Annotated in this window: 51 protein-coding genes and 8 pseudogenes (1 of these 59 cut by a window edge); 19 read left to right on the top strand and 40 right to left on the bottom strand. The window is 71.8% G+C overall.

Annotated features, from left to right (window positions below):
* Positions 1–383, bottom strand: the 5' end (the start) of a protein-coding gene (locus NLX86_RS28995; protein ID WP_254374761.1) for an MFS transporter. The gene continues 1303 nt to the left of window position 1, outside the view; only the first 383 of its 1686 coding nucleotides appear in the window; the start codon lies at positions 381–383; its stop codon lies off the left edge, out of view.
* A gap of 239 nt (positions 384–622) precedes the next feature.
* Here NLX86_RS28995 and NLX86_RS28990 point away from each other — a divergent pair, with 239 nt between their 5' ends.
* Positions 623–1810, top strand: coding sequence for a glycosyltransferase family 39 protein (locus tag NLX86_RS28990; RefSeq protein ID WP_254374760.1), 1188 nt, complete (start codon positions 623–625; stop codon positions 1808–1810).
* 227 nt (positions 1811–2037) lie between these two features.
* Positions 2038–3096, top strand: coding sequence for a phosphatase PAP2 family protein (locus NLX86_RS28985; protein ID WP_254374759.1), 1059 nt, complete (start codon positions 2038–2040; stop codon positions 3094–3096).
* Between the two features lie 119 nt (positions 3097–3215).
* Here NLX86_RS28985 and NLX86_RS28980 read toward each other — a convergent pair whose 3' ends face one another.
* Positions 3216–3431: an I78 family peptidase inhibitor gene (locus tag NLX86_RS28980; protein ID WP_254374758.1), complete on the bottom strand. Its 216-nt coding sequence runs from the start codon at positions 3429–3431 to the stop codon at positions 3216–3218.
* A 429-nt stretch (positions 3432–3860) separates the two neighbouring features.
* On the opposite strand from NLX86_RS28980, the gene ctaD reads away from it, so the two are divergent.
* The gene (gene ctaD, locus NLX86_RS28975) at positions 3861–5558 is read left to right on the top strand and encodes a cytochrome c oxidase subunit I (protein ID WP_254374788.1); all 1698 of its coding nucleotides are present in this window, start codon (positions 3861–3863) and stop codon (positions 5556–5558) included.
* Here the strand turns inward: ctaD and NLX86_RS28970 are convergent.
* The 4 genes and pseudogenes from NLX86_RS28970 to NLX86_RS28955 all read right to left on the bottom strand — a co-directional run.
* Positions 5518–6477, bottom strand: coding sequence for a YafY family protein (locus tag NLX86_RS28970; RefSeq protein ID WP_254374757.1), 960 nt, complete (start codon positions 6475–6477; stop codon positions 5518–5520). The genes ctaD and NLX86_RS28970 overlap by 41 nt on opposite strands.
* Positions 6478–6671: 194 nt before the next feature.
* Complete coding sequence (locus tag NLX86_RS28965) at positions 6672–7952, bottom strand: glycosyltransferase family 4 protein (RefSeq protein WP_254374756.1); 1281 nt, start codon at positions 7950–7952, stop codon at positions 6672–6674.
* A 102-nt stretch (positions 7953–8054) separates the two neighbouring features.
* Positions 8055–8696 (bottom strand): annotated as a pseudogene (locus NLX86_RS28960) (ABC transporter substrate-binding protein); the annotation flags it as partial.
* Positions 8697–9185, bottom strand: a pseudogene (locus tag NLX86_RS28955) (IS200/IS605 family accessory protein TnpB-related protein); the annotation flags it as partial.
* Between the two features lie 96 nt (positions 9186–9281).
* On the opposite strand from NLX86_RS28955, the pseudogene NLX86_RS28950 reads away from it, so the two are divergent.
* Positions 9282–9987: pseudogene (locus NLX86_RS28950) on the top strand (ABC transporter ATP-binding protein).
* Here NLX86_RS28950 and NLX86_RS28945 read toward each other — a convergent pair.
* A complete protein-coding gene (locus NLX86_RS28945; RefSeq protein ID WP_254374755.1) occupies positions 9947–10540 on the bottom strand; it encodes a transglycosylase family protein in 594 nt (197 codons plus the stop codon). The pseudogene NLX86_RS28950 and the gene NLX86_RS28945 overlap by 41 nt on opposite strands.
* 212 nt (positions 10541–10752) lie before the next feature.
* Between NLX86_RS28945 and NLX86_RS28940 the strand changes: the two genes are divergently transcribed.
* Entirely contained in the window at positions 10753–11529 is a 777-nt protein-coding gene (locus NLX86_RS28940) for a hypothetical protein (RefSeq protein ID WP_254374754.1), read from the top strand.
* A gap of 175 nt (positions 11530–11704) precedes the next feature.
* Positions 11705–12055, top strand: coding sequence for a hypothetical protein (locus NLX86_RS28935; protein WP_302061890.1), 351 nt, complete (start codon positions 11705–11707; stop codon positions 12053–12055).
* A gap of 14 nt (positions 12056–12069) precedes the next feature.
* Here the strand turns inward: NLX86_RS28935 and der are convergent, their stop codons facing one another.
* From der to NLX86_RS28905, 6 genes are all read right to left on the bottom strand, one after another.
* Positions 12070–13539 (bottom strand): ribosome biogenesis GTPase Der, encoded by a 1470-nt coding sequence (der, locus tag NLX86_RS28930; RefSeq protein ID WP_254374752.1) that lies wholly within the window; start codon positions 13537–13539, stop codon positions 12070–12072.
* 82 nt (positions 13540–13621) lie between these two features.
* A complete protein-coding gene (locus NLX86_RS28925) occupies positions 13622–14209 on the bottom strand; it encodes a 1-acyl-sn-glycerol-3-phosphate acyltransferase (protein WP_254374787.1) in 588 nt (195 codons plus the stop codon).
* 53 nt (positions 14210–14262) lie between these two features.
* Entirely contained in the window at positions 14263–14988 is a 726-nt protein-coding gene (cmk, locus tag NLX86_RS28920) for a (d)CMP kinase (RefSeq protein ID WP_254374751.1), read from the bottom strand.
* Positions 14989–15101: 113 nt separating this feature from the next.
* Positions 15102–16187, bottom strand: coding sequence for a prephenate dehydrogenase (locus NLX86_RS28915; protein ID WP_254374750.1), 1086 nt, complete (start codon positions 16185–16187; stop codon positions 15102–15104).
* Entirely contained in the window at positions 16184–16546 is a 363-nt protein-coding gene (gene aroH / locus NLX86_RS28910; protein ID WP_254374749.1) for a chorismate mutase, read from the bottom strand. Before aroH ends, NLX86_RS28915 begins: the two co-directional genes overlap by 4 nt.
* A gap of 130 nt (positions 16547–16676) precedes the next feature.
* On the bottom strand, positions 16677–17141 hold the full coding sequence (locus NLX86_RS28905; RefSeq protein ID WP_374213987.1) for a YidB family protein: 465 nt from the start codon (positions 17139–17141) through the stop codon (positions 16677–16679).
* Between the two features lie 80 nt (positions 17142–17221).
* Between NLX86_RS28905 and NLX86_RS28900 the strand changes: the two genes are divergently transcribed.
* The 5 genes and pseudogenes from NLX86_RS28900 to NLX86_RS28880 all read left to right on the top strand — a co-directional run bounded on the left by NLX86_RS28900 (position 17222) and on the right by NLX86_RS28880 (position 20073).
* Positions 17222–17566 carry a DUF952 domain-containing protein gene (locus NLX86_RS28900; protein WP_254374747.1) on the top strand — a complete coding sequence of 115 codons (345 nt, stop codon included), beginning with the start codon at positions 17222–17224 and terminating at the stop codon, positions 17564–17566.
* A 39-nt stretch (positions 17567–17605) separates the two neighbouring features.
* A complete protein-coding gene (locus NLX86_RS28895; protein ID WP_374213986.1) occupies positions 17606–18088 on the top strand; it encodes a DUF6529 family protein in 483 nt (160 codons plus the stop codon).
* Between the two features lie 10 nt (positions 18089–18098).
* Positions 18099–18542: a Rieske (2Fe-2S) protein gene (locus tag NLX86_RS28890; RefSeq protein ID WP_254374746.1), complete on the top strand. Its 444-nt coding sequence runs from the start codon at positions 18099–18101 to the stop codon at positions 18540–18542.
* A gap of 10 nt (positions 18543–18552) precedes the next feature.
* Positions 18553–19267 (top strand): annotated as a pseudogene (locus NLX86_RS28885) (DNA polymerase beta superfamily protein).
* Between the two features lie 143 nt (positions 19268–19410).
* Positions 19411–20073: an HAD family hydrolase gene (locus tag NLX86_RS28880; protein ID WP_254374745.1), complete on the top strand. Its 663-nt coding sequence runs from the start codon at positions 19411–19413 to the stop codon at positions 20071–20073.
* Here the strand turns inward: NLX86_RS28880 and NLX86_RS28875 are convergent.
* A pseudogene (locus NLX86_RS28875) lies at positions 20054–20581 on the bottom strand (transcriptional regulator); the annotation flags it as partial. The gene NLX86_RS28880 and the pseudogene NLX86_RS28875 overlap by 20 nt on opposite strands.
* 163 nt (positions 20582–20744) lie before the next feature.
* Here NLX86_RS28875 and NLX86_RS28870 point away from each other — a divergent pair.
* Together NLX86_RS28870 and NLX86_RS28865 are read left to right on the top strand one after the other, a co-directional pair.
* Complete coding sequence (locus NLX86_RS28870; protein ID WP_254374744.1) at positions 20745–21173, top strand: hypothetical protein; 429 nt, start codon at positions 20745–20747, stop codon at positions 21171–21173.
* Positions 21174–21230: 57 nt separating this feature from the next.
* Positions 21231–21608: a hypothetical protein gene (locus NLX86_RS28865; protein WP_254374743.1), complete on the top strand. Its 378-nt coding sequence runs from the start codon at positions 21231–21233 to the stop codon at positions 21606–21608.
* Positions 21609–21615: 7 nt separating this feature from the next.
* Here NLX86_RS28865 and NLX86_RS28860 read toward each other — a convergent pair whose 3' ends face one another.
* The 13 genes from NLX86_RS28860 to NLX86_RS28800 form a co-directional block, all read right to left on the bottom strand.
* Entirely contained in the window at positions 21616–21729 is a 114-nt protein-coding gene (locus tag NLX86_RS28860; RefSeq protein ID WP_254374742.1) for a helix-turn-helix domain-containing protein, read from the bottom strand.
* 171 nt (positions 21730–21900) lie between these two features.
* A complete protein-coding gene (locus NLX86_RS28855; RefSeq protein WP_254374741.1) occupies positions 21901–22941 on the bottom strand; it encodes an ADP-ribosylglycohydrolase family protein in 1041 nt (346 codons plus the stop codon).
* Positions 22938–23672 carry an NUDIX domain-containing protein gene (locus NLX86_RS28850; RefSeq protein ID WP_254374740.1) on the bottom strand — a complete coding sequence of 245 codons (735 nt, stop codon included), beginning with the start codon at positions 23670–23672 and terminating at the stop codon, positions 22938–22940. Before NLX86_RS28850 ends, NLX86_RS28855 begins: the two co-directional genes overlap by 4 nt.
* Positions 23669–24364 (bottom strand): nicotinamide riboside transporter PnuC, encoded by a 696-nt coding sequence (gene pnuC, locus NLX86_RS28845; protein WP_254374739.1) that lies wholly within the window; start codon positions 24362–24364, stop codon positions 23669–23671. The genes NLX86_RS28850 and pnuC overlap by 4 nt, the downstream gene beginning before the upstream one ends.
* Positions 24365–24501: 137 nt before the next feature.
* Positions 24502–25623, bottom strand: coding sequence for a pseudouridine synthase (locus NLX86_RS28840; RefSeq protein WP_254374738.1), 1122 nt, complete (start codon positions 25621–25623; stop codon positions 24502–24504).
* Entirely contained in the window at positions 25623–26264 is a 642-nt protein-coding gene (gene scpB / locus NLX86_RS28835) for an SMC-Scp complex subunit ScpB (protein WP_254374737.1), read from the bottom strand. Before scpB ends, NLX86_RS28840 begins: the two co-directional genes overlap by 1 nt.
* The gene (locus tag NLX86_RS28830; RefSeq protein ID WP_254374736.1) at positions 26261–27676 is read right to left on the bottom strand and encodes a segregation/condensation protein A; all 1416 of its coding nucleotides are present in this window, start codon (positions 27674–27676) and stop codon (positions 26261–26263) included. Before NLX86_RS28830 ends, scpB begins: the two co-directional genes overlap by 4 nt.
* Positions 27677–27901: 225 nt before the next feature.
* Positions 27902–28486 carry a hypothetical protein gene (locus tag NLX86_RS28825; RefSeq protein ID WP_254374786.1) on the bottom strand — a complete coding sequence of 195 codons (585 nt, stop codon included), beginning with the start codon at positions 28484–28486 and terminating at the stop codon, positions 27902–27904.
* Positions 28483–29643, bottom strand: a complete 1161-nt coding sequence (locus tag NLX86_RS28820; protein ID WP_254374735.1) for a ParA family protein — start codon at positions 29641–29643, stop codon at positions 28483–28485. The genes NLX86_RS28825 and NLX86_RS28820 overlap by 4 nt, the downstream gene beginning before the upstream one ends.
* A gap of 327 nt (positions 29644–29970) precedes the next feature.
* Positions 29971–31086, bottom strand: coding sequence for an alanine dehydrogenase (gene ald / locus NLX86_RS28815; RefSeq protein ID WP_254374785.1), 1116 nt, complete (start codon positions 31084–31086; stop codon positions 29971–29973).
* Positions 31087–31230: 144 nt separating this feature from the next.
* A complete protein-coding gene (locus tag NLX86_RS28810) occupies positions 31231–33249 on the bottom strand; it encodes a tetratricopeptide repeat protein (RefSeq protein ID WP_302061895.1) in 2019 nt (672 codons plus the stop codon).
* 625 nt (positions 33250–33874) lie between these two features.
* Positions 33875–34501, bottom strand: coding sequence for an NUDIX hydrolase (locus NLX86_RS28805; RefSeq protein WP_254374734.1), 627 nt, complete (start codon positions 34499–34501; stop codon positions 33875–33877).
* A gap of 82 nt (positions 34502–34583) precedes the next feature.
* Positions 34584–36248 (bottom strand): CTP synthase, encoded by a 1665-nt coding sequence (locus tag NLX86_RS28800; RefSeq protein WP_254374733.1) that lies wholly within the window; start codon positions 36246–36248, stop codon positions 34584–34586.
* Positions 36249–36707: 459 nt separating this feature from the next.
* Between NLX86_RS28800 and NLX86_RS28795 the strand changes: the two genes are divergently transcribed.
* The 3 genes from NLX86_RS28795 to NLX86_RS28785 all read left to right on the top strand — a co-directional run bounded on the left by NLX86_RS28795 (position 36708) and on the right by NLX86_RS28785 (position 41675).
* Positions 36708–38516 carry a glycoside hydrolase family 15 protein gene (locus tag NLX86_RS28795; RefSeq protein ID WP_254374783.1) on the top strand — a complete coding sequence of 603 codons (1809 nt, stop codon included), beginning with the start codon at positions 36708–36710 and terminating at the stop codon, positions 38514–38516.
* A 77-nt stretch (positions 38517–38593) separates the two neighbouring features.
* Positions 38594–39976, top strand: a complete 1383-nt coding sequence (locus NLX86_RS28790; RefSeq protein ID WP_254374732.1) for an FAD-binding oxidoreductase — start codon at positions 38594–38596, stop codon at positions 39974–39976.
* A gap of 40 nt (positions 39977–40016) precedes the next feature.
* Complete coding sequence (locus NLX86_RS28785) at positions 40017–41675, top strand: PucR family transcriptional regulator (RefSeq protein WP_254374731.1); 1659 nt, start codon at positions 40017–40019, stop codon at positions 41673–41675.
* 102 nt (positions 41676–41777) lie between these two features.
* Here the strand turns inward: NLX86_RS28785 and NLX86_RS28780 are convergent.
* A pseudogene (locus NLX86_RS28780) lies at positions 41778–42047 on the bottom strand (TetR/AcrR family transcriptional regulator C-terminal domain-containing protein); the annotation flags it as partial.
* Positions 42048–42160: 113 nt separating this feature from the next.
* On the opposite strand from NLX86_RS28780, the gene NLX86_RS28775 reads away from it, so the two are divergent.
* Positions 42161–42406, top strand: coding sequence for a carboxymuconolactone decarboxylase family protein (locus tag NLX86_RS28775; protein WP_374213984.1), 246 nt, complete (start codon positions 42161–42163; stop codon positions 42404–42406).
* Between the two features lie 108 nt (positions 42407–42514).
* Here the strand turns inward: NLX86_RS28775 and NLX86_RS28770 are convergent, their stop codons facing one another.
* The 6 genes and pseudogenes from NLX86_RS28770 to NLX86_RS28745 form a co-directional block, all read right to left on the bottom strand.
* Positions 42515–43630, bottom strand: coding sequence for a glycosyltransferase family 4 protein (locus NLX86_RS28770; RefSeq protein WP_254374730.1), 1116 nt, complete (start codon positions 43628–43630; stop codon positions 42515–42517).
* A 477-nt stretch (positions 43631–44107) separates the two neighbouring features.
* A pseudogene (locus NLX86_RS28765) lies at positions 44108–44780 on the bottom strand (hypothetical protein); the annotation flags it as partial.
* Between the two features lie 177 nt (positions 44781–44957).
* Positions 44958–46685 (bottom strand): DNA repair protein RecN, encoded by a 1728-nt coding sequence (gene recN, locus NLX86_RS28760; protein ID WP_254374782.1) that lies wholly within the window; start codon positions 46683–46685, stop codon positions 44958–44960.
* Between the two features lie 141 nt (positions 46686–46826).
* Positions 46827–47735: an NAD kinase gene (locus NLX86_RS28755; RefSeq protein WP_254374729.1), complete on the bottom strand. Its 909-nt coding sequence runs from the start codon at positions 47733–47735 to the stop codon at positions 46827–46829.
* Positions 47732–48547, bottom strand: coding sequence for a TlyA family RNA methyltransferase (locus NLX86_RS28750; RefSeq protein ID WP_254374728.1), 816 nt, complete (start codon positions 48545–48547; stop codon positions 47732–47734). The genes NLX86_RS28755 and NLX86_RS28750 overlap by 4 nt, the downstream gene beginning before the upstream one ends.
* A gap of 7 nt (positions 48548–48554) precedes the next feature.
* Complete coding sequence (locus tag NLX86_RS28745) at positions 48555–48881, bottom strand: hypothetical protein (RefSeq protein WP_254374727.1); 327 nt, start codon at positions 48879–48881, stop codon at positions 48555–48557.
* 76 nt (positions 48882–48957) lie between these two features.
* Here NLX86_RS28745 and NLX86_RS28740 point away from each other — a divergent pair, with 76 nt between their 5' ends.
* Entirely contained in the window at positions 48958–49305 is a 348-nt protein-coding gene (locus NLX86_RS28740; protein ID WP_254374726.1) for an SCP2 sterol-binding domain-containing protein, read from the top strand.
* On the opposite strand, the gene NLX86_RS28735 is transcribed toward NLX86_RS28740, so the two are convergent.
* The 4 genes from NLX86_RS28735 to NLX86_RS28720 all read right to left on the bottom strand — a co-directional run bounded on the left by NLX86_RS28735 (position 49289) and on the right by NLX86_RS28720 (position 53424).
* Complete coding sequence (locus NLX86_RS28735) at positions 49289–50155, bottom strand: ABC transporter ATP-binding protein (protein ID WP_254374725.1); 867 nt, start codon at positions 50153–50155, stop codon at positions 49289–49291. The genes NLX86_RS28740 and NLX86_RS28735 overlap by 17 nt on opposite strands.
* On the bottom strand, positions 50152–51222 hold the full coding sequence (locus tag NLX86_RS28730) for an iron chelate uptake ABC transporter family permease subunit (RefSeq protein ID WP_254374724.1): 1071 nt from the start codon (positions 51220–51222) through the stop codon (positions 50152–50154). Before NLX86_RS28730 ends, NLX86_RS28735 begins: the two co-directional genes overlap by 4 nt.
* A complete protein-coding gene (locus NLX86_RS28725) occupies positions 51219–52262 on the bottom strand; it encodes an iron chelate uptake ABC transporter family permease subunit (RefSeq protein WP_302061893.1) in 1044 nt (347 codons plus the stop codon). The genes NLX86_RS28730 and NLX86_RS28725 overlap by 4 nt, the downstream gene beginning before the upstream one ends.
* A 76-nt stretch (positions 52263–52338) precedes the next feature.
* Positions 52339–53424 carry an HAD-IIA family hydrolase gene (locus NLX86_RS28720; RefSeq protein WP_254374722.1) on the bottom strand — a complete coding sequence of 362 codons (1086 nt, stop codon included), beginning with the start codon at positions 53422–53424 and terminating at the stop codon, positions 52339–52341.
* Positions 53425–53495: 71 nt separating this feature from the next.
* Between NLX86_RS28720 and NLX86_RS28715 the strand changes: the two genes are divergently transcribed.
* Positions 53496–54767, top strand: coding sequence for a DUF1015 domain-containing protein (locus tag NLX86_RS28715; protein WP_254374721.1), 1272 nt, complete (start codon positions 53496–53498; stop codon positions 54765–54767).
* A 72-nt stretch (positions 54768–54839) separates the two neighbouring features.
* On the opposite strand, the gene NLX86_RS28710 is transcribed toward NLX86_RS28715, so the two are convergent.
* Both NLX86_RS28710 and NLX86_RS28705 read right to left on the bottom strand, forming a co-directional pair.
* Positions 54840–55631 (bottom strand): tetratricopeptide repeat protein, encoded by a 792-nt coding sequence (locus NLX86_RS28710; protein WP_254374781.1) that lies wholly within the window; start codon positions 55629–55631, stop codon positions 54840–54842.
* Positions 55571–56309: pseudogene (locus NLX86_RS28705) on the bottom strand (hypothetical protein); the annotation flags it as partial. The gene NLX86_RS28710 and the pseudogene NLX86_RS28705, both read right to left, overlap by 61 nt.

Raw genomic sequence — 56309 nt, 5'->3', positions numbered from 1 at the left:
AGCAGGGCCCGGGCCGCGATCAGCACCTGCGGGGTGTCGGCGAGGGCGGCGACCGCGGAGGCCGCGCCGAACAGGCCGTATCCGAGCAGCAGGATGCGGCGGCGGCCCACGCGGTCGCCGAGCGTGCCGAAGAGGATCAGCAGCGAGGCACAGACCAGCGGATAGGCGTCAACGATCCAGAGCAGCTCGATCGAGCCGGGGCGCAGGTCCTCGGTGACGGCGGGGACGGCGACATGCAGCACGGTGGCGTCGAGGGCGACGAACAGCAGGCTCACGCACAGGACGACGAGGACGACCCAGCGGTTGGCGCCGTCGGCGGCAGCGACGAGGCGTTGCCAGGGGGCGTCGGGGCGGCGGGTGCCGGCCGTGTTCGTCCCTGACATGTACGTACCTCCCAGTGAACCCTCGCGCTCGGCGGACCAGCGAGGACGGCGTTTTGCGCGTATCTCGGGGTCCCGGCATCGACAGGCGAGTGAGCCGTCAGCGTACGCGAGTTCGCGGCCGTGGTGCGTGGTCCATCTCTCACCTCCGCAGGCCGCGTGGTGTGGCGTACGCCACTCCTGCCTTTGCGTACACGCCGAAGGGCGGCCGGCGGTTCGCGCGCAGCCCGGATAATCGCCCCGTGACTGCTCTTGTTTCTGCCTCGCCCCTGCGCTCCACGGCGTCACCTGCCCGGACCGCGCTGCGCCGGGCGGCCCCCGCGCTGCTCGCGTATGCAGCGGTCCGGCTGTTCGGCGTCGCGGTGCTGGGGGTGTGGGGAGCGGCGGCGGGCAGCAGCCCGCACCAGCTGCTGTCCGCGCGCTGGGACTCGCTCTGGTACACCCGCGTCGCCGAGCTCGGTTACGGCTACGAAGTGCGGCTCGGACACGGCGACGTCCACTCCAATCTGGCCTTCTTTCCGCTGCTGCCGTGGCTGAAGCGGCTGTTCTCGGCGATCAGTCCGCTCTCGTCCGCGGATGCCGGGCTCGTGGTGGCCTGGACGGCCTCGCTGTTCGCCGCCTGGGGGATCTTCGCGATCGCCGACCGGCTGTACGGGCGCCGGGCCGGGACACTGGCGGTGGTGCTGTGGGCGGTGCTGCCGGTGGGCATCGTCCAGTCGATGGCGTACAGCGAGACGCTCTTCACCGCGCTCGCGGCCTGGTCGCTTTACGCGGTGCTGCGGGGGCGCTGGGTGTGGGCGGGGGTGCTGGCCTCCCTGGCCGGACTGACCCGGCCGGTGGGAGCCGCTGTGGTGGCGGCGGTCTGGGTCGCCGCGGCGGTGGAGCTGATCCGCGGTCCGCGCGACGGCGGGTGGGGCGACGGCGGGCCGCGCGGCCGGTGGCGGATGCTGCTGGGCGTGGTGCTGGCTCCGCTCGGCGCCGCGGGCTATGTGCTGTGGGTCGGGCACCGGACCGGCGGCGGACTCTTCGGCTATCTCGATGTGCAGGGGCAGTGGGGCAACGGCTTCGACGGGGGGTGGGCGTTCGCGCGGTTCATCGGCGAACGGCTGGCCTCGCCCGCCTTCGCGGCCGGCATCGGCCTGATCGCCGGAGTCGTACTGGTGCTCCGGCTGTACCGGCTGTGCGTGCGGCAGCGCCAGCCGCTGCCGTTGCTGGTGTTCTGCGGGATCGTGGTGGCTCTCGCCCTGTGCGCCTCGGGCTACTTCGGCTCCAAGCCGCGGCTGCTGATGCCGGCCTTCCCGCTTCTGCTGCCGGTCGCCGTGGCGCTGGCCCGCCTGCGTACGTCACGGGTGGCGCTCGTGCTGGGCCCGGTGGCGCTGGCCTCGGCGGTGTACGGGGCGTTCTGGCTGAACGGCACCGGGCCTCCGTGAGCGCGCGGCAAATTCGCCGCAGCGCCTGGGTGAATGAATTCCGGCGGACGCACCACTGCCGTATCAATAATCAATTGAATTGATCCGAACATCATTCTCGATCCGGCACGGGCTTTCCTGGACTCATAGGAATTAAGCCCGGATTGAGACCAACTCCACATCACATCGTCATCACAAAGCGACCGATTCGACGTGGGCTCCGACGCGGTCGCTGTAACGTCGATTGAGTGCGTACCGACCGAACTTTCACCCGTCTGGACCGGGTCTTCGCCCGGCTGGACCGTGAGCCCGAACGACCGGCCCATCTAGAGATCCCTCGGATGAGCCGGCACCGTATCGTGCTCCTCGGCTCGACCCTGGGTTTCTACCTGGCGATCGTCGTGGCCGTGCTGACCACGTCCTGGCTGGTCCGACTGGACTGGCAGATCATGTTTTTCCGGCCGTACGAGCAATGGCCCGAACTCCACGCGTTCCTCGACTACTTCGTCGTACTGGGGCAGCGCGGCCCCACCGCGGTCATGGTCGCCGCCTGGCTCGGCTGGCGGTCGTGGCGGCAGCACACCCTGCGCCCGCTGATCACGCTCGGCGTCTCCCTGCTGTTGCTCAACGTCACCGTGGGCGCGGTGAAGCTGGGCCTCGGCCGGCTCGGTCCGCACTACGCGACGCAGATCGGATCAGCCGAACTCTTCGCGGGCGGCGATATATTTCCTTCCGGACACACCGCCAACGCGGTGGTGACGTGGGGCATCCTCGCGTACCTGGCTTCCACGCTGCGGACCAGGCGCTATCTGTCCGTGCTGTCCGCCGTCGTGGCCCTCGGCGTCGGCGCGACCACCGTCTACCTCGGTACGCACTGGGTGAGCGACGTCCTGCTGGGCTGGGCCGCCGGCCTGCTGATCCTGCTCGCTCTGCCCTGGTTCGAGCCGCTGATCGCCGCTGCCGAGGCGTGGATTCTCGCCAGGCGCGACGAGCTGTGGACCCGGCTGCGCGAGCGCGGCACCTCGGTGCCGGTACCGGTACCGGTTCCGGCGCGTGTCAGGCCCGCGCTGTTCCCGCAGCGCGGGCCGGCGGCGGGGGAAGGCACCCCGGTCTGCGAGCCGGTGGGCACCGGGCGCGGCGTCACGGCCGGCAGCGTCATCACCGGCAGGACCACCGCGCATCTCGCGCCCAAGCCGCACACGACCCGCTCCGAGCGGACGCCGGTCACGCCGGTGGGCAGCCGCCGGCCGCCGCACCCGGAACGTGCGGCTCGCAATCCCTCGGCCCGCCCGGTGGCGGGCGGCTGAGACCCGGTGGAGGTACGCACCACCTCGCCACCGCGAGACGAGGCCCCGACAAGCTCCCTCAAGGAGCCTGCCGGGGCCTCGGTCCGTAACAGCCTGTATCAGCCGCGCCTCAGCCCGCCTCAGCCCTTCCAGCAGCGACGGACGACGCCGCCGTCGACCTCGAAGTTCAGTCGCCCGGCCAGGTACTCCATGGTGATGATCGAGCCCGGCGGCAGCGATCTGACGGTGCTCCAGCCGCGGTTGCGGGCCAGCTGCTCGGCGGCGGCCGCATCCAGGCCGACGTACGACTCGGGGCTGTCGGCGGGGTCTGCGGAGGGGGTCGGTATGGGTGCCATGACATTCACCGTAGGCGTCGGACGGCAGGGGCGGTAGTCCGGGCCCGTCAGCCGGGCGCATCACCATTCGTCCCCCACGGGTCACGCTTGTGTCACAGGATCACGACACTCGATTCCTTCGAACAGACTGTCTCGAATGGGCAGTTCCGCTGTTGACTCCGGGCAATTCCATGGCCACCGCGCACCCCCGTGAACAACCCCCCGAATTCCCGCCGGACAATGCGCCGGAACGCCCGCCACGATTTCCCCGGCACCGGTCGGCGCGGGCCGCCTGACGGGCCATTGGCAATTCACGGTTTCCCCACCGGATCCACACAACGGTATGCGTCCTGGCGCGTCCACGCCCTGTTGGGCACCGCCGCCTGCAAGCATCATGGCTTGAGCCTGAAGCCCGATCCGCAGACGGGACGGACCAGCGAGGGGACAGCGATGGGGACGGACACCGCAGAGGCCATTGCGGGACCGGAACGGATCAAGGGTCCCGGCCGGATCATCGTGGACTGGCTGACCACCACCGACCACAAGAAGATCGGCCATCTCTATCTGATCACGTCGTTCCTGTTCTTCCTGATCGCCGGCCTGATGGCCCTGATGATGCGCGCCGAGCTGGCCCGGCCGGGCATGCAGCTGATGTCGAACAACCAGTTCAACCAGGCGTTCACCCTGCACGGCACGATCATGCTGCTGCTCTTCGCCACCCCGGCCTTCGCCGGCTTCGCCAACGAGATCATGCCGCTGCAGATCGGCTCCCCCGACGTGGCGTTCCCCAGGCTGAACATGCTGTCGTACTGGCTCTACCTCTTCGGCGGCGTGATCGTGCTCGGCTCGCTGCTGACCCCGACCGGGCCGCCGAACTTCGGCTGGACCGCGTATGCCCCGCTCAACAGCCTGGAGCGGTCCCCCGGCATCGGCGCCGACATGTGGATCATGGGGCTCGCGCTCGCCGGCTTCGGCACGATCCTCGGCGCGGTCAACTTCATCACCACCATCATCGGGATGCGCGCGCCCGGCATGACGATGTTCCGGCTGCCGATCTTCACCTGGAACGTGCTCTTCACCTCGATCCTGGTGCTGTTCGCGTTCCCGGTGCTCGCCGCCGCGCTGCTGGTGCTGGAGTCGGACCGGCGGTTCGGATCGATGGTCTTCCAGCCGGAGTTCGGCGGTGCGCTGCTCTGGCAGCACATGTTCTGGTTCTTCGGCCATCCCGAGGTCTACATCATCGCGCTGCCGTTCTTCGGCATCATCACCGAGATCCTGCCCGTCTTCTCCCGCAAACCGATCTTCGGCTACCTCACGCTCGTGGGGGCGACCATGGCCATCACCGCCCTCTCGGTGGTCGTCTGGGCGCACCACATGTTCGCCACCGGCGCGGTGCTGCTGCCCTTCTTCTCCTTCCTGTCGTTCCTGATCGCGGTCCCGACGGGAGTGAAGTTCTTCAACTGGAGCGGCACGATGCTGAGGGGGTCACTCAGCTTCGAGGCCCCCATGCTCTGGGCGGTCGGCTTCCTGGTGAGCTTCCTGTTCGGCGGGCTGACCGGCGTGATCCTCGCCTCGCCGCCGATGGACTTCCATGTCACCGACACGTACTTCGTGGTGGGGCACTTCCACTACGTCGTCTTCGGGACGGTGGCGTTCGCGACCTTCGCCGGCTTCCACTTCTGGTGGCCCAAGTTCACCGGCAAGATGCTCGACGAGCGGCTCGGCAAGATCCACTTCTGGACGCTCTTCATCGGCTTCCACATGACCTTCCTGGTGCACCACTGGCTGGGCGCCGAGGGCATGCCCCGCCGGTACGCGGACTATCTGGCGGCCGACGGCTTCACCGCACTGAACACGTTCTCGACCATCGGGTCGTTCCTGCTCGGGCTGTCCACGCTGCCGTTCCTCTACAACGTCTGGAAGACGGCGAAGTACGGGAAGAGGGTCGAGGTCGACGACCCGTGGGGGTTCGGGCGCTCCCTGGAGTGGGCGACCTCCTGCCCGCCGCCCCGCCACAACTTCGTGACGATCCCCCGAGTCCGCTCGGAGTCGCCGGCCTTCGACCTCCACCACCCCGAGTACGCGGCACTGGCGGAGGAGGGGCAGATCAGAGCAGAGCCCGGGAAAGCCGGTCCCGTACAGCCCTGATGTGGTCGGACAGCTCCAGCGGCTCGACGACCTCGAACTCGAAGCCCATCAGCACGACATGGATCACCATCACGTCGAGGCCGGCGGCTCCGGTGCGCAGCAGGCAGCTGTGCTCGTCCACGGCCTCCAGTGCCCCGGCGGACGGTGAGACGGCCTGGGCCGCCTCCTCCAGCGGCACCAGTAGCCGGATCACTGCCTGGGCGGCGTAGGCGTGGGTGGAGACCCCCTGCGAGACGTACGCCGCCAAGTCGTCGGCCGGCGGCTTGCGCGGGGCGAAGCGCGGGCCGTGCGGCGGCTTGGGGACGATCCGGTCCACCCGGAACGTACGCCAGTCGGCGCGGTCCAGGTCCCAGGCGACGAGATACCAGCGGCGTTCGGTGCACACCAGGCGGTGCGGTTCGGCGGTGCGCCGGGTGGTGGAGCCCTCGTGGTCGCGGTACTCGAAGCGCAGCCGTTCGCTGTCCCGGCAGGCGTTGGCCAGTTCGGTGAGCACGGACGGGTCGACCGACGAGTTCCCCGGGCCGTGCAGCATGGGCACGGTGAAGGCGTTGAGCGCGCTGACCCGCCGGCGCAGCCGGTCCGGCAGTACCTGTTCGAGCTTCGCCAGAGCGCGTACGGACGTCTCCCCGATGCCCTCGATGCCGTTGCCCGCGGCGGTGCGCAAACCGACGGCGACCGCGACGGCCTCCTCGTCGTCGAGCAGCAGCGGCGGCAGCTCGGCCCCCGCGCCGAGCTGGTAGCCGCCGCCCGTGCCGGGGCTGGCGTTGACGGGGTAGCCGAGTTCGCGAAGCCGGTCGACGTCACGCCGTACGGTGCGCGGGGTGACGCCGAGCCGGTCCGCCAGGTCGGCGCCGGACCACTCGCGGTGGGCCTGGAGCAGGGACAGCAGGCGCAGCAGTCGTGCCGAGGTCTCCAACATGGCCCAGAGTCTGCCACCCCTTGCGGACAACTACGGTCCTCAAGCCCACCCCGGGCACAGCCCCGGCCGGCCACCCGCCTGGCTTGCCGCGGCGTCAGGCTTGGCACGTGCCAGGCGGCCACCGCGTCAGCCGGACCAGCGCGTCAGGCTGCGCACCGCGTCAGGTGCGCGCCGCGTCAGGCCGGCCGGCCTGGTCAGGCTGCGCGGCGCTTACTGATCTGGGCCGCGGCCTTGTCCCGGAGTGCGTACGCCCCGCCCATCGCCGCCCCGCGCGTGCGCAGCACGGAGTCCCGCAGGACGCTGCGCGAGCGGCCGCGGTGGTCCGCCAGGAGTTCGGTGAAGATCGCCTCTTGCCGCTCGGCAATCCGCGCCGGGTCGAACCTGGCCGAGGAGGCCAGGGCCGCCCGGCCCATCCGGCGCCGCAGGTCGTCGTCCTCGACCAGTTCCAGCAGCGCGCCGGCGATCGCCTCCACATCGCCCGGCGGGACCAGCCGGCCGTCGACGCCGTCGTCGATGATCTCGCGCGGGCCGTTCGGACAGTCGGTCGAGACGACGGGCAGTCCGCAGCGCATCGCCTCGACGATGGTCATGCCGAAGGACTCCGTCCGGGAGGTGGACGCGGCGATCGAGCCCTTGACCCACTCGCGTTCCAGCGGGCTGACGGAGCCCATCAGGGAGACCTGGTCGACGAGGGCGAGTTCCCTGATGAGGAGGGACAGGGCGGTCTGCTCGTTGCCGGTCGCGTCGCCGCTGCCGTATATCCGCAGCCGCCAGTCGGGGTGGGCCGCGACCACCTTGGCGAATGCCTGGACCAGCAGGTCGTACCGCTTGACCGGGGTGAGCCGGCCGGCCGCGACGATCACCTTCGCCGAGCCGTCGGCCGGCTCGACCGAGGCGGCGGGCACGCTGTTCGGCACGGCGTCTATCCGTACGCCGGGCAGCCGCAGCCTGGTGCGGTACGCGCGGGCGTCGGCCTCGGTGACCGTGGTGACCGCGTCGAGCAGCGCGTACTGGCTGCCCAGCTCGCGCCGCAGCCGGTGGCCGTGGCTGTCGAGGGTCAGGTGCTCCTGGCCGACCCGCACCGGGCCGCGCCGGGCCTGCCGGGCTATGTGCACGTTGAGGCCGGGGCGCGTACCGACGACCACGTCCGCCTCCAGGGACCTCAGGTACTCGCCTATCCGGGTGTCGGTAAGCCGGCTGTACTGCTTGCGGCGGCCGTCGCCGCTCGCGAAGACCCGCGCCGGCAGGTCCCGGTCGGGGTGCTCGCCGTCGAAGTCCGGGCTGCCCTCGCGCAGATCCACCAGGTGACGCATGCGCACCCCCGCGGGCGTGCCCATCATCGGCCGCTGCCGGGTCCGGAAGACCGAGACGATCTCGATGTCGTGGTGCTCCGCGAGCGTCTCGGCGAGGTTGAACGTCGTCCGGATCGTGCCGCCGATTCCATACGCGTTGTGAAGCAGGAACGAAATGTGCATGCGCGGACAGATCCCCCTGTGATGAACAGCCGTTGTTCGTTGGTCGGCGAACAGCTGTGCCATTGATATCAGGTACAAGGATCTCACCGCCCGGCCAGGACTTCAGGGCCGGTAGGCCAGCTGGGGTACGTCGAAGCAGTTCTCGGTCATCTCCCCGCCCTGGGTGACCCAGCCGCGCCCGTCCTGCCAGCGGGCCACCGAGAGACAGGCGTGCCGGGTCGTCGGCGGAGCGGCGGACTTCTCGTACGAGACAGGCAGCAGCAGGCCCCGTGCGGTGCACGGCTCGGGGCGGTTCAGGAAGCGCTCCACACAGGCGCGGGTGAGGTCCGGCAGACAGGACTCGGCGGCGTCGGTGAACCACATCGCCGCCGCCCAGCCCTCCAACTGCCACTGTGATGGTGGCTGTGACTGAGGGCGGCCCTTCACGGCCTCCCGGAACTCGCGTACCGCCGGGTGGTCCTTGTCCTCGTAGTTGCGACTGGCCCCCGTCACCCACAGGGCGTTGCGGCAGCTCGGGGAGTCCTTGAAGTCCTCGGGGACGGTGGCGGACCAGTTCTGCACGTTGGTGACCTTGGCGGTGACGCGGGCGCCCACCGCGTCCATCGCCTCGCACAGACGGGCGTTGCCGTGGGTGTCCATCGCGTCGAAGACGAGGTCGACGCCGCGGTCCTTCAGATCGGCCGCCACCGCCCGGAAGTTGGGCAGTGCGAAGTCGACCTGCTCGCTGACGACCCGGTACCGTTCCTAATCAGTGAGCAGGAGTGAGTCTTGGACCCACGTCCCGTCGCTGCGCGCATCCCGAACGGTTTTGGGTGCGCTGGTCGCCCGCGTTCCTTGTTTGTTCCCTGTCCGGGCACGTGGCTCGTGACCATGGTCCGTGACAGGGCGGCGGGTTTCCTCGCTCCCCCGGAAGACCGATGGGGCCTGGGCGGTCCGATGCCCGTGCACATCGCTCTGATGTGCACGGGGCGGTGCCGTCCGTCGCCGGATCGGGTGTCCGAGGGCGCGTCGTCCGATAGCGATGCTTGCGGCATCGTGCCGGGTGGTCTTACATCGGGGCGCGTTCAGGGGCTTCTGCCAGTGCTGCGCGCCCCACTGGGAGGTGTAGGCGGGGTCCACGGCCACGATGGCGATGCCGAGTTCGGCGGCCATCGACACCAGCCGGGATTTGAGCTTCGCCGTGGGGATGCCGGAGATGAGTTGCCGGAACCGCTTCTTGCGGCCGTGTTTCTCGATCTGGTCGCCGGGCTCGCCGGCACGGTGCATGTGATGGACGCCGGACGGATCGTCACCTCCGGACCGCGCCGACCGGGTACTGGCGGGGGCCCCATGAGTGTGGAGATCGAGCTGCGAGGGGCCCGGGTACGGTACGGGCCGCTGGAGGCCCTGCACGGCATCGACCTGGCCGTCCCCGCGGGCGGCGGGCTCACCGTACTCCTCGGGCGCAACGGGTCTGGCCGCACGACCGCGCTGCGCGCGCTCGCCGGTTCCGTGCCGCTCGCCGCCGGGCAGGTGCTGTGGCGCGGGGCCGACGTCACCCGGCTGCGGGCGCACGACCGGGCGCGCCGCGGCCTGTGTTTCGTACCGGATCAGCAGGCCGTGTACGCCACGCTGACGGTCGCGGAGAACCTGGAACTCGCCTCGCCACAAGGGGACTTCACGGCCGCCGTGGACGGCTTCCCGGCGCTGCGCCCGCTGCTGGCGCGCCGGGCGGGCACCTTGTCGGGCGGCGAGCAGCGGATGCTCGCGGTCTCCCGCGCGCTGCTCTCGCGCGCCCGCCTCGTGCTGGTCGACGAGCCGGTGCAGGGCATGTCGCCCTCCGTGGCGGCCCGTACATACGAACTGCTCGGCGGTCTCGGCGCCGCGGTGGTGGTCGCCGAGCAGCGGCTGCCGTCCGGCCTCGGCGGCCGGGCGGCGGGGCCGCCCGGCGGTGGTGGTGGTGCACGAACTCCGGCGAGGCGCTGTGGTGTTCAGCGGGGAGGCGGCCGAACTGCTCAGCGGCCCGAGCCGGCGTCCTCCGGCAGGGCCAGCATGACGCCGGCCGCGAGCCGGTCCGGGGAGGGGCCGATCACCTTGGCGTTGGCCTGGTAGAGGGCGGTCCAGCCGCCCTTGATCCGGTACCGGCGGGCGAGGGAGCTCAGGGTCTCGCCCCGTCGCACGACATGGGCGCGGCCCTTCAGCCCGTACCGCACGGAGCAGACCGGCCAGGCTTTGAAGCCCTGGGTGCGCAGCACTTCCTCCGCGACCTTGATCTGTTCCTCGCGGGTGGCGAGATCGGCGCGCGCGGCGTACGCGAGTCCGCCGTACTCCTCCCAGGTCGGCTGCCAGAACTGCAGCCCGCCGTAGAAGCCATTGCCTGTGTTGATGTGCCAGTTCCCGCCGCTCTCGCACGCGGCGAGGCAGTTCCACGGCCAACCGGTGGCGGCGCAGGTGGAGGTGGAGGCGGAGGCGGAGGGGACGCTGCCGGATTCCGTCGGTCCGGGGGCGGGTGGCGGGGGCGCCGCCCGGGCGCTCAGTGGCACGGCGGCCGGCACAGCGGCCAGCACGGCGGTGAGCAGGGCAACCGGCCAGAGGCGGAGTTTCGGCATCGGATCACGCTATGCAGCTCTACGGATCATCCTCCCGATGCCGCGCGGCAGACCCCGAAGCCCACCCGCTCGGCCGACGGCCGCGGAGCCGGCCCATCGCGGCGGCCGGTTCGATTCCGTTCCCTTTCCTGCGTGACTCCGGCCGAGGAAAGCCCGTTGTGCTCTGAGAGCCGGGAACCACCCGGCACCGCACCGAGTCCGAGGAGCACCCCGTGCCGCGCATGCTCGACGTCAGTCATGACGTACGCGCCGAGATCGGCGACGAAGAAGCCGACCTGCTGCTCGCCGGCGAGACCTCGCCGGGCAACTACGACTGCACCTCCTGCCGCACGCCGGGCGACGCCGAGCAGGAGCGGACCAGCACCGTGCTGTTCGTCGGCAACGAGACGGCCGTGCTCGCCTTCGCGCACGCGTCCTGTATTCCGTCCCAGGTGGTGACGGTGTCCGAGGAGCAGCTTCAGGGCGCCGTCCGCAGCATCACCAGCGAGGAGGGGGGTGCGGGGCAGCAGCCCGGCCGGCAGGCGGTGCTCGGCGTCACCAGCGGGCTCGTACTCATCGACGGCGACCTGCACCCCGCTCTCGTCGTCGAGCCGACCGCACCGATCGCCCGCCCCGGCTCCTCCGGCCCCGGCGACGACTTCCTGCCGCTCCTCATCGAGCAGGGCTTCCTGCCGGTCACGGATGTCGCTCAGCGGCCGTCCGGTCTGCCCGGCTGGTCCGTACTGCTCGCCATGGGCCAGCTGCACGCCGTGCTGCAGCCGGGCACCGGCGGCGGCAGCCCGGTCTCCTGGTGGCAGGCCCACCAGCCGCTGCAGGTCACCGACGGCTGGCGCGCGGCGGCCAACCGGTCGCACACCGTCCTGGTGTACGCGGTCCCGGTCGGCTCCATTGGCCAGCAGCCGCGCGAGGACCTGCTCCGGGATGCCCTGGAGAAGGCCGCGGCCGCCGGAGTGCTGGTCGCGGCCGCGATGCCGCTGGCGGGCACCTGACCGGCCAAACCGGGGCCTGAGTGCGCCGGGGGTGCGCCGGATGCTCCGGCCGCACCCCCGGCGATCTGCGATTTCTTCGTCCGGCCCGCATCCGTCGGGCGCCCGGTTCGTTGGCAGATACGTGCATTCATACGATCCCTCCCGCCACCAGCCGTTCGCCGGCCAGATTCCCGCGATGCGACCGTCCCGGGACACCCAGGTCGGCCACTTCTCGCACACCCCGATCTACGACGCGCTGTACTCGGAGTACCGCCGGTCCTTCAGGGCCCTGCCGGGGGACCGCAGCGGCGAGGAGGATCTGAGGTTCACGGCCTTCGGTATCGGGGTGCACGGCGGCCCGAGCAGCCACGGCGGATCCTGGCACAGCGCCGCGTGGCACAGCGGCGGCCACAGCGGTCACGGCAGCCACAGCGGGCACAGCGGTGGGGCCGGGCACGGCGCAACCGGAAACAGCGGCGGGCGGCAGCACCACACCGGGAGTCACCTCCCGGCGGCGCTGCCGCCCGCGCCCCGCAGGGGGCTCTGAGCCGTACTCCGGCCCTACTTCTTCTTGTGCTTGCTGCCGCGCTTCTCCCGCACCCGCACCGAAATGTGGATCGGGGTGCCCTCGAAACCGAACTCCTCGCGCAGCCGGCGCTCGACGAAACGCCGGTAGCCGTGCTCGAGGAAGCCGGAGGCGAAGAGCACGAAGCGGGGCGGCTTGGTGCCGGCCTGCGTGCCGAACAGGATGCGCGGCTGCTTGCCGCCGCGGATCGGGTGCGGGTGGGAGGCGACGATCTCGCCGAGGAAGGCGTTCAGCCGGCCCGTCGGGACGCGCGTCTCCCAGCCCGTCAGGGCGGTCTCGATCGCGGGGACCAGCTTCTCCATGTGGCGACCGGTCAGGGCCGAGACGTTGACCCGCGGGGCCCAGGCGATCTGGGCGAGTTCGGTCTCGATCTCGCGCTCGAGGTAGTAGCGGCGCTCCTCGTCGAGCGTGTCCCACTTGTTGAAGGCGACGACCATGGCGCGGCCCGCTTCGACGGCCATGGTGATGATCCGCTGGTCCTGGACACTGATGGATTCGCTCGCGTCGATCAGTACGACCGCGACCTCGGCCTTCTCCACGGCGGCGGCGGTACGCAGCGAGGCGTAGTAGTCCGCGCCCTCCTGGAGGTGGACCCGGCGGCGGATACCGGCGGTGTCCACGAACTTCCAGGTGATGCCGCCGAGCTCGATCAGCTCGTCGACCGGGTCACGGGTGGTGCCGGCGATCTCGTTGACGACCACCCGCTCCTCCTGCGCCACCTTGTTGAGCAGCGAGGACTTGCCGACGTTCGGGCGGCCGATGAGCGCGATACGGCGCGGGCCGCCGATGACATTGCCGAAGGTCTGGGCCGGGGCCTCGGGCAGCGCCTCGAGGACGGCGTCCAGCATGTCGCCGGTGCCGCGGCCGTGCAACGAGGAGACGGGGTGCGGCTGGCCGAGGCCCAGCGACCACAGCGCGGTCGCGTCCGCCTCGCCGCTCGGGCCGTCGACCTTGTTGGCGCACAGCACGACGGGCTTTCCGGCCCGGCGCAGCAGCTTGACGACGGCCTCGTCGGTGTCGGTCGCGCCGACGGTGGAGTCCACGACGAAGACGACCGCGTCGGCCGCCTCGATGGCGTACTCGGCCTGGGCGGCGACGGACGCGTCGATGCCGAGCACGTCCTGCTCCCAGCCGCCGGTGTCGACGACCTTGAAGCGGCGGCCGGCCCATTCGGCCTCGTAGGTGACGCGGTCGCGGGTGACGCCGGGCTTGTCCTCGACGACGGCTTCGCGGCGGCCGATGATGCGGTTCACCAGGGTCGACTTGCCGACATTCGGGCGGCCGACGACGGCGAGGACGGGCAGCGGGCCGTGACCGGCCTCGCCGATCGCGCCCTCGACCTCCTCGGCGTCGAAGCCCTCCTGCGCGGCGAGCTCCATGAACTCCGCGTACTCGGCGTCGCCAAGCTCCCCGTGCTCATCGCCGGAGTGGATCTGGTCGTTCATGAAGTCCGTACCTCGTTCGTTGCATCATCGATGGACCACAGTCCGCGGCCCACTACTCAAGTCTCGACCAGTCAAGTCTCGCCTAGCGCCCGGTGAGGCGCTTGGCGTTTTCCAGGTGGGCGGTCAGCCGCTCCTGGATGCGCACGGTGGCTTCGTCCAGCACCTTGCGCGTACGTCGGCCGCTCCGGTCGCCCGCCTCGAAGGCCTCGCCGAACACGACGTCGACGCGGCTGCGCAGCGGGGGCAGCCCCCGTATCAACCGTCCGCTGCGCTCGGTGCTTCCCAGCACCGCCACCGGAACGATCGGCGCACCGCTGCGTACGGCGAAGTACGCGAGCCCGGCCCGCAGTGAGGCGAAGTTGCCCTCGCCCCTGGTGCCCTCGGGGAAGATCCCGAGTACGCCGCCGTTCTCCAGTACGCCGAGTGCGCTGGTGATCGCTGCGCGGTCGGCGGTCGTACGGTCCACTTTCAGCTGACCGATTCCGCGCAGGAACGGGTCGAGCGGCCCGACGAACGCCTCCTTCTTGATCAGGAAGTGCACGGGGCGGGGCGCGGTGCCCATCAGCATGGGGCCGTCGATGTTGTGCGAGTGGTTGACGGCCAGGATGACCGGTCCCCTGGCGGGGACCCGCCAGGCTCCCAGTACGCGCGGCTTCCACAGCCCGTACATCAGTCCGATGCCGATCCGTCGGCCGACCGCCGCACCCCGCAGGGTGGCTTCGCTCACGCCGCTGCCTGCTTCTCCTCGACGAGGGTGACGACGCACTCGATGACCTGCTCCAGCGTCAGCTCGGTGGTGTCCACCTCGACCGCGTCGTCCGCCTTCGCGAGCGGCGAGGCCTTGCGGCCGGAGTCGGCCGCGTCCCGCCTGATCAGCGCATCCTGGGTGGCCGCGAGGCCGAGGGCGTCCTTTCCCTTGAGCTCGCCGCTGCGGCGGGCGGCGCGCGCCTCCGGGGAGGCGGTGAGGAAGACCTTGAGGTCGGCGTCCGGCAGGACGGTCGTACCGATGTCGCGGCCCTCGACGACGATACCGCCCTCGGCCGTGGCCGCGATGGACCGCTGCAGTTCGGTGATCCGGGTCCGCACCTCCGGCACCGCGCTGACCGCGCTGACCTTGGAGGTGACCTCCTGGGTGCGGATCGGGCCGGAGGCGTCCAGGCCGTCCACGGTGATCGTCGGCGCGGCCGGGTCCGTACCGGACTCGATGGACGGTTTGGCGGCGGCGGTCGCGACGGCGCCGACGTCGTCGACGTCCACCCCGTTGGTGATCATCCACCAGGTGATGGCCCGGTACTGGGCGCCGGTGTCCAGGTAGTGCAGCCCGAGCTTGGCGGCGACGGCCTTGGAGGTGCTGGACTTGCCCGTGCCGGAGGGACCGTCGATGGCGACAATCACAGCTGCCGGGGCAGTCCGGGCGGCGGTTGCTGCGGTTTCCACGGTGGTGGACACCTTCCTGGTACACGGGGCGGGAGGACGTGAACGGCGGTCGGGCGCGCGTCAGCGCCCCCGCACAAGGTTACCGAGTATTCAAGGCCGCCCCGAACCGCCTGCTCAGCGGGGGCCTACTGCCGGATGGACCAGCCCCGTTCGCGCAGGGCCGCCGTCAGGACCGGTACCGCCCGGGGTTCCACCATCAGCTGGACCAGGCCCGCCTGCTGGCCGGTCGCGTGCTCGATACGGACGTCCTCGATGTTGACGCCCGCATGGCCGGTGTCCGCGAAGATACGGGCCAGCTCGCCCGGCCGGTCGCTGATCAGGACGGCGACGATCTCGTACGTCGTAGGGGCCGCGCCGTGCTTGCCGGGCACCCGCACCCGGCCCGCGTTGCCGCGCCGCAGCACGTCCTCGATGCCCTCGGCGCCGCCGCGGCGCTTGTCCTCGTCGGAGGACTGCAGGGCACGCAGCGCCTGGACCGTCTCGTCCAGGTCGGCCGCGACCCCGGCCAGCACGTCGGCGACCGGTCCCGGGTTCGCGGAGAGGATCTCGACCCACATCCGGGGATCGGAGGCGGCGATCCTGGTGACGTCGCGGATGCCCTGGCCACAGAGCCGTACCGCCGACTCGTCGGCGCTCTCCAGCCGGGCCGCGACCATGCTCGAGATGAGCTGCGGGGTGTGCGAGACGAGCGCCACGGCCCGGTCGTGCGCGTCCGCGTCCATGACCACCGGCACGGCCCGGCAGAGGGCCACCAGCTCCAGGGCGAGGTTGAGCACCTCGGTGTCGGTGTCCCGGGTCGGGGTGAGCACCCAGGGGCGTCCCTCGAAGAGGTCGGCCGTGGCGGCCAGCGGGCCGGAGCGCTCCTTTCCGGACATCGGGTGCGTACCGATGTACGGAGTGAGGTCGAGGCCCAGTGCCTCCAGCTCGCGGCGTGGGCCGCCCTTGACGCTGGCGACATCGATGTAGCCGCGGGCGATGCCCCGCCGCATGGCGTCGGCCAGGGTCGCCGCGACATGCGCGGGCGGGACGGCGACGATCGCCAGGTCGACGGGACCCTCCGCCGGCTCGTCCGTACCGGCGCCCAGGGCCGCGGCGATGCGCGCCTGGGCCGGGTCGTGGTCGACCAGGTGGACCGCGACCCCACGGCCGGCGAGGGCGAGCGCGGCGGAGGTGCCGATCAGGCCGGTTCCGATGACGAGTGCGGTTCTCACTGGGCGATGTCCTTGCGGAGGGCGCCCGCGGCGCCGAGGTAGACGTGCGCGATCTTGGACTTGGGGAGGTCCGTCTCGACGTGCGCGAGGAGCCGGACGACGCGGGGCATGGCGCCGACGATGTCCAGCTCCTGGGCGCAGATCAGCGGTACGTCGATGATGCCGAGCTTACGTGCGGCGGCCGCCGGGAAATCGCTGCGCAGATCGGGTGTGGCCGTGAACCAGATGCTGATGAGGTCGTCGGCGGTGAGGCCGTTCCGTTCCAGGACGGCGGTGAGCAGCTCGCTGACCTGCTCGTCCATGTGCCCGGCCTCGTCCCGTTCGAGTTGGACGGCTCCCCGGACCGCTCGTACCGCCACGTCTGCTCCTTGCTCCGTACCTCGGGTGTCCCTGCTCCCCGCCAGCGTAGTCAGCGGGGCGGACACGAGGACCCGGCGCCCGTCCTGCGAGACGGCCGCCGGGTCCCCGGTTCTGACTGGCACCGGCCGGTCAGGATCCCTGTCGCCTGATGATGTCCTCCAGGCTGCCGGTCGGGACCTGGCCCTGCGGGGTCAGCTTGTCCACCGCCTTCGGCAGCGACTGCGCGATCTGGTCAGCCGCCTGCTCCGGGGAGACGCCGGCTTCCTGAGCGACCTTCTGCAGCGTGTCGTCCGGCAGGGCCTCCTTCATCTGCGCGCCGCTGACCGGCTTGTTCTCTCCGGTGCCGACCCAGGACTGGGCCTGATCGCCGACACCGGACTTGGTGAGGAACCCCATGAGCGATTCGAGGGGGTTGCCGCCTCCGCCGCCGCTCTTGCCGCCGGTGAAGGCGCTGAGCAGCGATCCGAGGATGTTGCCGCCACCGCCGCCGCTCTGGCCGCCGCCGCCGAGAAGACCGCCCAGCAGGGACCCGAGGTCTTTTTGCGCCATGATGTTGCCTTTCGAGGGAACCGGCCGGGCCCGGTTCGCCGGCACCCGGCTTCGGACACCGACAATCTCGCCCAAACTTGCCCATGCTGCCAGTTGGGTGAGCCACTTGCGGTAGAACGTCCGGCATGATCTTCCATGTCGTGTCCCTGGATGAGTGGACCGCCGTCCCCGGCCTCCCCTACACGCCTGCGTCCCTCGCCGCGGAGGGCTTCGTGCACTGCTCGGGGGACGAGGACTCGGCGCTGGCCATCGCCGACGCGTACTACCGGGACACGGACGGTCCGCTGCTGGTGCTGCTGATCGACGAGGCGGTCCTGGACGCGGAGGTCCGCCGCGAGGGCAACGGCGAGAGGTTCTTCCCCCATGTGTACGGGCCGGTCGACCGGGCCGCCGTGACCGGGCTGCTGGAGGTGCGGCGGGACGCGGAGGGCCGGGCGCTGGGCCTGCAGCCGTGGCCCGGCGGAGGCTGATGGCGTACGCCGTCCCTTCCCGATGGCCGCCAGGTCGGCATCCTCAAGCGCGACGGCGAACCGGCCCCCGCGCCCCGGCCCCGGCCCCGGCCCCGGACAGCCTCGTTCCGCAGCCCGCCCCGCAACGGCCACGGCCATGCCCGGCCGAGCGCGGCCCGCTTCCTGGTCCCGGCGCTCGTCGCCGCGGCGGTCGCGGTCGCCCTGGGCGCGTACGGGAGCGTGCACGACCCCGCGGGTACGGCATTCAACCTGGCCGGCTTCAACAGCACCGGAGCGGTGCCGGTCGCCGTCCACTGTCTGTACGCGCTGGGCTATCAGACGTACGAGACGCGTGTGATGTGGCATTCGCTCGTGGGGTGCTTCTTCTTCGGGGCGTTCAGCGCCAAGATGCTCCTGCTGCGCGCGGAGCGGCTGCCCGGCTGGCTGCTGCCGATCGCGGGCGGTCTGACGTTCGCGGCGCTGACAGTGATCTGGCTGACCTCGGCGCTGTGGTTCTTCCGCACCTTCGGGGTGACGACGTAAGGAGACGGCCATGCGGGAAACCACGCGCCGGCGGACGGTACTGGCGGCGGGCGCCGCGGTTGCGGGCAGTGCGCTCATCGGCTGCAGCGAGTACGGCGACGAGAGCGGCGACGGCGCGGACAGTACGCCGACGGCGACATCGGCCACCCAGGCGCAGCCGCCCGGTGGCGAGGAGCTGGCCAGGACGGCGGACATCCCGGTGGGCGGCGGCAAGGTCTTCGCGGACCGGAAGATCGTGGTGACGCAGCCCGAGGCGGGCGACTTCAAGGCGTTCTCGGCGGTCTGCACCCATCAGGGCTGCACGGTCAGCAAGGTCGCTGACGGCACCATCAACTGCCCCTGCCACGGCAGCAAGTTCAGCGTCACGGACGCCGCGGTCGCGGCCGGCCCCGCCACGCGCCCGCTGGCGGAGAAGAAAATCACCGTCGAGGGGGACGCGATCCTTCTGGCGTAATCTCGCGCGCATGCACGTCACTCCAGAGGCGCTGGTGCGCGACCACACCATCTACGCGTGCGTGATGGGCTCGCGCGCCTTCGGGCTGGCCACGGACGCCAGCGACACCGACCGCCGCGGGGTCTTCCTCGCGCCGACCCCGCTGTACTGGCGCTTCGAGAAGCCGCCGACGCATGTGGAGGGCCCGGCGGAGGAGCAGTTCTCCTGGGAGCTGGAGCGCTTCTGCGCCCTCGCCCTGCGCGCCAACCCGAACATCCTGGAGTGCCTGCACTCCCCGCTCGCGGAGCACATCGACGACACGGGCCGCGAACTCGTCGCCGTGCGCGACGCGTTCCTGTCCCGCCAGGCGCATGTGACGTTCGTCCGCTACGCGGCCGGCCAGCGCAAGAAGCTCGACGCGGACGTACGGCAGTACGGCGCCCCGCGCTGGAAGCACGCCATGCTCCCCCAGAGCTTCGCCTGGGAGGTGCCCCCAGCTGCGCCTGCTGCTGTCGTGCCGCGACCTGCTCCGCACCGGCGCCCTGACCATCGACGTGAGCGAGCACCGTGAGCGCCTGCTGGCGGTCAAGCGGGGCGAGGTGGCGTGGCCGCAGGTCGAGACCTGGTTGTCCGGCCTCGCGACCGAGGCGGACGATGCGGCCGCCCGCTCCCCTCTCCCACCGGAGCCGGACCGGGCCAGGGTGGAGGACTTCCTCGTCCGGGTGCGCCGCGCCTCAGCGCGGTGAGGCGACGTTCAGCCCCGCGCGCGTGGCGCGTGCGGCCTGCCGTTTATCCACAAGACCGCGGGTCAGGGGACATGGACCAAGACTGTCGGGCTGTCCGTACCGCCGGCTGCTGCGGCCGAGGACACAGGGCCTACGATCGGCCCATGATTCGCGCAGTAGCCTTCGATGTCGGTGAGTGCCTCGTGGACGAGACCCGGGAGTACGGCACGTGGGCCGACTGGTTGCAGGTACCACGCCACACCTTCGCCGCCATGTTCGGCGCCGTCATCGCCCAGGGCCGCGACTACCGCGACACCTTCCAGGAGTTCCAGCCCGGGTTCGATCTCTACGAGCAGCGCCAAGCCCGCTCCGCAGCAGGACAGCCCGAGCACTTCGACGAGGGCGACCTGTACCCCGACGTTCGCCCAGCCCTCGCGCAGCTCCGCGCCGATGGGCTCTGGCTCGGCATCGCGGGGAACCAGACCGTCCGGGCCGGCGGCATCCTTCGGTCGCTCTTCGCCGAGGACGTCGACCTGATCGGCACCTCCGACGACTGGGGCGCCTCGAAGCCCGACCCGCTCTTCTTCGAGCGCGTCGCCGACGTTGTGCCGTTCGCACCGGACGAGATCCTCTACGTCGGCGACCGCGTCGACAACGACATCCGCCCAGCGATCGCCGCCGGCATGCCCACCGCCCTGATCCGCCGCGGACCGTGGGCCACGATCCAGTGGAACACCGACGACGCAGAGAGGCTGCCGACCATGCGGGTCGACAGCCTCCTGGAGCTTCCGGAGCAGATCGCCAAGCTCAACCAGTCAGCGCGCTGACGGTTGTACCCCATCCGTACAGCTGCTCATCGAGGTCGCGGACACATTGTTCGTGCTGCCAAGGAGCGAGCGCCCTGCGCACCTCTCGTACCCGGTCCATGCCGGTGGCGTACCAGGTGATGCCGAGCTGATCGAGTGCCCGGGACGCGTATCCGCACGCGTCCTGCGCGTGGCCAACCGCGGCCTCCACTGCCGCGAGATCGCCCAGGACGACAGTGCGCTGCTTGTCCTCGTCCGCTGGCAGCTCTTCGAGGACGTGCAGCAGCGTGGTCCGCGCCTGCGGCAGGTGCCCCGCCTGCAGCTGCGTATTGCCCTTGAACGCAGCCAGCCGGACCGGGCTGAACCAGTCCATCCATTCCGGGTTCAGGTGGTCCGACCCGGCGGCCAGGACGTCCTCGGCATGGCCGATCAGGTGCAGCGCGGTGCGGGTGTCGCCGCAGCGCGTCTCACACTCTGCCTCCACCGCATCCAGCCACGCCCAGAACCCGGCCGAGGCCGGGCCCCGGCGCAGGCAACCCGCTGCACGAGGGCGGCACCGCCCTATAGCTCCCGCCCCGGCCGCTGATCCCTGCACAGGCGGCGACCGAGACGGGCGGGCTCACAGAGCCCAGCACGTGCACGACGGCGCGGGGGCTGGCCCCGGGCCGAGCACACACCCGAAGGAGCATCGCATGACCGCTCTCGCAACGGAACTGGTCCACGGGCGGACCCTCGTCGCGCCAGACCTGTTCGACCGTCTCTCAGCGTTCTGCGCCGAGGAGTACGGCCTGGAGGCATGCGTCGCAGAACGCGTCATGGACCAGGGCCTCGCATTCCTCGACGTGATGGGCCGCACCGGCGAGGGCCTGTCGCCCTCGCAGAAGGTCGACCCGGCGTGGCACACCTTCATGCTGCACAGCGCCGAGTACACGACCTGGTGCCAGGAGCGCTACGGCCGGTACATCCACCACGCTCCGGGCTCCCGATACCGGGACAAGGCAACGATGGTCGACGTCGTCGGCAAGCTCCGCGCCGCCGGCTACCAGGTCGACGAATCGCTGTGGGGCACGAAGGCGGACTGCCAAGAGCCGACCTGCTGCGGCGACGGCCCCTGCTGCTAGCTGACCCACCCCAGGGCGGGTCGCTACGGCAGCGGCCCGTCCGCTCGACACAGAACGATGGCCACTACCGAACTCGCAGGACGCAGCCGAGTCACCGTCTACCCCCTCGAGGGACTCACCGTCGCCTACACCACGCAGTCCAGCGACTCCCGCGGCCTGGGTGACATCGCCATCGTTGGCGTCATCGCCCCCGACACGGCGACCGGCGAACACTTGTGGCGGCTGGCGGCGAGCATGTTCACCAACCCGCCGACCGGCCAGGTACAGGCCAGGTGGATCCTCACCCAGTGCACCCGAGCACGAACCGTGAGGGCCCCGGCCCATCGCGACCTGACAGACACCAAGTGGGCCGCTGCCGTCAAGAGCGAGGTCCAGCTCGACTCACTCTTCGCCAACCACGAGACCCTCCGCACAGGCCGGTTCACGCTCGAATGACCCCCCGCTACTGCCGCACAAGATCTGCGAGGGACACGCCGGTCGCGTCGGCGATCATGATGAGCGAGTCCAGCCCGCCGGAGTGACCCTGCTCGATGCGGTTGTACGTGGCGCGGTCCATGCCGACCCTCTCGGCAACTTCCTGCTGGGAGAGGTTTCGCGTGCTCGCGCGCGGCTCAGCCCCGGGTGCCGACCTGCCGCTGGCGGGCGAGGACCCTTCCGCATGACGGTAGCCATCTTCGTCATGCGGCATCGCTCGAACGAATGACATGCGCCCTTCGCGACAGGCGCGTCACGCATCCCAGAGCGCCCCCAGCGACAGCAGGTCGCTCCGGTACTCGATGCGGGCCTCCCAGTCCCCTGGCCAGGCTCCCGCGCCCAGGTGGGCGCCCGCGAAGGCGCCCGTCAGGCAGGCGATCGAGTCGGAGTCGCCCTGCGTGCAGGCCGCCCTGCGCAGGGCGGTGACCGGCTCCTCGGGGAAGAGGAGGAAGCACAGCAGCCCGGTCGCGAGCGCCTCCTCGGCGATCCAGCCGTCCCCCGTCGCCAGGCACGGGTCGGTCTCGGGTGATGGCGTACGCAGGGCCTGGGTGAGACGGTCCAGGACCGCCAGGCATTCGTCCCAGCCGCGGGAGATGAAGACCTCGGGTGACGCGTCGTGCGTGTACGTCCAGAGGTCGCCGAGCCAGCGCTCGTGGTACCGGGTGCGGTTCTCTACCGCGTACGAGCGGAGCTGTCCGACCAGTCCGGTCGGCTCCGCGCCCTGCGCGAGCAGGAACACCGCCCGCGCCGTGAGGTCGCTCGCGGCCAGCGCCGTCGGATGGCCGTGCGTCAGCGCGGACTGCATCTGCGCGGCGCCCGCGCGCTGTTCCTCGCTCAGCGCGGGCGCGAGCCCGACCGGCGCGACCCGCATATTGGCGCCGCAGCCCTTCGAGCCGACCTGGCTCGCCTCCTGCCAGGGCCGGTCACTGTCCAGCAGCCGGCAGGCGACCATGCAGGTCCGGCCGGGCGCACGGTTGTTCTCGGGCGAGTGGTACCAGTTCACGAACTCCTCGCGCACCGGCCGGGCCAGCCGCTGCGGCGCGAGCAGTCCGCGGTCCATGGCGGTCCGCATGCCCTGCGCCAGTGCGAGGGTCATCTGGGTGTCGTCAGTGACGATCGCGGGCCGCGGCAGCTCCATCTCCCGCCAAGGCCCGAACGCGGCGAGGATGGACGGCACATCCTTGAACTCCGTGGGGAAGCCGAGCGCGTCCCCGAGGGCCAGTCCGATCAGGGAGCCGGTGGCCGCCTGCTTGGTACGGGTCAGGGTGCCGTTCCTGCCGTTCGTGAGGTTCATTCGGGCCGTCCTTCCGGGCGCAGCAGAGGTGGGTGCAGGGCGGTGGCGGGGCCGGCGCGGTAGAGCGCGGCGGGTTTGCCCCGGCCGCCGGTGAGCCGCGCGGCCCCCGCCACCTGTTCGACGAATCCGGGGGTGGCCAGGACCTTGCGCCGGAAGTTGGGGCGGTCGAGCGCGGTGCCCCAGACCGTCTCGTACACCTGCTGGAGCTCGCCGAGCGTGAACTCGGGCGGGCAGAAGGAGGTGGCGAGGCAGGTGTATTCGAGCTTGGCGCCGATGCGCCCCCGGGCGTCGGCGAGGATCCGGTCGTGGTCGAAGGCGAGCCGCTCGTCCGCATCGGCGGGCACCCACTGGGCGTGAGCCGCGTCGCCGCCGCCGCGCGGCTCGGGCAGGCCGGGTACGAGCGCGGTGTACGCGACGGAGACGACCCGCATCCTGGGGTCCCGGTCGGGTTCGCTGTACGTACGCAGCTGCTCCAGGTGGAGCGCGGCGGCGGTCCGCTCCGACAGGCCGGTCTCCTCGGCGAGTTCGCGCCGGGCGGCCGTCTCCGCGGACTCCCTGGGCAGTACGAAACCACCGGGCAGCGCCCACGCGCCCGCGTAAGGGTCCTGGCCGCGCCGGATCAGCAGGACGTGCAGCCGGCCGCCCCGCACGGTGAAGACGGCGAGGTCCACGGTCACCGCGAACGGCTCGAAGGCATACGGGTCGTAGCCCTCGGGCGCGCCGGCGTTCACCGTCGCTCCGGCAGTGGGGGGATGTCGTCGACGTCCCCGACCACGTTGGCGTACGCCAACTTCAGGTCCTGCCCGGCCAGATCGCGCCGCCAGTTGCGCAGCCCCAGGACGCAGAGCGTCATGAAGCCGAGGTACAGCAGCGAGGTGAGGTACAGCTCCTTGTAGGCGTACAGCGGGATGTACACCACGTCGGCGGCGATCCACAGCCACCAGGACTCCAGCCGCTTCCGGCACTGCCCGTACGTCGCCATGAGCGACAGCGCGGTGGTCAGCGCGTCCCAGAACGGGACGGTCGAGTCGGTCGCCCGGTCGAGCAGCAGGGTGAGGGCGAGGGTCCCCACCACCCCCGCCGAGACCAGCCAGGTCCACTCGGTGCGCGTGGTGCGGCGCACCGGGAGGACGGATGAACCTGGTCCACCCCCGTGGGTCCAGGTCCACCAGCCGTATCCGGCGAGGGTGATGAAGACGACCTGCAGCCCCGCGTCGGCGTACAGGCCGGCCTGGGTGAACAGCAGGATGAAGAAGACGTTGTTGGCGATGCCGATCGGCCAGTTGGCGATGTGCTGCCGGGTGACGAGCCAGACGCAGAGCGCGCCGCTGCCGAAGCCGAGGACCTCGGTCCAGCTGACCGGGGTGTCCAGCACGGTGAACAGCGGCTGCTGCAGAGGGCCGAGTACGTCTGCGAGACTCACACCCCAGCCTCCTTAATAGTCACTGTGACTATAAAGGCCGGTGGCGGCCACCGCAAGACACAAAGAAGCCCGCGGCCGGTCCCCTGTTGCCAGGGACCGGCCGCGGGCTCGTCGGGTCGGCGGACCTACAGACCGACCTACAGACCGACCTCGCGCATCAGCATGCCCACCTCGGTGTTGGTGAGGCGGCGCAGCCAGCCGGACTTCTGGTCGCCCAGCGGGATCGGCCCGAAGTGGGTCCGTACAAGCTTGTCGACCGGGAAACCGGCCTCCGACAGCATCCGGCGGACGATGTGCTTGCGGCCCTCGTGGAGGGAGACCTCGACGAGGTAGTTCTTGCCGGTGTTCTCGACGACCCGGAAGTGGTCGGCGCGGGCGTAGCCGTCCTCCAGCGGAATGCCGTTCTTCAGCTGCTTGCCCAGGTCGCGCGGGAGCGGGCCCTGGATCGCGGCGAGGTACGTCTTCTTGACGCCGTACTTCGGGTGGGTCAGCCGGTGGGCCAGCTCGCCGTGGTTGGTGAGGAGGATGATGCCCTCGGTCTCGGTGTCGAGCCGGCCGACGTGGAAGAGCCGGGTCTCCCGGTTGGTGACGTAGTCGCCGAGGCACTGGCGGCCGTCCGGGTCCTCCATGGTGGAGACGACACCGGCCGGCTTGTTCAGCGCGAAGAAGAGGTACGACTGGGTGGCGACGGTGAGGCCGTCCACCTTGATCTCGTCCTTCTCCGGGTCGACCCGCTTGCCCTGCTCGAGGACGATCTCGCCGTTGACCTCGACACGGGCCTGCTCGATCAGCTCCTCGCACGCGCGGCGCGAACCCATGCCGGCCCGGGCGAGGACCTTCTGCAGCCGCTCGCCCTCCTGCTCGGCGCCGGGGAACGTCCTGGGGGTCTTCACCTGCGGCTTGTTGTGGCGCTCCCGGTTGCGCTCCTCGATCCGGGCGTCGAGCTCGCGCGGGCGCGCCGGACCGCTCTGCGGCCGGCCTCCGCCGGTGCGGCGCGGGGCGCTCTTGCCGCCGGCGGGTGCCTTGGGTCCGCCCTTGGCGCCGCCCCGGGCGGCCGCGCCCCGGCCGCGCTCCGCCGGTTTGTCGCCGGAAGCGCCGCCGGAACCGCCCACGTCGTAACGGCGCTCCTCGGGACGGGGACGGCCCGCGCGCTTCTGCTTGTCGTCGCGCCCGTCGCGCCCGTCGCGCCCGTCACGCCCGGAGCCGGCACCCCGCTGGTTCTGGTTGCCGCTTCCGCTGTTCCTGCCGCTGCTTCGCATCAAAGTTCCGTCTTGTCGTCTGCTTCGGTGTCCGGTGCGTCCGGATCGAACGACGGAACACCTTCCTGCGTCTCGGCCTCGATCGCGTCCGCCTCCGGAAGGAAGGGCGCGAGCTCCGGGAGCTCGTCCAGGCCACGCAGGCCCATTCGCTCCAAGAAGTAGTTCGTCGTCCTGTACAGGATCGCACCTGTTTCGGGTTCCGTCCCCGCCTCATCCACCAGACCGCGCTGGAGGAGGGTCCGCATCACGCCGTCGCAGTTCACTCCGCGTACGGCGGAGACCCGTGAACGGCTGACCGGCTGGCGGTACGCGACCACGGCCAGGGTCTCCAGCGCGGCCTGGGTGAGCCGGGCCTGCTGGCCGTCGAGAACGAAGCCCTCCACGGCCTCGGCGTACTCGGGCCGGGTGTAGAACCGCCACCCGCCGGCGATCAGCCGCAGATCGAAGCCGCGTCCCTGCACGGTGTACTCGTCGGACAGCTCGCGCAGCGCGTCGGCCACCGCGCGGCGCGGCCGGGCCAGGATCTTCGCGAGGTGCTCCTCGGTGGCGGGCTCGTCCACGACCATGAGCACCGCTTCGAGGGCGGGCTTGAGGTCGAGATCCGCGACCGCGCTCGATCCGGCCGGGCTCTCCTCGCTCACGGCGTCTCCTCCTTCTTGTTCTGCGAAACCTTGTTCTGCGGATCCTCTTGATCGAACTCGTCCGTCACGGCCGGCTGCGCCCCGTCGCCGCCCGTCCAGCGGACCATGAGCGGGCCGAGGGCCTCATCCTGGTCGAGGACGACGGCCTTCTCCCGGTAGAGCTCCAGCAGGGCGAGGAAGCGCGCGACGACGGTCAGGGTGTCCGGCGCGTCCTCGGTGAGCGTACGGAAGCTGGCCTCCCCGTGCTCCCGAAGCCGTGCGACGACGACGTCGGCCTGCTCGCGCACGCTGACCAGGGGCGCGTGGATGTGGTCGATGTACACCTGCGGCTCGGCCCTGGGCTGCATCGCCTTCACGGCGAGCCTGGCGAAGCCCTCGGCGCCGATGCTGATGACCACTTCGGGCAGTAGCTCGGCGTGGTGCGGTTCCAGCCCGACAGTGCGGGGGTATCTCTTGCCCTCCGCGTCCAGCCGCGCGCTGAAGATGTCCGCGATCTGCTTGTACGCGCGGTACTGCAGCAGCCGCGCGAAGAGCAGGTCCCGCGCCTCCAGGAGGGCGAGGTCCGCCTCGTCCTCGACCTCGGCGGCGGGCAGCAGCCGGGCGGCCTTGAGGTCCAGCAGCGTCGCCGCCACGACGAGGAACTCGGTGGTCTGGTCGAGGTCCCAGTCGGCGCCCATGGCGCGGATGTGCGCCATGAACTCGTCGGTGACCTTCGAGAGGGCGACCTCGGTCACGTCCATCTTGTGCTTGGAGATCAGCTGCAGCAGCAGATCGAAGGGCCCCTCGAAGTTGGCCAGCCGAACAGTGAACCGCCCATCCCCGGCCGCGGGCGGTTCGTCTCCCACCCCGCCCCTTCCCGAAACCGGGGCCAAGCCCCCGGCCCCCCGGCCGCTCGTCCCGCCGGCCGAGGCCCCCGGAACGGATCCGGCCACCGCCTCGGCAACCGACCCCACGGGGCCGGGCCCGGATTCCGCCTCGGCCTCCGGCTCCGGAACCGAGCCCAGCCCGGCGGCCGGACGCACCCGGTGCTCCGCCTTCACCGCCGAACCCACCGGGCTCACGGCCTGCTCGGGGGCAGGGCGCAGCCAGGGCTCCGGCTCCGGGGCGGGCTCCGCCTCCGCCGCCGACTCCGCCGGGCTCGGGGACTGACCGGGGTTCGGCTCGGGTGATTGGGCGGGGGGCCTCGCCGTGGCGCTCTGAGCGCCGCTCGCGAGGGGGCGGTGGTCGGAGGGGCCGGGGGGTTCCCGCCGGTTTCGGGAGGGGGCGGGGCTGGGGAGCTCTTCAGGTGCCTCGCCCTCGCCCCCCGCCACGGGCACCGCTGCCGGCTCGGTGCCCGCGCCCGGGCCCCGGCCCAGGCTGCGGCGCGGGGCGCGGGAGGGCTGGGCGGAGGCGTGGTCTTCGGGCTGGGGCATCGCGGTCCAGGGTGCGGGGGCTTCGTACGGGAGGGCAGCCCGGTCAGGCTACCGGCGACGGAGTGTCCGGCCGGTCAGGCCGGAATCAGGGAGCGGCCCGCTGCGCGGCAGCTGGTGTCGCAAGGTGAAGGAGGCCGCGACGCGCGATGCGGGGCCCGCCGCGGAGGGGCTGATGTCACTCCGGGCACCCGGGCCCGCATGACGGGCCGGACACCCCTTGGCCGGTCAGCGCCCGCGCAGGCGCCGTACGAGGATGCTCGCGTCGCCGCGTGACTCCAGGTCCGCGAGGACGACGGCGACCGCCTCCCGGACGATCCGCCCGCGGTCGACCGCGAGGCCGTGTTCGCCGCGCAGGACGAGCCGCGCGTGCTCGAGGTCCATCAGTTCCTCGGCGGAGACGTAGACCGTGATCTTCTCGTCGTGGCGTTCACGACCGCTCGGCCGGCGGTTGGCCCCCCGCCCCCGGCGGCGCTGCTGCCCGCCCGCCGGAGCACCGGCGGGAGCCACCGGAGCCGAAGCCGGCCGCGTGCCTGAACCTTCCTGCGGGCGGCGCCCCGTCGCGGCGGCGGTCTGCGCCGCGTCCACCGCCCTGCTGCGCGGCTCGCCGGAGTCGGCGTCGGCGTCCGCGGCGGAGTGCTCAGCGGCCTCGCCGCTCTCCGCCGTCGCCCGCTCCGGCTCCGGCAGGGGATCGCTCTCGCCGGCCGGCGCCGGCACCCTCGCCTCGCCGTTCACCCCACGCCGCGGTGAGGACGACTGCAGTGCCATCCCCCCGGTCGTACGGAACAGTTCGTCGGCCCCCGGCAGACTCACTCGGCGTGACACCGGGCGAGCACCTCCCTGGCGAGCTGGCGATAGGCGGCGGCACCGACGGAGTTGGAGGCGTACGTGGTGATGGGCTCACCGGCGACCGTGGTCTCGGGGAAGCGCACGGTCCGGCCGATCACCGTGTGGTAGACGTGGTCGTCGAAGGCCTCGACGACGCGCGCCAGCACCTCTCGGCTGTGCACCGTACGGGAGTCGTACATGGTGGCGAGGATGCCGTCGAGCTCCAGGTCGGGGTTCAGCCGCTCCTGGACCTTCTCGATGGTCTCGGTCAGCAGCGCGACCCCACGCAGCGCGAAGAACTCGCACTCGAGCGGCACGATCACCTTGTGAGCCGCCGTCAGGGCGTTCACGGTGAGCAGGCCGAGCGAGGGCTGACAGTCGATCACGATGTAGTCGTAGTCGGCCATCAGCGGCTTCAGCGCCCGCTGCAGCGTCGACTCACGGGCCACCTCGCTGACCAACTGCACTTCCGCGGCCGAGAGGTCGATGTTGCTCGGCAGCAGGTCCATGTTGGGCACGGCGGTCTTCAGCAGGACCTCGTCGGCCGACATGCCCCGCTCCATGAGCAGGTTGTAGACGGTGAGGTCGAGCTCCATCGGGTTGACGCCGAGGCCGACGGACAGCGCTCCCTGCGGGTCGAAGTCGACGAGCAGGACGCGGCGTCCGTACTCGGCGAGCGCGGCGCCCAGGTTGATGGTGGACGTCGTCTTGCCGACGCCGCCCTTCTGGTTGCACATCGCGATGATCTTCGCCGGACCGTGGTCGGTCAGCGGGCCCGGGATCGGGAAGTAGGGCAGTGGCCGTCCGGTCGGGCCGATCCGCTCGCGGCGCTGACGGGCCGCGTCGGGCGCGAGGGTGGCCGCGTACTCGGGATCGGGCTCGTACTCGGCGTCGGGGTCGTAGAAGTGCCCCTCGGGCACTTCCTCGTAGTCGGCGAAGCCGGTGGGCTCTCGGCCGCTCCGGTCGCCGGCCATGGCGTTCACGTGTTGGCCGTCCATGCTCTGGTGGGCTGTCGTCATGTGCTGGTGGTTTGCGAAGGTGCGGACAGCGACGGAGCCGACAGCCTCGAGCCCGCCAGGGCCCTGGCCCCGCGCAGGACTTCCTGGTTGACCACCCCCGGGAGTAAATGTCGACTCATTCACAAGTCGTCTTACCTCCTTGGACGTGACCAGGAAACTTATCGATAGGTCAGCGTGGCACCATGCCGACGGTTGGCGACTCTATGGCGTGTCACCGCTCCGCAGCAACACAATCCGCCGGACCCGGCACGATGTGTCGGCAACCGAACACCCCTCTGTCAAGGGTGTACGGCCCGTCACTGCGAAGTTTCGCGGGTGTGCGAAACGGTTAAAGGGTTACGTTCGAGGCGAGTTGAGCGAGCCTCGCAAAGCATCCCGATACACATCCGGCCGGACCTTGTGAGGCAAGGTCCGGCCGGATGCGTGAGGTTGACGCTGCGTGTTGACGCGTCAGCCGAGCAGGGTGTGCAGTTCGACCGTCTCGAGGCCGTGCGCCTCGGCGACCGGACCGTAAACGACCTGGCCCTCATGGGTGTTGAGGCCCTTGGCGAGCGCGGGGTCACGGCGCAGCGCCTCGACCCAGCCGTTGTTGGCCAGCGACACGATGTAAGGCAGCGTGGCGTTGGTCAGCGCGTAGGTGGACGTGTTCGGGACCGCGCCGGGCATGTTGGCGACGCAGTAGAACACCGAGTTGTGGACCTGGAAGGTCGGCTCGGCGTGGGTGGTCGGACGCGAGTCCTCGAAGCAGCCGCCCTGGTCGATTGCAATGTCGACAAGTACACTTCCGGGCTTCATCCGGGAGACGAGCTCGTTGGTGACCAGCTTCGGGGCCTTCGCGCCCGGGATGAGAACCGCGCCGATCACGAGGTCGGCCTCGAGCACGGCCTTCTCCAGCTCGAAGGCGTTGGAGACGATGGTCTGGATCTTCGTACCGAAGACCTTGTCGGCCTCGCGCAGCTTGTTGATGTCGCGGTCGAGCAGCGTGACCTGGAAGCCCATGCCGATGGCGATCTGAGCGGCGTTCCAGCCGGAGACACCGCCGCCGATGACGACAGCCTTGGCCGGGGCCACGCCCGGGACACCGCCCGGGAGCACGCCGCGGCCGCCGGCCGAGCGCATCAGGTGGTACGCGCCGACCTGCGGGGCGATACGGCCGGCCACCTCGGACATCGGAGCGAGCAGCGGGAGCGCGCGGTTCGCGGTCTCCACCGTCTCGTACGCGATGGCGGTGGTGCCGGACTCCAGCAGCGCCTCGGTGCACTCGCGGGACGCGGCCAGGTGCAGGTAGGTGAAGAGCGTCTGGTCCTTGCGGAGACGGTGGTACTCCTCGGCGATGGGCTCCTTGACCTTCAGCAGCAGGTCAGCGGTGGCCCAGACCTCGTCGGCGGTGCCGAGGATCTGCGCGCCGGCGGAGACGTACTCGTCGTCCGTGATCGAGGAGCCGACGCCGGCGTTCTGCTCGACGAAGACCTGGTGGCCGTTGCGGACGAGCTCATGCACGCCGGCGGGGGTGATGGCCACCCGGAACTCGTTGTTCTTGACCTCGCGGGGGATGCCGACCTTCACGTCGATCACGGTCCTTGGCTCAGGGAATTTACGGGGCAATTCCATACATACCCGGATGCGCGACGGCACATCGGGGTACACCGCAGGAACATGCGGCAGAGCCAGTCTAATGAAGGATTTCTCGCTGTCTAGCCTTACAAAGCATCAATCCTCAGCGAAACCACTGCGGATTTCGCAGGCTGGGGAGTCGTCTTCCAGTAGTCTTTCGGCTGTAGCGCGGTGCAGACGGGCCGCCGCCGGGTCGCCCAGCCGGTCGAGCGTGTCGGCCAGCCGCAGCTGGAGTGCGGCCTGAAGTCGCACGTCACCGGCCCGCCGCGCCAGCTCCACGGCCTCCCGGCAGGTGCGCAGCGACTCCGTGGGCCGGCCCGCGTACTCCTGCACCCGCGCCATCTCGCTCAACGCCCGCGCATGGCCCGCGAGATCACCGAGCCTGCGGTACCCGGCCGCCGACGCTCGCCAGTTCCGCAGCGCCTCGCCGTAGCGGCCCGCGTAGGTGTGCACGGTGCCGAGCCGTCCGTACAGCCGGGCCTCGTCGGCCCGCTCGCCGCGGGCGAGGCGCTGGGTGAGCGCTCTGCCGTACCAGTCGGCGGCCCGCTGCCAGTCCTCCAGCTGCTGGTGCGCCCCGCCTACGGATTCCATCGCGCGACCGGTCGCGTACGGGTCATTTGCCGCCCGTCCCGCGTCCAGCGCGGCCCTGTACCGGGCCAGCGCCTCCCGGTTACGCCCGGTCCGGGCGTCCAGGTCGGCCAGATTCAGCAGCGCCGCAGCCTTCTCCCGGTGCAGCCCGCGCCGGTCGGCCACATCGAGGACCAGCCGGTGCAGCCCGTACAGGTCGGGAGCCGCGGCCTCGGTCCCCCGGTGCGCGGCCAGCGCTCGCACCAGGGCGGACACCAGCCGCCGCGCCAGGGTGTCCAGCTCGCCGTCGGCGACGGCCGCCGCCGCCGAGGCCAGCAGCGCCGGCCGGCGGGTCCGCAGCCAGCCGGCGGCTGCCTGCTGGTTCGGGAAGCGCAGCGCACGGGGCAGTCCGGCGAGTTTGCGCCGGGCGGCCGATCCGTCCGGTTCGGTGATCGCCCGGCAGGACTGCAGCAGCCGTACGGTCCGCTCCAGCATCCGGGCGCGGGCGAGCTGCACCTCCGCCGGGCGCTCCTGTGCCTCCATCGCGGCCCGGATCAGTGGCGCGAGGCAGCCGGGAACCGTGTACTGCGGCGGGGTCGACCCGTCGGGCCGCAGCAGCCCGAGCGCGGTGAAGTCGTCCAGGGTGGACTGGGCTGCCGAGACCGAACAGCCGGAGAGGGCGGACGCGGTGTGCGCGTCGACGAGGCCGGCGGGCGCGAGCGCCAGGAGTCGCAGTATCCGCGCGGCGGGCGGCACGAGGCTCTCGTACGAGAGCCGGAAGGCGCGGCCGACCGGCCCGAGGGCGGACGGCGTGGCGCGCAGCTGCCTGGCCACGTCCGCGACCGACGCCTTGGGCCGGGCGGCGAGCCATCCGCCCGCCAGCACGAGCGCGGCGGGCTGCCCCGCGCACTCCTCCACGAGCCCTTCGGCGGCGCGCGGGTCGACCTTGATCCGGACCGAGCCGGTGAAACGGCTCAGCAGCTCCACGGCGGAAGCGGTGTCCAGGCCGCCCAGTGTGCACGGCCGGACATCGGGGATGCCGGTCAGCGGGCCCTGCGCGGTGGCCACGACGAGGCAGTCCGGATTGTCGGGCAGCAGCAGGTCCACCTGCTCTGCATCGGCGGCGTCGTCGAGGAGCAGCAGCACGCGGCGTGCGGCGAGCGCCTCGCGCAGCGATTCGGCCAGCTCGTCCGCGCCGGCGCCGGGCGGCGCGGGGAGGTCCAGGGCGTCGAGCAGTTCGCGGGCGGTGCGGTCGGTGGGAACGCGTTCCCCGCCGGGGTCGGTCAGCCGGGCGTACAGCACACCGTCCGCGTAGTCGCCGCCGAGCTGCCCGGCGAGCTCCTCCGCGAGCGCGGTCCGCCCCGATCCGGGCCGCCCGGCGATGAGCAGGACCCGGGCACGGGGAGCCTTGCGCCCGGAGATGGTGTCGAGTCCGGCCCGCTCGATGTCGGCCCGAAGGGCCTGCACCTCCCGCCGCCGCCCGACAAACTCCCCGTACCCCCCGCCGCGCTGCTCCGCCTCGGACCGGGCGGATCCCGCACCCGGCAGGGGCTCAGACACCCCGGCCCGCGCCGGCTCACCCGCCCGTACCGGCACCGGCCCGGCCACCGCACTCACTGCGGACCGGTCCGGCGCGGCGGGCGGGGGGCCGGGGGCCGGCGCGGATGCGGACGCACCCCGGGCCGTGCCCGGCGGCGACGGTGTCGTACTCGGTGCGGACGGGCCGGCGGCCGCGGCCGGGGCGGAACGGCGCTGCGTATCGGGCGCCGGAGCAAGTGTCGTTGCCGGTACGGGTGCTCCTGGGGCCGTAACCGCAGCCGTGCCCGGTGGCCGGTCAGTCGCTTCCGGCGCCCGTTCCTGCGGGCCATGCGCGGGGCGTCCGGCGGTGCGGGCCGGACCGGCGTTCGTGGGCGCCGCGCCGACCGCGGACCCGTCCGGCGCGCATTCGGTATCCGTCGCTTCGGACACCGCCTCCGGGCCGTTGGTGTCCACCGCCTGCTCCGCCACGGGCCACGCTCCCGTCCACCTGCGCACGAGCCCGCCGGGGACTCCGGTCGGGGAATTCCGAGCGTAGTTCACGCTGAGCGACGATCCCTGCAGAGCAGGGCGGGCACATCCCCCGATCGGATCAACTGATCGTCAGATCAGCTGATCCATACCGCCCATGGCCCCGTTACGCCTCGAACGGCCGCGCCGGCCACGGCGCCTGCGCCGGGCGCAGCGCGTCCACACCGTCGCCCGCCAGTGCCGCGCTGAGCGAGAGGACGCCCACCACAAGGCAGTTGTTGTGCAGCTCGCCGGCGAGCACACCGCGGACCAGCTCCGGCAGCGGCACCCGCGCCAGCTGCATGTCCGCCTCCTCCTCGGCCACCTCGAAGCGCACGCCCGCCGCCTCCGACAGATCGCGGGCCAGGAAGATCCGTACCGCTTCGTCGCAGCCCCCGGGCGTGGTGTAGACGTCGGCCAGCACCCGCCAGTCCTCGGCCTTGACGTGCGCCTCCTCGTACAACTCTCGCTGCGCCGCGTGCAACGGGTTCTCCCCCGGTACGTCGAGCAGGCCGGCCGGGATCTCCCACAGCTTCTGGCGCACGGGGTGCCGGTACTGGTTCAGTACGACGACCCGGCCCTCCTCGTCGAGGGCGAGGACGGCCACCGAACCGGGGTGGACCTGGTAGTCGCGGCGGGCGACCGCACCGTCCGGCATGACCACGTCGTCCGTGCGGACGCTGGTCTTGTTGCCCCGGAAGGGGGTCGCCGTCGCGGTGACCCGCCACTCCTCGGCGGTGTCCTTGATGCTCATGAAAATCGTCCGTCCTCCCACATACAGAAACCGGGGCACGGGTCTCGAAGACCCGTACCCCGGTCAACCGTATCGCTCCGTACTACTTGTCCTTCCGGCCCACGCTCTGCTGCCGCTCGACCGAGGCCTTGACCAGGCCCGCGAAGAGCGGGTGGGGGCGGGTCGGGCGGGACCGCAGCTCCGGGTGGGCCTGGGTGGCGACCAGGTAGGGGTGGACGTCGCGCGGGTACTCGACGTACTCGACGAGCTTGTTGTCCGGGGACGTGCCGGAGAAGAGGATCCCGGTCTTCTTCTCCAGCTCCGCGCGGTACGAGTTGTTGACCTCGTAGCGGTGGCGGTGCCGCTCCTCGACGTACGGCTGGTCCGCGTACACCTCGCGCACGATCGAGCCCTCGGCGAGCTTCGCCGGGTACAGGCCGAGCCGCATCGTGCCGCCGAGGTCGCCGGCGCCCTCGACGAAGGCGAGCTGCTCCTCCATGGTCGAGATGACCGGGTGGGCGGTCGCCGCGTCGAACTCGGTGGAGTTGGCGTCGGGGATGTCCGCCAGGTTCCGGGCCGCCTCGATGACGATGCACTGCAGGCCCAGGCACAGACCCAGCAGCGGCACCTTGTTCTCACGCGCGTAGGTGATCGCGCCGACCTTGCCGTTCACCCCGCGGTCGCCGAAGCCGCCGGGGATGAGGATCCCGTCGCAGTCGCCGAGCTGCTTCGCCGCGCCGGCCGGCGTCTTGCAGTCGTCGGAGGCGACCCACTTGACCTTGACGCGCGCCTTGTTCGCGAAGCCGCCGGCGCGCAGCGCCTCGGTCACCGAGAGGTAGGCGTCGGGCAGGTCGACGTACTTGCCGACGAGCGCGACGGTGACCTCGTGGTCGGGGTTGTGGACGCGGTCCAGCAGGTCGTCCCACGTGGTCCAGTCGACATCGCGGAACGGCAGGTCGAGCTTGCGCACGACGTACGCGTCCAGGCCCTCGGTGTGCAGCACCTTCGGGATGTCGTAGATCGACTTGGCGTCGATCGCGGCGACGACGGCAGCCTCGTCGACGTCGCACATCAGCGAGATCTTGCGCTTGATGGACGTCGGGACATCGCGGTCGGCGCGCAGCACGATCGCGTCCGGCTGGATACCGATGTTGCGCAGCGCGGCCACCGAGTGCTGGGTGGGCTTGGTCTTCAGCTCGCCGGAAGGGCCGATGTAGGGCAGCAGCGAGATGTGCACGACGAAGACGTTGTCCCGGCCGACCTCATGGCGGACCTGGCGGACGGTCTCCAGGAACGGCAGCGACTCGATGTCGCCGACCGTGCCGCCGACCTCGGTGATGACGACGTCGACGTCCTCGGTCGCCATGCGCCGGATGCGGTGCTTGATCTCGTTGGTGATGTGCGGGATGACCTGCACGGTGTCGCCCAGGTACTCGCCGCGGCGCTCCTTGGCGATGACCGTGGAGTACACCTGCCCGGTGGTGACGTTGGCCGAGCCGTCGAGGTCGACGTCGAGGAAGCGCTCGTAGTGGCCGATGTCCAGGTCGGTCTCGGCGCCGTCGTTGGTGACGAACACCTCACCGTGCTGGAACGGGTTCATCGTCCCCGGGTCGACGTTCAGGTACGGGTCGAGCTTCTGCATCGTGACCCGCAGGCCCCGCGCCTTGAGCAGCGCACCCAGGCTGGAGGCCGTGAGGCCCTTGCCGAGGGAGGAAGCGACACCCCCGGTGACGAAGATGTGCTTGGTCGTCATGGATTTGGGCGGCATCGCCAAGAGGGGGCTCCCGTGGTCGCGAGGTGGGGTGCGTACCGGCTGCCGGCCCGGGGTTTCGGGAGGTGCCGTCGCTGCGGTTTCGGGGCCTGCCGAAATTACACAGTGCACCGGTCCACGGGGTACCAGGGTATCAGCGCGAGGGGCAGACCGCTTCCGGCCACGCCCCGGCACAGCCCGCGTCGCGGCGGTCACGCTGGGCACCTGTCCGGTATCCGGTCGGCATCGTGTCACCCTTGGCTCACCCGTTCGGAGCAGTCGCGTTGCCGGGAGCGTCACGCGGACCATCATGGTGCGTCGTATCCTGCTCGGACACTCGCTGCCGAGCAGGCCGGCAAAAGGCACCACCCCCGCCCGCCCGGAACAAGAGCTCGTCAACGACCCTTGACCGCAGAGAGCGCCCTTCGGGGCGCCGCAGTAAGCGCCCCGTGGGGCGACGTGGCCGTTCGACTGGAGATGCACGTGGCCGGGCGCATCGAGGATTACGCACTCATCGGAGACATGCAGACCGCTGCCCTGGTCTGCCGGGACGGCACGGCCGACTGGCTTTGCCTGCCCCGCTTCGACTCCCATGCCGTCTTCGCGGGACTGCTCGGTACGGAGGAACACGGTTTCTGGCGCATGGGTCCGGCGTTCGCCCCGGGCACCGAGCCGCCGCGCGCCGACCGCCGCCGTTACCGCGGGGACTCGCTCATCCTCGAATCGGAGTGGGACACCCGGCGCGGCACCGTCCGGGTCACCGACTTCATGCCCCCCCGTGACGGCGCGCCGCAGCTGATCCGGATCGTCGAGGGAGTCAGCGGCCGGGTGCCGATGCGCTCGGCGCTGCGGATGCGTTTCAGTTACGGGCGTGTGGTGCCCTGGGTGCACAAGGTCGACGCGCGTACGGTCGCGGTCGCCGGCCCCGACTCGGTGTGGCTGGACAGCCCGACCGAAACGTACGGCAAGGACCTCACCACGTACTCGGACTTCACCATCGCCCCGGGTGAGCGGCTCGCCTTCACGATCAGTTGGCAGCCCTCCCACAAGGAGCCGCCCGCGCTGCCCGATCCGGAGGGCTCGCTGGAGGCGACCTCGGACTTCTGGCGGGACTGGGTCGAGCACTGCACGTACCACGGCCCGTACCGCGAGGCGGTGGTCCGCTCGCTGATCACGCTCAAGGCGCTCACGTACGCCCCGACCGGCGGGATCGTCGCGGCCCCGACGACCTCGCTGCCGGAGGAGATCGGCGGCGTACGGAACTGGGACTACCGCTACACCTGGCTGCGCGACGCGGCGATCACGCTCTCCTCGCTGCTGCGCACCGGATACCGCGAGGAAGCCCGCGCGTGGCGCGAGTGGCTGCTGCGCGCGGTCGCGGGCGACCCGGAGAACCTGCAGATCATGTACGGGATCGCGGGCGAGCGGGAGCTGGGCGAGGCGGAGCTCGACTGGCTGCCCGGCTACGAGAACTCCGCGCCGGTCCGGGTCGGCAACGGCGCCGCGCACCAGCTGCAGCTCGATGTGTACGGCGAGGTCACCGAGGCGCTGCACCTGGCCCATATGACGGGCCTGACGCGCAACGACTACGCGTCGCTGCTTCAGCTGAAGCTGATCCGCTATCTCGAGAAGCACTGGGACCAGCCGGACGAGGGCATCTGGGAGGTGCGCGGCCCGCGCCGCCACTTCGTGCACTCCAAGGTGATGGCCTGGGTCGCCGTCGACCGCACGATCAAGCTGATCGAGTCCGGCGACGCGGACGGGCCGCTGGAGCGGTGGCGCGAACTGCGCGACGACATCCACCGCGACGTCTGCGAGAAGGGCTACGACAAGGAGCGCAACACCTTCACCCAGTCCTACGGGTCGAGGGAGCTGGACGCCTCGCTGCTGCTCATTCCGCAGATGGGCTTTCTGCCGCCGGACGACAAGCGGGTCATCGGCACGATTGAGGCGATCCAGCGCGAGCTGTCCACGTCGGACGGTTTCGTGCTGCGCTATCCGACGGCCGGCGACGAGGCGGGCGTGGACGGCCTGGAGGGAGACGAAGGCGCCTTCCTCGCCTGCTCGTTCTGGCTCGCCGACGACCTCGCGATGATCGGGCGCGTCGACGAGGCGCGCCGGCTGTTCGAGAAGCTGCTGGCGCTCCGCAACGACCTGGGCCTGCTCGCCGAGGAGTGGGACCCGCGGCTGCAGCGCCAGGTCGGGAACTTCCCGCAGGCATTCAGCCATGTCCCGCTGATCGACACGGCGCTGCGGCTGACGGCCAGCGGCGCGTACGGGGGCTGACGGCTCGGGGCCAGGCGGGGCAGGACCGTTCGAATTACGATGAGTAGGTCCTGTCGCGCCCCTCGGAAGGGGGCATCATGGCTCCCCAAGTCATCGCGGAACCTGCCCTGGACCGTCTTCGCAAGGCACTGTCCGGCGACACCCTCACCCCTGGTGATACGGGATACGACGAGGCCCGCGAGCTCTTCAACGGCATGATCGACCGGCGCCCGGCGGTCATCGCGCAGTGCGAGACCGACGCCGATGTGGCCACCGCCGTCCGGTTCGGACGGGACCTCGGACTGCCGGTCGCGGTACGCGGCGGCGGGCACAGTGTCGCGGGCATGGCCCTCGCCGACGACGGCCTGGTCATCGATCTGCGGCGCATGCACGCGGTGAGCGTCAATCCCGACACCCGCCGGGCACGCGTCGGCGGCGGCGCGACCATGAGCCACCTGGACCGGGCCACCCAGCCCTTCGGGCTGGCGACCACCGGTGGCCGGGTCTCCACCACCGGCGTCGGCGGCTTCACCTTGGGCGGCGGCAGCGGGTGGCTCGACCGCAAACTAGGGCTGGCCTGCGACAACCTGCTCGCCGTCGATCTCGTGACCGCCGACGGCAAGCATGTGCGGGCGAGCGACGACGAGAACCCGGAGCTGTTCTGGGCGCTGCACGGCGGCGGTGGCAACTTCGGCGTGGCCACCTCCCTGACCCTGCGGCTGCACCCCGTCAGCACGGTCGCGGTCATGATGCTGCTGTGGCAGGCCGAGGCGGGACCCGGGGTGCTGCGCACGTACCGCGACGTCCTGGAGTCCGCTCCGGACGAGTTGGGCGGCGGGTTCCTCTACCTGACCGGGCCGCCCGAGGAGTTCCTGCCCGAGCACATGGTGGGCAAGCTGCTCTGCATGGTGCTGGTCACCTACGTGGGGTCCGAGGCGGAAGCGCGCAAAGTGGCCGCACCCCTGCTCCGGCTGGGCCATGAGGCGGAGGTGATCGCCGAGATTCCCTACGCCGACCTGCAGTGCATGCTCGACGACCCGCCGGGCCTGCGTAACTACTGGTCGGCCGAGTACCTCGACTCCTTCCCGGACGAGGCGGCGGACGTCTTCTGTGCCCGCGCCGCCGGCATGATCGTGCCGTCGAACTCCCAGCACGTGCTGTTCCCGCAGGGCGGCGCGCTGGCGGACGGCGGGGCCGGCTACCCGGTCCCCTGGCGCACGTCGCCGTGGGTCGTCCACCCCTTCGGCATCTGGGACAACCCGGCCGACGACGAGCGGGGCCGGCAGTGGGTGCGCGATGTGCGGGCCGATGTCCAGCCGTGGTCAACCGGCGCGGTGTACCTCAACTTCATCGGAAACGAGGGCGAACAGCGGGTGGTGGCCGGATTCGGGTCGGAGAACTATGCGCGTCTCGCCGCGGTGAAGGCCCAGTACGACCCCGACAATGTGTTCAACCGCAACCACAACATCAGGCCGCGGTGACGTTGTTCCTGGCACATTCGCCCAGGTAGCGTCCCCAGCCATGGCGGTGAAGGCGAATCCCTTGGACACACAGGGCGGCGGAATCACGGTGCAGCGGGCACTGGAACTGCCCGGGCTCCGCAGCGGGCTGCCGGAGGTCGTGGCCGCGTCGGACCGGCTGAACCGTACGGTGCGGTGGGTGCACGCGGGCGAGGTCCCGAACATCGCCTCGCTGCTGAAGGGCGGCGAGCTGCTGCTCACCACGGGGCTGGGTCTCGGCACCCGGCCGGCCGAGCAGCGCGCCTTCGTACGCAGGCTCGCCGACCGCGGGATCGCGGCCCTCGTCGTGGAGCTGGGACCGCGCTTCAGCCGGCTGCCCGCGACGATCGTGGAGACCGCGCGGGCGGCCGGGCTGCCGCTGGTCCAGCTGCACCGCGAGGTGCCCTTCGTGACGGTGACCGAAGAGGTCCACACCGAGATCGTCAACGGGCACTACGCGCTGCTCCAGCAGGCCGAGGAGGTCCACCTCCGCTGTACGGAGGCACTCCTCGGCGGCGGTGGAATCCCCCAGGTGCTGAGCATCCTCGCCGACTTCACCGGCGATCCGGTGTTCCTGGAGACCCCCGACGGACAGCTGTTGTACGCGGCGGCCGGCGCCGCCGGTTCGGAACCGGCGCTCGCCGATCCGCTGCAGATGTGGGAAGGGCTGCGCGGCCAGCGCGAGGCGCGCGAGGACGGCCCGCCGGCGAACGCGGTACTGGTGGACGTGCCGGGTGGCGGCCACGGGACCGGCGCGGTGCGCGCCCGGATAGTCCTGCTGGCCGTGTCCTCGCCGCTGCTGCCGGTGCACCGGATCGCGGTGGAGCGTGCCGCGGGCATCCTGGCCGTCGTACTGATGCAGGCGCGCCAGGAGGAGGAGCTCGCGGCGCGGGGCCGCGGCGACTTCCTGACCGACCTGGCCGAGGGGCGTATCACCGCGGAGGACGCGCCGGCGCAGGCCCGGGTGCTCGGCTTCAAGCCGGGCGACGGGCCGCTGCTGCCGGTGGTGATGCGGCTCGCTGCCGAGCTGTCGCCGACCGGCAACTGGGCGGTGCTGGCGCGGGCGGTGCTGGAGGAGCTCTCCTCGGTCGGCGTCCCGGTGCTGCTGGGCGTGCGCCCGGTCGAGGGACGGGTGCCGCTGCTGCTCGGCCTGCGCTCCGAGTCCGAACGCACGGCGGTGGCGGACCGGGTGGCGGCGGCGCTGCGGGCGGGTGTCGAACGGGCCGGCCTGGAGCGGGCGGGCGGACACCCGCCCGTCGTGGTGGTCGGGGTCGCGGGCGGCTGGGCGGCGGCGAGCGCGGGGCTGCGGCACGCGGCGGAGACGGCGACGGCCGCGCAGGGGCTGATGGACCGCCCCTGGTACGACGCCCGGCGGCTGGACATCGACCTGCTGCTGTGGCGGCTGCGGGAGCACCCGGACCTGGCGGCGTTCGTGGACCGGGCGATCGGGCCCTTGCGGGCCCATGACCGCGCGTCCCGCCCGCCGCTGCTTCCGACCCTGGAGACGTACCTGGCCCACGCGGGCCGGAAGGCGGAGACGGCGCGCGAGCTGCACCTGAACCGCCAGACGCTGTACAACCGGCTGGCCCGGATCTCGGAACTGCTGGGCACGGACCTGGACGACCCCCAAACGGTCCTGGCCCTGAGTCTGGCCCTGAGAGCCCGCCGCCACACCTCCTGACGGGCGGTCGGGGACGGGCGCGAGCCGTACCCGGCGGGGCGGTGGCAGGCGGTGGCACCGGGGGTGCGTGACCCTCCGCTGCCGGGGTCCGGGGCGACTGGTTCAGATGCGGTTTCGCGAAGCCTGCTGCTCTTCAAGGCCGTTGAGGAGGGCCTGGAGGCCGCACTCGAAGGTCCGCTCGGGTGCCGCGGCGAAGTCGGCCGCCGGCGTTTCGAGGCGACTGCGCAACCGCGGGAACTCCATGGCGACTTCGCTCGCCTTCGCCATGAAGTCACCGATCCGTTTCTCCGCATCGCCGCCGTCGCGGCTCAACCGCCGGGTCAGCGACGCCTCGGCCGACGCACCAAGGACGCTCCCGAGTACGAACGTGAAGACGGCGGCCGCCGCGCGGTCGGCCTCCGTACCGACGAACCCGGCCGCTTCGTAGACACGCCCACGCGCAGAACCTCGTCAAGGCCGGCGAGAGCACGGAGCGGATCGCGGCGGTGGCGGCCTGGCGCGAAGCCCCGTTCTTCAGCGACGCCGAACGCGCCGCACCGGAGCTGACCGAGACCGTCACCCGCCTCGCCGACCGCTCCGGCGTAGCCGTACCCGACGCCTTGTGGGACGAGGTCGCCGATCATTTCGACGAGCAGCAGCTGTCCGCCCTGATCCTGCTCATCGGTGTGACCAATATGTTCAACCGGATCACCACCACCATCAGCGAACCCGCCGGAACCTCCTGGGGCTGACCTCGGTGCGGGCCGTGGGCCTGCCCCGAAACTGCCGCATCGGGGGCGGGGGCCTGCCCCGGTTTCGGGGGAGGGGCGGAGCGGCGGGGCGGGGCGGGGGGACAGTCCCTAGCCGCGACGCTCCGTCAGTTCGTCGTAGACCGCCAGGACCTGAGCGACCGTGTCGTCCTCCGTCGGCCATCCGGCCGCCTGCAACCTACCCGCCGCCGCGAGTTCGCTTCTGCGCGCGGGATCCGCCAGCAGCCGCTCCACCGCATGAGCGAACGCCTCCGCGTCCCCGTACGGTACGAGCTCCGCCGCGTCGCCCACCAGCTCCGGGACCCCGCCCACCGCCGTGGCGACCAGGGGGACGCCGGCCCGCAGCGCCTCCTGGGCCAGCAGGGAGCGGGCCTCCCAGCGGCTGGGCAGCAGCGCGAGGTCGGCGGCGGCGAGCAGTTCGGCGGCGTCGTCGCGCCGGCCGATGAGCCGGACGGGCAGCGATTCGGCCTCGATACGGCGTTGCAGCGCGCCCCGCAGCGGCCCCTCCCCCGCGATGACGGTCAGCGGCACGGGGTCCAGGCCGCGCCAGTCGCGAGCCGCGTCCAGCAGCGTCGAGTACCCCCGGTGCGGCACCAGACTGCCGATGGCCATGAGCAACGGGCGGCCGACCGCGCCGAGTTCCACCCGGGCCTTTCCCTCCGCGGCGCCGCCAGGAGGCCGCCGGGGTGCCGGCACGGTGACCGGCGCGAGCCGCGCATCGCGCGCCCCCCGGCGGCGGGCCCGGTCGACCAGGTCGGACGACGTTCCGAGCACGACAGCCGCGGCCCTGGCCACCCTCCGCTCCAGCAGGCGCATCACATGGCCCCGCGCGCCGTCGGCGTGCGCCCGGGTGTGCCAGGTGACCACGAGCGGAGTCCGCCGGCCCCTGAGCGCGAGGGCGGCGCGCACGGCCGCGTGCAGTCCGTGCGCGTGCACGACGTCCGCCGCGGCGCACACCGTACGCAGCGCGGCCAACGCGGCAGGATCGCTGCGCCGCGGCACGGGCGTGAAGTGGGCGCCCGCTCCGATGAAGTCATACGCGCGGTCGGCCTCGGCGGGGGCGCACACGGTCACCCGTACGCCCCTCGCGACCAGCCCCGCCGCCAGCGACGTGACGTGCGCGCTGCTGCCCGCGCTGCCGCCGCCCAGCACTTGGACAGTGCGCAACGGCGCCTTGCCGTACGGCGGGACCGGGATGCTGCTCACGTGGCCGGAGCTCCTGAGTCGGGCGTCGGACGGTACTCGGACGGAACGAGGGAGGGCGAGCGGCCGGCAGAAGTGCGGCGAGCTGCTGCCGCCAAGGATGCCAGTCCGTACGCGCGTTCCGGCACCGCCAAGGGGTGGATCCCCCGGCGGGGGCTGTCACAGCGGCCCCGGGATCACTCACACGGGTGAGCGCGCCCCCAATTCGCCACCGTACGGCTGACCTTGTCCCCGTACACCGCGGCCGCGACCAGTCCCACCGCATGCGCTGGCGAGCCCGGCCCGGCCGTTGCCCGCGACGACGGCGACGCCTAAGGGCTGTCCCGCAATCCCCGCCGAGCGCCCGACGCCAGCTACGGCACCTCGCTGCGTTGTCGGGCTCGTCCGAATACGCCCAGTATGAGGACGACCCTCCGCCTTGCGATGCACCGCATCTGACGCCGTGCGCTGACTCGCCGGGGATTACGGGACAGCCCTTAGGGCCGCGCCGAGCGCGTGCGCCCCGGCGTCACCGATCATCGTGCGCTCGCCGAGGTCGTCGGCGGTGACAGCGGCCGTGGCGCCCAGGGGCGCGGCGGCGAGCGTTCCCGCCGCGCCGCCCTTCAGCAGCCCCGGCGCGCCGATCGCCAGTACGGCACCGGCCGCTGCTCCCGGACGTACGTCGACCAGATTGACCAGATGGGCGGTGCCCGCGATCACCACGCCCGCCAGCAGTCTGTCGACGGGCCGCTCCTTGAGCAGCGCGCCCGCGGCGAGCCCGGCGGCGCCGATGCCGAAGAGCTTCACCGCACCGCTGGTGACTTCGCCCTCGCGCAGGGCGGACAGATGCGCGCGGAAACCGCGCCGTGGATCACCGGCCCCGGCCAGATCGTCGTACGCGCCACAGGCCCCGGCGGCCAGCACGGCGAGCCCGCCGGCACCCCTGGCCCGGCCGGGAAGTCCGGGCGCGACGGCCGCACCGAGAGCGGCCCCCATGACGGTCGCGGGCCCGGCGAACAGATCGACGACCCGCCCCGCACGGTTCTTCCGCTCCCACAGCCCGACCCCCGCCCGGAGGCCTGCGACGCAACGCCCCGTATCCGGCGCGAGTGGCGCCAACTGCCGTGGCAAAAGCGGCGATTCTCCCGCCAAAGGTGCGGTGCCCGGATATCATGCCGCCCACCCTATGCGGCACTGACAGCCCCAACCGGCGCCGCAACGGCCGCGAGCCGTCCCACCCCTGCCTGGCCGCAACCCACAGTCGGCCCCGCGGTGGCCCCTCACGCCTGGGCCGGTCCGCGCGGCGACGGTAGCAAGTGCCACCCGGCCGCGTAGTTGTCACCCGCGGCCGTCAGTGAGCCACCGCGTCTGCCCGTGCCGTCGCGAGGAGTTCTTCCGCGTGGGCGCGGGCCGTTTCGGAGTCCTCCTGGCCGGCCAGCATCCGCGAGAGCTCGCGCACCCGGTCCTCGCCTTCGAGGACCGTCACACCGCTACGCGTCACCGAGCCGTCGTTCGTCTTCTCGACCAGCAGCTGCCGGTCCGCGAAGGCAGCGACCTGCGGCAGGTGCGTGACCACCACGACCTGCGCGGACTTGGCCAGCTTCGCCAGCCGCCGGCCGACTTCGACGGCCGCCTTGCCGCCCACCCCCGCGTCCACCTCGTCGAAGAGGTACGTCGGCACCGGGTCCGAGCCGGCGAAGACCACCTCGACTGCGAGCATCACCCGGGACAGCTCACCACCCGAGGCGCCCTTGGCGATGGGCCGGGGCTGGGCTCCCGGGTGCGGGGCGAGCAGCAGCTCGACCTCGTCCGCGCCGGACGTGCCGTAGGAGACGGGACGCCCGCCGACCTCGATGCCGTCCGGATCGTCGTGCTGCCGGATGTCGATGGTGACCCGGGCATGCGGCATGGCGAGCGAGGCCAGTTCGGCGGTGACCGCGTCGGCGAATCGCGCCGCGGCCTCGGTGCGGGCGTCGGTCAACGCCTGTGCCAGGCCGGACAGTTCACCCCGCAGCGCATCCCGCTCGGCGGTCAGCTCGCCGATCCGGTCGTCGTCGCCCTCCAGCTCGGTGAGCCGCGCGGCGCCCTGTTCGGCCCACGCCAGTACGCCGTCGATGTCCTGGCCGTACTTGCGTGTCAGGTGCGTCAGGGCCGCTCGCCGCTCCTCCACAGCCGCGAGCCGCAGCGGATCGGCGTCCAAATTGTCCGCGTAACCGGCCAGTTCGCCCGCGACGTCACCGACCAGGATGCCGATCTCGCCGATCCGGTCGGCGAGCGAGGCAAGGGCGGGGTCGTGGGAGCGTACGGCCTCCACGGCCCGGTGCGCGCCCGCGACCAGCGTGTTCGCGTCGACGCCCTCAGGGTCCTCCGGGTTGCCCGCGAGCGCGGCATGCGCGAGGGCCGCCGCCGAAGCCAGCGCCTCGGCGTGGCCGAGCCGCTCCGCCTCCGCCGCGAGCTCCACGTCCTCTCCGGCCCGCGGCTCGACGCCCGCGACCTCATCGAGCCCGAAGCGCAGCAGATCGGCCTCCTGAGCCCGCTCGCGGGCCCGTGTGGTCAGCTCGTCGAGCTCCGTGGCCACCGCCCGCAGCCGCCGGTACGCCGCCGCGTACTTCGCGTGCGGGACCGCCACCGCGTCTCCCGCGTACCGGTCCAGCGCCTGCCGCTGCCGGGCCGGCCGCAGCAAGCCCTGCTGGTCGGTCTGGCCGTGTACCGCGACGAGGTCGTCGGCCAGCTCGCCGAGCAGCCCCACCGGCACGGACCGCCCGCCGAGGTGGGCGCGCGAGCGCCCCTCGGCCGAGACGGTACGGCTGATCAGCAACACCCCGTCGTCGAGTTCGGCCCCGGCCTCCTCCGCGCGTACGGCGGCGGGCGCGCCCGGAGGCATGGTGATCCGCCCCTCGACGACGGCGGCCTTGGCCCCGATCCGCACCAGGGCAGCGTCGGCCCGGCCGCCGAGCAGCAGCCCGAGGCTGGTCACGACCATCGTCTTGCCGGCACCGGTCTCGCCGGTCACCGCGGTGAACCCGGGCGACAGCTCGACCACCGCGTCGTCGATGACCCCGAGCGACCGTATCCGCATCTCCTCCAACACGGACACGACCTTACGAGGTCCGGGGCCCGGTGTGCGACGGGCCCCGCCCCCTTCACCCACCCGGGCTCCCGGAGCCGTACCATCGCGGCCCGCGCCGGATGACCGCCGGCGCGGCGCTCAGTGCGGCGCTCAGTGCGGCGCTCCGCGCCAACCCGACACCGGCAGCGCGAACTTCGCCACCAGCCGGTCGGTGAACGACGCGTGGTGCAGCCGCGCCAGCCGTACCGGCACCGCCCCCCGCCGTACCTCCACCCGCGCGCCCGAGGGCAGTTCCAGCATCCGGCGCCCGTCGCACCACAGCACCCCGTGCGGCGTGCCCGGCTGCACCTCCACCGCGAGCACCGAGGTCGGTGAGGTCACCAGTGGCTTGGCGAACAGCGCGTGGGCGCTGATCGGCACCATCAGCAGCGCCTCCACCTCGGGCCAGACGACGGGGCCGCCGGCCGAGAAGGCGTACGCGGTGGAGCCGGTCGGGGTGGCGCAGACGATGCCGTCGCAGCCGAAGCCGGAGACCGGCCGGCCGTCGATCTCGAGGACGACCTCGAGCATGCGCTCGGGCGAGACCTTCTGCACGGCGGCCTCGTTGAGCGCCCAGTCGCTGTGCACGACGTCGCCGTTGTTGCGGACGACGATGTCGATCGTCATCCGCTCCTCAACCTCGTACGCCCTGGTGACGACCCGGTCGACCACCTTGTCGAGGTCGTCGCGCTCGGCCTCGGCGAGGAAGCCGACCCGCCCCAGGTTGACCCCGAGCATCGGCACGCCCGAAGCGCGGGCGAACTCCGCGCCGCGCAGCAGCGTCCCGTCACCGCCGAGGACGATCAGCAGCTCGCAGCCCTCGAGTACACGGGGAGACGCTTCGGTCACCAGTTCGACCGACGGCGGCAGTGGCAGATCGGCCGCCTCCGCGGTCAGCACCCGTACGCCCAGGCCGCTGCGCAGCAGCCCCTGGACGACGAGCTCGGCGCTGCGAATCGCGGCCGGACGGCCGGTGTGGGCAAGGAGAAAGACAGTTCGTGCTGCTGTTGTCGTCGTCAACGCGGCCCCTCCGCCACTGCACGGTCCACATCCGCCGGGTCCAGCTCGGGCGCCCCGGCCCTGAGCCACAGAAAGTACTCGACATTTCCGGAAGGCCCGGGCAGCGGACTGGCGGTGACGCCCCGCACCCCGAGGCCCAGTTGCCCCGCCTGCCGCGCCACCGTGCGCACGGCCTCGGCGCGCAGCTCGGGGCTGCGCACCACCCCGCCGCTGCCCAGCCGCTCCTTGCCCACCTCGAACTGTGGTTTCACCATCAGTACGAGGTCCGCGTCCGGTGCCGCGCACCGCGCCAGAGCCGGCAGCACCAGCCCGAGCGGGATGAACGACAGGTCGCCCACCACCAGGTCCACCGCCTCACCGTCGATCACTTCGAGTGTCAGTTCACGGACGTTGGTACGGTCCTTGACGGTGACGCGTTCATCGCTCTGCAAAGACCAGGCAAGTTGTCCGTAGCCGACATCGACGGCCACGACCTGGCGCGCCCCGGCCCGCAGCAGTACATCCGTGAAGCCGCCGGTCGACGCCCCCGCGTCCAGCGCCCGCCGCCCCTCCACCTTCAGCCCGAGCGGCACGAACGCGGCCAGCGCCCCGGCGAGCTTGTGGCCGCCGCGCGAGACGTAGTCCGGGTCGCTCTCGTCGCTGCGGACGACCACCGCCGCACTGGTCTCCACCTGGGTGGCGGCCTTGGTCGCGGTGGTGCCGCCGACGGTCACCCGTCCCGCGGCGATCAGCTGGCTCGCGTGCTCGCGCGAGCGGGCGAGCTTTCGGCGGACCAGCTCGGCGTCGAGGCGGCGGCGTGCCACTCCTGCCACGTTCTGTTCAGCTCCTGTTGTCGTACACGGAAGGGCCGGAAGTGGGCCCTGGAGGACCCGGCGGACCCGGGTGGACGTCGAGCGCGGTCAGCGCGTCGCGCAGCCCCCGGTGAACATCCTCGTACACCTCGATGTGCCCGTCCGCCGCGAGGTGGTCCGCATCCGCCAGCCGCTCGAGCTGCGCGTCCACGCCGGCGTCCCCAGTAGGGGTGCGGGATACGCCCAGGGGTGCGGGCGCAGCGGGCTCGTAGGAGGGCGCTTGCGCAGCGGTCGCCTCGTCCTCGGCCTGCGGGGCCGCGGGCTCCGCCTCGGGGCCCGGCCATGAGTCGCTCATGCCCCGACGCTACCCCGAAGAGGGCCCTCCCCGGCGAACAGTGGCCTGTCCGTGGCCTGAGGTAACGTCGATCACGATGGCGACGATCGAAGAGTGCCGCGACGCACTCGACACACTCTCGGACAACCTGGCGACGGCGGACGGCGAGGTGCGCAGCGCGGCAGCCCTCGACCGCTCGCTGAGCTGCCACATCACCGATCTCGACGCGACCTTCACGGGCCGGCTCGCGCATGGCCGCATCCAGGTGGTCGACTCGCTGCCGGGCCCTCCCCCGGAGAAGGCGCAGATCCGGCTCGCGATGACCGGTGACGACCTGGTGGCCATGGTCGGCGGCGAGCTGAACTTCGCGAAGGCATGGGCCTCGGGCCGGGTCAGGCTCGAGGCCGGCCTCCGCGATCTGCTGAAGCTCAGGACGCTGCTGTAACCGCCGCGGTTGCTGCTGTTGCTGTGACCGCTCCGGGTGTACGTGCCTTGCGCGCGGCCGGCACCACCAGCGGCGTCCCGGTCTCGGGATCGTCGATGACCTGGCAGCGCAGCCCGAAGACCTGCTCCACCAGCTCGGCCGTGACGACCTCGCCGGGCGGCCCCTCGGCGACGACCCCGCCGCCGCGCATGGCGATCAGGTGCGTGGCGTAGCGGGCGGCGTGGTTGAGGTCGTGGAGCACGGCGACGAGCGTGCGCCCCTGCCTCTCGTGCAGTTCGGCGCAGAGGTCGAGGACATCGATCTGGTGCTGGATGTCGAGGAACGTCGTCGGCTCGTCGAGCAGCAGCAGCGGGGTCTGCTGGGCGAGGGCCATCGCGATCCAGACGCGCTGCCGCTGCCCACCGGACAGTTCGTCGACGAAGCGGTCGGCCAGTTCGCCGACACCGGTGGCGGCCATCGACTCGTCGACGATCCGCTCGTCCTCCGGCGACCACTGGCGCAGCAGGCCCTGGTGCGGATAGCGGCCGCGTGCGACCAGGTCGGCGACCGTGATCCCGTCCGGCGCGATCGACGACTGCGGGAGCAGCCCCAGCGTCCTGGCCACCTTCTTGGCGGGCATCGAGCCGATGACCTGGCCGTCCAGCAGCACCCGGCCCTGCGAGGGCTTGAGCATCCGGGACAGCGCGCGCAGCAGAGTCGACTTGCCGCAGGCGTTCGGTCCGACGATCACCGTGAAGGAGTTGTCCGGGATCTCGACGGAGAGGTTCTCCGCGATGATCCGCTGGTCGTAGCCGAGGGTGACGTTTTCGGCGGTGAGGCGCTGCACTTCAGTTCTCCTGGAGGTCTTCATATGCGTCCTGCCTTGCGCTCGGTGACCAGCAGCCACAGCAGATAGACACCGCCGACGAGTCCGGTCACTACGCCGACCGGCAGCTGGTCAGAACCGAACGCCTGCTGCGAGGCCCAGTCGGCGACCAGCAGCAGCACGGCGCCCATCAGGGCGGCGGCGGCGAGGTTGGGGCCCGCCGAGCGGGTGAGCCGCCGGGCAAGCTGGGGCGCGGTGAGGGCAACGAAGGAGATGGGCCCGGCCGCGGCGGTCGCGGCCGCGGTGAGCAGTACGGCGCAGAGCATCACGACGAGCCGGGTGCGCTCGACCCGGACGCCCAGCGCGTACGCCGCGTCGTCGCCCATCTCCATCATCCGCAGGGCCCGTCCGTACCCCAGCACCACGGGGATGAGGACGCCGCACGCGGCGAGCAGCGGCCAGACCTGGGCCCAGTCGCGCCCGCCCAGTGAACCGGTCATCCACACCGTGGCCCGGGTGGCGTCGACCAGCTGCGCCTTGGTGAGCAGATAGTGGATGCAGGCGGTGAGCATGGCCGACGCGCCGATGCCGACCAGCACCAGGCGGTAGCCCTGGATGCCCCGCTTCCACGCGAGCAGATAGACCGCGACCCCCGTCAGCAGACCACCGGCGACCGCCCCGGCGGCGACCTCCACGGCCCCGCCCTGGAAGAGGACGATGACGACGAGCGCGCCCACCGACGATCCGTAACCGAAGCCGATCACCTCGGGACTCCCCAGCGGATTGCGGGAGATGGACTGGAAGACCGCGCCCGCGATCCCCAGCGCCGCGCCGACGAACAGCCCGACGAGAACGCGCGGCAGCCGGAGGTCGCCGACGATGAACTCCTGCGCGGGGGTGCCGCCACCGGTCAGCGTGCTGACGACCTCACCGGGCGACATCGGGAAGTCCCCCGTGCCGATCAGTACGACGGCGACGGCCAGCGCCGCCGCCGCGAGCAGCAGGGCGACGACGAACGCTCTGGGGTCCACCCGGAAGGAGAGGCCGCCCGGCGTGCGTATCGCGGAGGGACTGGGGCGTGCGGGGGTCGTGCCCCGGGAAGGAACACTCACAGCTGGGCCATCCTCCGGCGGCGTACGAGATGGATGAAGACGGGCCCGCCGATGAGCGCGGTGACGATCCCGACCTGGAGCTCCGAGGGCCGCGCGATCACCCGGCCGACCACGTCCGCGCCGAGCAGCAGGACGGGCGAGAGCACCGCCGCGTACGGCAGGGTCCACCGCATGTCCGGGCCGGTGATGGCCCGCACGAGGTGCGGGATCATCAGCCCGATGAAGACGATCGGCCCGCAGGCGGCGGTCGCGGCCCCGCACAGCAGGGTGACAGCGACCATCGCGAGGATGCGTGTACGGGTCAGATGGGCGCCCAGCGCCCTCGCCGTGTCGTCACCCATCGCCATGGCGTTGAGCGGACGGCCGATGGCCAGGGCGAGCACGATGCCCAGGGCGAGGAAGGGCAGCACCTGCCCGACAGTGGCTATATTCGCCGACGCCAGTGAACCGACCGTCCAGAAGCGGAGCTTGTCGAGCGCCGCGGAGTCCGTCAGCTGCACGGCGTTGATGTAGCCGTACAGGGCGGCCGTGGCCGCCGTGCCCGCCAGCGCGAGCCGCACCGGCGTCGCGCTGCGGCTGCCCCCCAGCAGATAGACGAGCACCGACACGGCCGCGGCGCCGGCGAAGGCGAACCACACGTACGCGGTCAGCGAGGAGACCCCGAGGAAGCTGATGGCGGAGACAACGGCGGCCGCGGCCCCCGCGTTCACGCCCAGGATTCCCGGCTCGGCCAGCGGGTTGCGGGTCAGCGCCTGCATCACCGCGCCGGCGAGCCCGAGCGCCGTACCGACGAGCAGCCCGAGCAGGGTGCGGGGAATGCGCACCTTCTCGACGACCACGTCGGTGGCGGTGCCAGTGTTGTGGAACAAGCCGTGCCAGACCTGGTCCATCGGGATCTGCTTGGCGCCGATGGCGATGCTCGCCAGCGCGACGAGCAGGAGCACGCCGATGGAGACCAGGAGCCCTGCGGCGCGCGCCGCATTGCGTTTGCGGGGCGCGGGGACTGGCTCCGCGCTCTGTTCGGGGGGACTGTCGACCAACACGTGGTTAGGTTAGCCTACCCTCCGATCGCCACTCGACGGGCCGCCTCCCCGCGCCCCTCTCAACTCCCGTGCCTCACAGCCCCAGCCGGGACAGCGCCTTCCCCGCGTCGAGCGTGCAGGAGCCGTCGCCCGCCTGCGTCCAGGCCGCCGCGCACAGTGCCCGCAGCCCGTCCAGGGCATCCGGGGTGTCACCGCCGTCACCGCCGTTCGCGGCGTTCCCGTCGTTCCCGTCGTTCCCGTCGTTCCCGTCGAGAGCCAGCGCATCGACAGTGACCGACGCGGTCCACCCCCCGCACGCGAACCCGCCCGCCACCTTGGTCACTTCGGGCTGCCCGGTGAGCAGCCCGCGCAGATCCGCGTCGATGTACGTCGGCCGGTGCCGGGGCTCGGCCGCCAGCAGCTGCGCCGCGTCCGTCACCCCGGTCAGTACGAGCAGAGAGTCCACGCCGCCGTTGAACGCCCCCTCGATGTCCGTGTCCAGCCGGTCGCCGACGACCAGCGGCCGCTCGGCGCCCGTACGCAGAATCGTCTCCCGGTGCATCGGCGGCAGCGGCTTACCCGCGACCTGCGGCTCGGCGCCGGTTGCGATCCGTACGACCTCGACCGCCGCGCCGTTGCCCGGCGCGATCCCGCGCGCACTCGGAATCGTCAGATCGGTGTTGGACGCGAACCACGGCACACCTCGGGCGATCGCGTAACACGCCTCGGCGAACCGCCCCCACGCCAGCTCGGGCCCGCCGTACCCCTGCACCACCGCGGCGGGAGCGTCCTCCGCCGACTCGACCGGCTCCAGCCCCCGCTCACGCAGCGCGGCCCGCAGCCCCTCCCCGCCGATCACCAACACCCGCGCCCCCGCCGGAACCTGGTCGGAGATCAGCCGGGCGACCGCTTGCGCCGAGGTGATCACGTCCGCGGACTCGGCAGGCACCCCGAGGTCGGTCAGATTCTCCGCGACCGCCTCCGGCGTCCGCAGCGCGTTGTTGGTCACGTACGCCAGGTGCATACCGCCCGCCCGGGCGGCGCCGAGCGACTCCACGGCGTGCGCGATCGCCTCGCCGCCCGCGTACACCACCCCGTCCAGGTCGAGCAGGGCCGTGTCGTACGCCTCGTTCAGCGTCCGCTCACTGCCCTCGGGCCTGGTCCTGCGCTGCGGGCTCATCGTGTCCACTCCTCGCTCGGTGCCTGTCCCCCGATCATCGCGCATCGCGGCACCCCACTTACCATGCATCAATGAGCACAACTGGGGCCGCGGACCGCGGACTGCGCCTGATCCCTTTTCACGGACTGCGCTATGTCCCCGAGCGGGTCGGCAGCCTCGCCGCCGTCACCTCTCCGCCGTACGACGTCGTCGTCCGGCCCGACGGCCTCCACCACCTGGAGTCGGCGGACCCCCACAACATCGTCCGGCTGATCCTCCCGCAGGCAGCCGGCCCCTCGGCCCGCAATGAGAAGGCGGCCGACACCCTCCGCCGCTGGGTGTCCGAAGGGGTCCTCGCCGCCGATACCGAAGCCGCGCTGTACGTGTACGAACAGCGCAAGGGCGACCTCCTCCAGCGCGGGCTCATCGGATCGCTCGAACTCTCCGCCCCCGACGCGGGCATCGTCCTCCCGCACGAAGACGTCATGCCGCACGTCGTCAAGGACCGCGCCGATCTGATGCGCGCCACCGCGGCCAATCTGGAACCGCTCCTGCTGACCTACGTCGGCAACGGCAATGGCGCTGCCGCGGTCATCGAGCGCACCGTCCAGGGTTCGCCGCTGCTCTCCACCACCACCGAGGACGGCTTCCGCCACCGGCTGTGGTCGATCACGGACGCCGCCGAACTGGCCGAGATCACCGCCGACCTCGCCGAACACCAGGCCCTGATCGCCGACGGGCACCACCGCTGGGCGACATACCTCCGGCTCCAGGCCGAACACCCCGCGTCAAGCCCCTGGGACTTCGGCCTGGTGCTGCTGGTCGACACGGCCCGCTACCCGCTCCAGGTCCGCGCCATCCACCGCCTGCTGCACCGCCTGCCGGTCGCGGACGCCCTCTCCGCCCTGGCCGGCTCCTTCCGTATCCGTACGGTCGCGGGCCCGCTCGCCGCGGCCCAGGAGGCACTGGCAGACGCGGCCGGCGGCGGCAATGCCTTCCTTCTCGCAGGCGACGGCTCCTTCCACCTGGTCTCCCACCCGGATCCCGCCCTGCTGGCCTCGACAATCCGCCGGGACCGTCCGGAAGCATGGCGCCAACTCGACGCCACCGTCCTGCACGCCACTCTGCTGGAACAGGTGTGGCGGATCCCGGACGCACCCGAACACATCGCGTACATCCATGACGCCGAGGCCACGGTCGACCAGGCGGAGCGCCACGGCGGCACGGCGGTCCTGATGCATCCGGTACGCGAAGACGTCGTCCGGGACCTGGCCCGCCAGGGCGTCACGATGCCGCGGAAGTCGACATCGTTCGGCCCGAAGCCTGCTACGGGCCTGGTCCTGCGCAGCCTCACGACGGACTGACGGGCCTCCTGCCCCGGCCGGAAACGACGAAGGGCGGCACCCCGGAGGGTGCCGCCCTTTGCTCACGCCGGATCAGGCGTCGTCGTCCTTCTCTTCTTCTGCCGCCTCGCCCACGTCGTCGCCCACCTCGTCGTCAGCATCGGCGACAACCGGGGCACCGTCGACGACGGGCTCGTCGTCCTCGTCGGCGAGGGCGTCGACGAACTCCACACCGTCCATCTCGGCCAGCCGGTCGGAGGCGTCCGTGGCCCCGTCCTTGTCGGCCTCGAGCGCTTTGGCGAACCACTCGCGCGCCTCGTCCTCACGGCCCGCCGAGAGCAGCGCGTCGGCGTAGGCGTACCGCAGACGGGCGGTCCACGGCTGTACGGAGTTCGATGCCAGCTCCGGGCTCTGCAGGGTCACGATGGCCGCGTCGATCTGCCCCATGTCCCTGCGCGCCCCGGCGGCGACGAGTCGCATCTCAACCTGGCCGGCCTTGTCCAGCTTCTGCACCTCGGGCTCACCGGCCATGGCCATGGCCCGCTCGGGACGGCCGAGACCGCGCTCGCAGTCGGCCATGACGGGCCACAGCTCCACGGAACCGGTCATCCGCCGGGCCGCACGGAACTCGGCGAGCGCCTCCGTGTACTTCTGGGTCGCGTACGCGGCGAAACCGGCCGCCTCACGCACGGCAGCCACACGCGAGGCGAGCCGCAGCGCGATGCGCGAGTACTCGTACGCCTGCTCGGGCTCTTCGTCGATCAGCCGGGCGACCATGACGAGGTTCTTGGCGACGTCCTCGGCCAGGGTCTTCGGCAGGCTCATCAGCTCCTGGCGTACATCCTTGTCGATCTCGTCCCCAGTGACGTCCTCGTCGATCGGCAGCCGCTTGATGGGCTCCCGATCGCGGTCACGGTCACGGTCACGGTCGTCGCGGCGCCCGTAGCCACCACGGTCCCGGTCGTCGCGCTGGCCCCGGTATCCGCCACGATCCCGATCGTCCTCGCGACGCGGCCCGCGGTAGCCAGCGCGCTCGTCCTCGCGACGCGGCGCACGGTCGTCACGAGGGAAGCCGCCGGCAGGACGGCCACCACGGTCATCGCGCTGCGGGCGGTTCCCGCCACGGTCATCGGGGCGGCGCGGGGCACGGTCGTCGCGACGGAACCCACCGCCACCGCCACCCCGCTCATCACGGCGCGGAGGACCGCTGGGACGGTCGTCGCGACCCCGGTAACCGCCACCACCACCAGGACGGCCACCGCGGTCATCACGCCGGTCGTCGCGCCGGAAGCCACCACGGTCGTCTTCGCGACGCGGCGCACGGTCGTCACGGGGGAAACCACCACCAGGACGGCCGCCGCGGTCATCACGCCGGTCGTCGCGGCGGAAGCCGCCACGGTCGTCCTCGCGGCGGGGGGCACGGTCGTCGCGACGGAACCCACCGCCACCGCCGCCCCGCTCATCACGGCGCGGAGGACCGCCGGGACGGTCGTCGCGACCCCGGTAACCGCCACCGCCGGCCGGACGACCACCACGGTCATCACGCCGGTCACCACCGGGACG

It is taken from the genome of Streptomyces sp. A3M-1-3 (assembly GCF_024213665.1).
Classification (GTDB): Bacteria; Actinomycetota; Actinomycetes; order Streptomycetales; family Streptomycetaceae; genus Streptomyces.
Note: the sequence above shows the minus strand (reverse complement) of the source record. Positions and strands in the feature narration are given on the sequence as shown.

Excerpts from the sequence above, each read along its gene's own strand:
- der (WP_254374752.1), bottom strand. The coding sequence starts at position 13,539 with ATGAACGACCAGATCCACTCCGGCGATGAGCACGGGGAGCTTGGCGAC.
- NLX86_RS28900 (WP_254374747.1), top strand. The coding sequence starts at position 17,222 with ATGATCTTCCATGTCGTGTCCCTGGATGAGTGGACCGCCGTCCCCGGC.
- NLX86_RS28720 (WP_254374722.1), bottom strand. The coding sequence starts at position 53,424 with ATGAGCCCGCAGCGCAGGACCAGGCCCGAGGGCAGTGAGCGGACGCTG.
- NLX86_RS28970 (WP_254374757.1), bottom strand. The coding sequence starts at position 6,477 with ATGTTGGAGACCTCGGCACGACTGCTGCGCCTGCTGTCCCTGCTCCAG.
- NLX86_RS28805 (WP_254374734.1), bottom strand. The coding sequence starts at position 34,501 with ATGAGCATCAAGGACACCGCCGAGGAGTGGCGGGTCACCGCGACGGCG.
- NLX86_RS28935 (WP_302061890.1), top strand. The coding sequence starts at position 11,705 with ATGCGACCGTCCCGGGACACCCAGGTCGGCCACTTCTCGCACACCCCG.
- NLX86_RS28795 (WP_254374783.1), top strand. The coding sequence starts at position 36,708 with ATGCACGTGGCCGGGCGCATCGAGGATTACGCACTCATCGGAGACATG.
- NLX86_RS28890 (WP_254374746.1), top strand. The coding sequence starts at position 18,099 with ATGCGGGAAACCACGCGCCGGCGGACGGTACTGGCGGCGGGCGCCGCG.
- NLX86_RS28980 (WP_254374758.1), bottom strand. The coding sequence starts at position 3,431 with ATGGCACCCATACCGACCCCCTCCGCAGACCCCGCCGACAGCCCCGAG.
- NLX86_RS28715 (WP_254374721.1), top strand. The coding sequence starts at position 53,496 with ATGAGCACAACTGGGGCCGCGGACCGCGGACTGCGCCTGATCCCTTTT.
- NLX86_RS28880 (WP_254374745.1), top strand. The coding sequence starts at position 19,411 with ATGATTCGCGCAGTAGCCTTCGATGTCGGTGAGTGCCTCGTGGACGAG.
- NLX86_RS28740 (WP_254374726.1), top strand. The coding sequence starts at position 48,958 with ATGGCGACGATCGAAGAGTGCCGCGACGCACTCGACACACTCTCGGAC.
- NLX86_RS28865 (WP_254374743.1), top strand. The coding sequence starts at position 21,231 with ATGGCCACTACCGAACTCGCAGGACGCAGCCGAGTCACCGTCTACCCC.
- NLX86_RS28855 (WP_254374741.1), bottom strand. The coding sequence starts at position 22,941 with ATGAACCTCACGAACGGCAGGAACGGCACCCTGACCCGTACCAAGCAG.
- recN (WP_254374782.1), bottom strand. The coding sequence starts at position 46,685 with ATGCGGATACGGTCGCTCGGGGTCATCGACGACGCGGTGGTCGAGCTG.
- NLX86_RS28735 (WP_254374725.1), bottom strand. The coding sequence starts at position 50,155 with ATGAAGACCTCCAGGAGAACTGAAGTGCAGCGCCTCACCGCCGAAAAC.
- NLX86_RS28830 (WP_254374736.1), bottom strand. The coding sequence starts at position 27,676 with ATGCCCCAGCCCGAAGACCACGCCTCCGCCCAGCCCTCCCGCGCCCCG.
- ctaD (WP_254374788.1), top strand. The coding sequence starts at position 3,861 with ATGGGGACGGACACCGCAGAGGCCATTGCGGGACCGGAACGGATCAAG.
- NLX86_RS28790 (WP_254374732.1), top strand. The coding sequence starts at position 38,594 with ATGGCTCCCCAAGTCATCGCGGAACCTGCCCTGGACCGTCTTCGCAAG.
- NLX86_RS28965 (WP_254374756.1), bottom strand. The coding sequence starts at position 7,952 with ATGCACATTTCGTTCCTGCTTCACAACGCGTATGGAATCGGCGGCACG.
- NLX86_RS28840 (WP_254374738.1), bottom strand. The coding sequence starts at position 25,623 with ATGCGAAGCAGCGGCAGGAACAGCGGAAGCGGCAACCAGAACCAGCGG.
- NLX86_RS28800 (WP_254374733.1), bottom strand. The coding sequence starts at position 36,248 with ATGCCGCCCAAATCCATGACGACCAAGCACATCTTCGTCACCGGGGGT.
- NLX86_RS28785 (WP_254374731.1), top strand. The coding sequence starts at position 40,017 with ATGGCGGTGAAGGCGAATCCCTTGGACACACAGGGCGGCGGAATCACG.
- NLX86_RS28860 (WP_254374742.1), bottom strand. The coding sequence starts at position 21,729 with ATGGACCGCGCCACGTACAACCGCATCGAGCAGGGTCACTCCGGCGGG.
- NLX86_RS28870 (WP_254374744.1), top strand. The coding sequence starts at position 20,745 with ATGACCGCTCTCGCAACGGAACTGGTCCACGGGCGGACCCTCGTCGCG.
- NLX86_RS28925 (WP_254374787.1), bottom strand. The coding sequence starts at position 14,209 with ATGTACGGGCTGTGGAAGCCGCGCGTACTGGGAGCCTGGCGGGTCCCC.
- NLX86_RS28945 (WP_254374755.1), bottom strand. The coding sequence starts at position 10,540 with ATGCCGAAACTCCGCCTCTGGCCGGTTGCCCTGCTCACCGCCGTGCTG.
- NLX86_RS28745 (WP_254374727.1), bottom strand. The coding sequence starts at position 48,881 with ATGAGCGACTCATGGCCGGGCCCCGAGGCGGAGCCCGCGGCCCCGCAG.